We start from the raw sequence: 57671 nt of genomic DNA on the forward strand, positions 1-57671 counted from the left end.
CGATGGCGCCGCCGGTGAAGGCGAGCCCGGCAGCGGTCAGGGCGGTCTTACGCAGCATGTCGGTACGCATGATTCGTCTGCACCTTTCGATCGGGGGCACGCGACACACACCAAGGGGGGCGGGTGCGCCACGGGAAAGGAAAGGTCGAGATATCAAGAGGGCCGGTGCGGCGGTCACCCGCTCGGTGGCCCGAGGATGTAACCACCGTGGGCGGCCGGTCATACCGGCGGCCCGGCTCCCGGCCATCCCGGCGCGGTACTCGGTGGTCCGGGGGATGTAACCACGCCGGCCCGGCCCGGATTCCGCCGACCACCGGCCGGCGAGCGGCCGGGCCACGCGGCCACGATGGTTACAACGACCCGGCACCCCGGCCCATGCCCGCCCCACCCGTGGCGCCCACCACCACAAACCCGACATACAGGCACCATGCGCCCGATCGGGTGCGGCAGGGGCGAGTGCGTGCCGGTCGTGGTGAGGCGCGAAACGCCCAGACCGGGCCACCAGCTGACACCACGCCTGCATGGTCGACCGGGGTGTGCGGGGACGGGCGTCCCGGCGGGGCCCGCACGCCGGCAGTGCCGCTGCGCGGGTGGAGCCGCACATGCGGGAGGCGGGTCAGGTGGTGGGCGGCAGGCGGCGTTCGATGGTGACGGTGGTGCCCTCGGCGGTGGATACCAGGCGCACGTCGCCGTACGCGTTCATCAGCGTGGCGCCCCGCCCCCGGTCCATGGCCGGGCGACGGTCCCGCCAGGTGCCGAAGTCGCGCACCGAGATCCGCACCGTGCCATCGGCCACCCGCAGTCGCACCCGCACCTCGGGACGGGTGGGGCGTTGGGCGTGCTCGACGGCGTTGTTGACCGCCTCGGAGGCGGCCAGCAGGAGATCGGCCACGGTGTCCGGATCGACGTCCAGGTTCTCCAGCGAGGCCCGCACGTCCCGGCGCATCGCCGCCGCGGAGGTGGGCTGCGAGGGGTACGTCCAGCCCGTGTCCAGCGCGGCCGGGTGCGCGGGAGCCGGCCGCCGGGCCCCGTTGTGCGCGTACTCCCCGTTCCGGCCGACCGCCGGACCGACGCCCGGCGCGGCAGATGCGCCGCTCACCGGACCGCCACCCACCTCCGCCGGACCGCCACCCGAGGCCGGTGCGGCGGTCGGGGCACCCTGCGTGTCCGGGGTGCCACCGCCCACGGAATCGGCCGACGTCGCCGGCCGCGTGCCGGCCGCCGGCTCGGGCGCGCTCCCGCCGAGACCGCCCGCGTCGCGTGCGGTGTCGCCGAGGCCGTCCGGTTCGCGTGGCGTGCCGCCGAGACCGCCCGCCTCGCGTGCCGTGCCGCCGAGGCGGTCCGCGTCGGGCGCCGTCTCGTCCCGGTGGTGCCCCCGGGTGCGGGCGCCGTGCAGGGCGGACCGGATCCGGGCGATCAGCTCGGCTGCGGCGAAGGGCTTGACGACGTAGTCGTCGGCGCCCAGGTCGAGCCCCTCCACGCTGGCGTCCCCGCCGGCGCGGGCGGAGAGCACCACCACCGGCAGCGTCCGGGTGCCGGCCTGCCCGCGCAGCCGACGGACCAGCTCGAAGCCGTCGATCCCGGGCATCATCACGTCGGTGAGCACCAGGTCCGGCTGTTCCCGGCGGATCGCCTCCAGTGCCTGCCGGCCGTCACCGACTGTCTCCACCCGCCAGCCCTGCTCGCCCAGCAACCGGGCCAGGTACGCGCGCATGTCGGCGTTGTCGTCGGCGACGAGGATCCGCGCGTGCCGCAGCGCGTCCGCGTCACCGTACGCCGGCACCGGTGGCCCGGCCGGCGCGGACGCCCCCGCCTGCGCCGGGTCGGCCAGCCAGCCGACCGCCTCCTGGACGGCGGCCCGGGCCGCGTCCCCGACCCCGTCCGCGTCGGCGGCGGGCCCGGCGGTCCGCCCCGCGGCGGACCAGGGCAGCGCCACCGTGAACGTCGTCCCCGTCCCGACCCGGCTCTCCACCCGCACGTCGCCGCCTTCGAGGCGGGCCAGCTCGCGGACCAGGGCGAGCCCGATGCCGGTGCCCTCGTGGCTGCGCGACCGGGTGCCCTGCACCCGGTGGAAGCGTTCGAAGAGCCGGGACAGATCCTCCTCGGCGATGCCGATGCCCGTGTCGGCGACGGTCAGTCGTACCTCCTCGTCGTCGGCGGTCAGCCCGACCCGGATCCGGCCGACGAAGGTGTACTTCAGCGCGTTCGACAGCAGGTTGGTGACGATGCGTTCCCAGTTGACCGGGTCGACGGAGACCGCGCGGGGCAGCGGCGGGCAGTCGACCTCCAGGCGCAGCCCGGCGCGCTCGACGGCCGCCCGGAAGACGCTCGCCAGCTCGGTGGTGAGCCCGGCCAGGTCGACTTCGCGAGCGTGGCTGGGTGCCTGCCCGGCCTCCAGGCTGGAGAAGGTGAGCAGGCTGTTGACGAGGGTGAGCAGCCGGGTGGCGTTGCGCCAGGCGGTGTCGACCCGTTCCCGCTGCGTCGCCGGCAGGGGATGCTCGTTGTCGTTGAGGGCGTCGGCCAGCGGGCCGAGCATCAGCGTCAGCGGGGTCCGGAACTCGTGGCTGACGTTGGTGAAGAAGCCCGTCTTGACCCGGTCCAGCTCGGCGAGCGCCTCGGCCCGTCGGCGCTCCTCCTCGTACGCCTGCGCGTTGCGCACGGCGACGGCCACCTGCTGGGCCAGCAGCGCGTGGAACGCCCGGTACGCCTCGTCCAGCCCCCGGCTCGGGCTGACCCCGACCAGCAGCACCCCGAGGGGCTGACCCGCCTCGGCGGACGGCAGCGGCAGGGCGAGGGCGGTGCCGACCGGATCGTCCCACGGCCCCGCGGGCAGGGCGAGCCGCCGGTCGACGCCGGCCACCTCGGTCGTCGTGCCGAGGGCGGCCGCCGCCAGCCCCCACTCGTGCTCCTCGCCCGTCGGCAGCGTGCCGGGCAGGGCGGCGGCCACGGAATCCCCGCCGACGTGAGCGGCGCGGCGCAGCAGCGCGCCCTCGCGCAGGTAGATCGCGGCGAACGGGACGTCCAGCGGGTGCCCGCCGATGGCGTCGGCGAGCCGCGCGCAGGTGCTCTCGACGTCGACCGTCCGCCCGTCGCCGCCGACGGACAGGTCGCGCAGCAGGCGCAGCCGGCGCTCGCCGACGACCTGTTCGGTGACCTCGCTGCAGACGGTGAGCACCCCCACCGTGCGTCCCTCGTCGTCGCGGGCGGGGGCGTGCGAGACGCTGAAGTACGCCTCCTCGCGGTAGCCGGCGCGGTCGAGCAGCAGTTGCAGGGCCGGCACCCAGCTGGCGACCCCGGTCGCCATCGCCTCGTCGATCAAAGGGGCCAGCACGTCCCAGCCCTCGGCCAGGGTGATCCGCACGTCGCCGCCGAGCGCGTCGGGGTGCTTGTCGCCGATCAGGGCGGAGTACGCGTCGTTGTAGAGCTGGGTGAAGTGGTCACCCCAGAGCAGCAGCATCGGGTAGCGGGAGGAGAGGACCATCCGGACGGCGGCGCGCAGGCTCTGCGGCCAGCCGTCGACCGGGCCGAGTGGGGTGGCGGCCCAGTCCAGGCGCGCCATCAGCCGCCCGGTCTCACCACCGTCGGCGAACAGGTCCCCCGTGGGTCGCGTCACCCTCGGTCGCACCCCATCGCAGCCCTCACTTCCGGGCCCGACGACCCTTGCTGGCGTTACCCGCACATCCTGGCACCCGGCTTCAGCTGCACGCCCGCCGGCACCCCAGCGCGTCTCTGTACCCAGGCCTCCGCGTTTCCACACCTCGACCCACCAGGTCGGGTCGCAGGGGCGGACGGCGGTCAGCCCTCGGCGGCCGCCCGGCGGCGCAACAGCTCGACCGCCTCGTCGACCAGGCCGCCTTCGGTGAGCAGCGTCAGCAGCAGCGGCAGGTGCCGCCAGTCGCCGTCGTCGACCGCCTGCCGCAGCAGGTCGACCGCCTCGTCGCGCCGGCCCCGGGCGGCCAGCAGGGCGGCCAGCTCGTCCCGGGCGCGCGGATCACCCTGCTCCGCGGCGATCCGCCAGTACCGTTCGGTCTCGTCGGTGCGGCCCTCCTCGGCGAGCAGCGCGGCGAGCCGGGCGGCGGCGTGCCAGTCGCCGTGCTCGGCGCGGATCCGCAGCTCCGCCGTCCGCCCCCGGTCCGCCAGCAGGTCGACCAGGACGCTGCCCGCCCCGTTCGCACCGGCCCGGTCGAGATCGCGCAGGTAACCGGTCGGGTCGGGCACCGCCACCAGTCCGGCGGACTCCGGGCCGAAGAAGCGGCTGCCGCCGAACTCGCGCCGGAGCTGGTCGTCGAGGTCGTCGGCGAGCGCGATCATGGCCCGCAGGGCCAGCAGCAGATGGGTGGGGGCGAAGTCCTGCCCGAAGACGGGGATGGACGCCCAGACGGTGTCGCCGGTGCAGTAGACGCGCCCGACCACGAGCCCGTTGGTGAGATCGGAGAGCCGCCGGTACAGGGACTCGGTCGGGTCGACGCCGGTGAGCAGCGGCGAGAACACGTCGACCAGCGGCGGGTCGTCCTGTGCCCGTACGAAGATCATGGCCGAGCCGGCGCGGATGCCGACGTCGCCGTCGGCGTCGACGCGCAACTGGTCGGTGGTGACGCCGAGGAGGCCGGCGAGCACCGCCCTGACCCGGTGGGTCAGCTTCCCGCCGCCGTCGTCCTCGGTGTCGGGGTGGGGGAGCGGGCCGGTGCCGCGGGCGGTGACCGGCCGCGCGGCCAGTGCGGCGGCGAGCCTCGTCCGGGCCGGTACGGGAACGGTCGTGGCGGTGGTGGCCGGGCGGGCGGCCAGCGCGGAGACGAACCTGCCCAGCAGGTCCTCACGCGGCGTCATCGTGCTCGCCGCTCGTGCCGCTCGTGCCGTCCCGACCGCCGTCGGCCGGTCGTTCCGTCACCCGGACCTGGTCGAACATCTTGGCGATCACCAGCGGCGCCGCGACCCCGAACGTGAAGCTGGCGAAGGCCGTGGTGGCCAGGCCACCCGCCCCGGCCGCGGCGGCGAGGCCGGTGCCGGCCACGGTCCTGAGCAGCACCGCGAACACGACGATCGGGGCGTCCCGCCGGTCCCGCCACGGCCACTGCCACCGGCCCCCGGACTCGCTGGTCGGGCGCATCATCCCGGAGAGGTTCAGCGCCTCGGCCACCGCGCTGCCGACCAGTCCCCACATCGCGGCCATCCATAGAGACACATCCCTACCGTACTGACCGCCCGCCGCGGCGGTCGCACCAGCCCTCGGCTTCTCCCGGCGGCCACGTCGACGCCACCCCCGACGGTAGGGCGCGGGGGCAACGCGCCGCCAGTCGACGCTCCGCGGTCCCGTCGTCTCGCCGTCGGCGACGGCTCGTATCCTTTCCGCGAACCTTCGGTGGGCTTTCGAGGATGAAAGGACACGGTGTGAGTAACCGGGCCGAGACGTTGGAGTTCCAGGCCGAGGCGCGTCAGCTGCTCCAGCTGATGGTCCACTCGATCTATTCGAACAAGGACGTCTTCCTGCGTGAACTGATCTCGAACGCCTCGGACGCGCTGGACAAGCTGCGCCTGGCGTCGATGGTCGACAAGGAGCTGGAGGTCGACACCTCCGACCTGCACATCGAGATCGAGGTCGACAAGGCGGCGCGCACGCTGACCGTGCGGGACAACGGCATCGGCATGTCCCGCGACGAGGTGGTCCAGGTGATCGGCACGATCGCCAAGTCCGGGACCGCCGAGCTGCTGCGCAAGCTGCGCGAGTCCTCCGACGCCGGGGCGCGGCAGGAGCTGATCGGCCAGTTCGGCGTGGGCTTCTACGCGGCGTTCATGGTCGCCGACCGGGTGGAGCTGGTGACCCGCCGGGCGGGGGAGAGCGGCGGCACCCGGTGGGAGTCGGCCGGTGAGGGCACGTACTCCGTCGAGTCGGTCGAACAGGCGCCGCAGGGCACCTCGGTGACCCTGCACCTCAAGCCGGCCGACGACGAGGACAACCTGCACGACTACACCGCCGAGTGGACGATCCGGGAGATCGTCAAGCGGTACTCGGACTTCATCGCCTGGCCGATCCGGATGACCGTCGAGCGCCCCGGCGAGGGCGACCAGACCAGCACCGAGACCCAGACGCTCAACTCGATGAAGGCGCTCTGGGCCCGGTCCCGCGACGAGGTCGACGAGGCCGAGTACAAGGAGTTCTACAAGCACGTCAGCCACGACTGGGCCGACCCGCTGGACATCGTGCACATGAAGGGCGAGGGCACCTTCGAGTACGAGGCCCTGCTGTTCATCCCGTCGCACGCGCCGCTGGACCTGTTCGCCCCGCAGGGCCGCCGGGGCGTGCAGCTCTACGTCAAGCGCGTGTTCATCATGGACGACTGCGAAGCGCTCATGCCGAACTACCTGCGCTTCGTCAAGGGCGTCGTGGACGCGCACGACCTGTCGCTGAACATCTCCCGGGAGATCCTCCAGCAGGACCGGCAAATCCAGGTCGTCCGCCGCCGGCTGGTCAAGAAGATCCTGGCCACCGTCAAGGACATGAAGGCCAACCACGCCGAGCGCTACCGGACCTTCTGGACCGAGTTCGGGGCCGCCGTCAAGGAGGGCCTGATCGACGACACGGAGAACCGGGACACCCTCCTGGAGATCCTGTCGGTCGCCTCCACCCACGACCCGGCCGAGCCCACCGACCTCGCCGGCTACGTCGGCCGGATGAAGGACGGGCAGACCGACATCTACTACGCCACCGGCGACTCGCGCACCATGATCGAGAACTCGCCGCACATGGAGGCGTTCCGCGCCAAGGGCTACGAGGTGCTGCTGCTCACCGACCCGGTCGACGAGGTGTGGATCGAGCGCGTCGGCCAGTACGACGGCAGGACGCTTCGCTCCATCGCCAAGGGCCAGGTCGACCTGGACACCGAGGAGGAGAAGAAGGAGGCCGAGGCCGAGCGCGAGCAGCAGCGCAAGGACTTCGCCGACCTGCTCACCTGGATGGGCACCACCCTCGCCGACTCCGTCAAGGAGGTCCGCCTCTCCTCCCGGCTGACCACCTCGCCCGCCTGCGTCGTCGGCGACGCCCACGACATCACTCCGACGCTGGAGAAGATGTACCGGGCGATGGGGCACGAGGTGCCGGCGGTGAAGCGGATCCTGGAGCTCAACCCCGGGCACCCACTGGTCACCGGCCTGCGCAAGGCACACGAGCAGGGCGGCACCGAGGAGTCGCTGAAGGAGACCGCCGAGCTGCTCTACGGTCTGGCGCTGCTCGCCGAGGGCGGGGAACTGGCCGACCCGTCCCGGTTCACCCGCGTGCTCGCCGACCGCCTCGCCCGTACCCTCTAGCACCACGCACGGGCCGGCCGGCGGAGCGCCGCCGGCCGGCCCGCGACCGGTGGACTGCCACGCCCCGGCGGATCGCGGGCCGCCCCGTCGCCGCTCGCCGGAGCGGACCCACGCGTCGTCCTGATCCGGCGAGCACACCACCCTCCGCCTCGCGCAACGCACGCGGACCCGAGTCGTCCTCCGGAATCCGCCGTACCGGGGAAACTCATGCCGGTATTCGGGCGGCCGTTCGCGGCACGCGTCGTGAGCCTTGTTTCAGGTGCGCGTTCGAACGCCCGGCGGCCTTTCACGGCACACCATCAATCGCTGTCGTCGCATCGCCTTTCCGCCCGGCCGTCCGGGGACACGCGAGACCGCGGCGCGGCGGAGTGCCCGATGTCGGCCGCTGCGTCGTCTACCCTGTTCATCGTCGCGACCGGCGAGCAAGGAACATCCCGCAACTTGCAGGACGACGTGGTGCGCGCATGACCGAAGGCGTGGAAATTGCACATCGGCACATTGAAGAACGCTGATATTGACTTGCCCTCGGAATGGGCGCACCGTGAAGGCGTGCGGCGATAACCGGATCCTCGGGAAGTCGTTCGGCAATTCCGTTCGTGGCCATGGCACTCCAGGAGGCGGTCATGCGATTGGATCCGTTCGCGGGGGCGTATCTCGTCGATCCGGCGCGGGTGTGGCGGCGGCTGCTCGACGAGCCCGAGAGGGTGCACCACGACCCGGATCTGGGGCTGTGGCTGATCACCCGGCACGCCGACGTCCGCCGCGCGCTGAGTGACGCGGAGGCCTTCGGCAACGCCCTCACGCTGGCTCCGATCTACGACGTCTGCCCCGAGGCGATGGAGTTCATCGCCCGCATCGACGCGCCGCCCACCACCGCCGCCGCGGACCCCCCGGTGCACCCCCGGACCCGTCGGGCCCTGCGGGCGACCTTCGCCAACACCGCCGAACGCGTGGAGCGCCGCTACGGTGCGATCGTCCAGCGCCGGGTCGACGAGCTGGTGTCCCGGCTCGTCGACCGCTCCGACGGGCGGGCGGACCTCGTCGGCGAGTTCACCACCGAACTGCCCCTGCTGGTCCTGCTCGACATCCTCGGCGTGCCGGAGGAGGACGTCGGGCGGGTCAGGGCCTGGGGGGACGGTCAGATCGCGTTGCTCTGGGGGCAGCCGGAGCCGGCCGAACAGGTCCGGCTGGCGCGGGGTCTGTGGGAGTTCTGGCGCTACTGCGAGCAGTTGGTCGGCGCCCGGCTCGGCGGTGGCCGGTACGGCGACGACTACGTCAGCCGGTTGCTGGCGTACCGCGACGGTGACGACGAGGTGCTCACGGTGGCCGAGGTGTCGAGCATCGTGTTCAACCTCCTGGTCGCCGGGCACGAGACCACGGCCGGGCTCCTCGCCCACGCGCTGGACCAGGCGCTGTCGAGCCCGGGCAGGTGGCGGGAGCTCGGCGAGGACCCCCGGCGGATACCCGCGTTCCTGACCGAGACGCTGCGCTTCGCGCCCGCCATCGACGGTTGGCTGCGGGTGACCCGCCGGTCCGTGACCCTGGACGGCGTCACCATTCCGGCGGGTGCGCGCTGCCTGCTGCTGATCGGCGCGGCGAATCGGGATCCGGCGGTGTTCGCCCGTCCGGAACAGTTCGACCCGCACCGGTCCGACGCGGACGGGCACCTGTCGTTCGGGCACGGGCCGCACTTCTGTATCGGCGCGGCGCTGGCCCGGCTGGAGGCGGAGATGGCGCTGACCCGGCTCTGCCGGGCGGTTCCCGGACTGCGCCTGAGCCCCGGCCATCACCATTCGTACAAGGTCAACATCGCCTTCCGCGCGCACCGGAGCCTGCCGGTGGTCATCGACGCGACGGTGCCCTCCGGTGGCCCGGCGGCGCCCGTCGCCGGGTGACCGGTGGCCTCGCGACCGCGCCGGTCCTGATCCTCGGCGGGTGCGCGTCGGCCCGTGCGGTGCGGCGCTGCGCCGGCTGTATGCGGACCCGCCGTTAGGTCGCGGGGCCGGGCCGGTGGCCTCCGGTGGGGACTACCCTCCGAAGTTACGTCTTCACACCCGTCAGCTCATGGGTTAAGAATTGTCCCCTGCGAATACCCATTCATCGCCCAATGTCTATTGATGCCGATGCCGATGCCGGCCGGTCGGCGTCGTGAAGGTGAACACATGGATCGCACGCCCCCGTCGAGCGCCAACCGCTCCGGTGCCATCCACCGGTTCCGCGCCGAGCTGCGCACCTGGCGTACCCGTCAGGGGTTGACCCAGCGGGCGCTCGCGGAGCGGGTGCGGTTCAGCCGCGAGACGGTCGCCGCGGTCGAGTCCGGTCGCCGGTACGGCAGTCACGAGTTCGCCGTCCGCTGCGACGAGGTGCTCGGCACCGGCGGTTGCCTGGCGGCGTTGTGGCCGCAGGTCGCGGCGGAGCAGTTGGCGGCGGACGGCCGCCGCGGCCCCCGGTTCGGAAAGGTGGCAGGGCTCGACCCGGCCCCCGCGCCGGCGGTGGCGCGGCGGGACGCGCGCGACCCGGAGGCGGTCGTGGCCGCGATCGACGAACTGCGGGAGTTGATCGGCCAGGTGCTCGGCGGGCAGCCGGAGGCGGATCTCCCGCCGCGCCCGTCAGGCGGACGGTCCGGGCGCCCCTGACCTGCGCGGGCTCGGGACCGTGGGGCGGCCCGGCGCTGCTGACGCTGGGTACAGATGCCGGTACGGGCCGTTTGTACCACCGTCAGGTCTTCTCTGTGGGCGCGGGTTCCGGCGGAATGAGACGTGCAAATGGCAAGGTGCGCATTGGCCGTCTTGGATGAGTCGCGGGAGTCAATCTTGGCGTCGAGCACGAGGTCCCACGCGGCCCGACCCTACCCGACCGGCCGCCGCGGCTGGAAGATCGGCACCCGGATGCGCCTCATCGTGGCGGCCCCGCTCGTCGCCGTGATGGGATTCGCCGGTCTCGCACTGACCGAGAGCGTCCGCCAGACGACCCGCGCTAGCGACCTCGGGCTCCTGGCGCACCTCGGCGCCGACGCGGGCGACCTGGCCCACCGACTGCAACGCGAGCGCGTCGTCGCCGCCGACCTGCTCAGCCGGGGCGCGGCCGAGCAGCAGGAGGCCTTCGCCGACGCCACCGGGAGCACCGACGACGCCGTCGCCCGCTACCGCCGGCAGCGGGCGACGGCGCCCCCCGGGCCCGCCGCCGGCCAGACCCTGCTCCAGCGGATCGACCTGGCGCTGGAGGCTCTGCCGCCGCTGCGCGCGCAGGTGCGTACGGCGGCGCACGCCTCGGTGTCGGCGATGACCTTCAGCTACCGGATCGTGATCGCCGACCTGCTCGGCCTCCGCGAGAGCGTCACCCTCGGCGCGGTCAACGCCCGGATCACGGACGGCATGCGGGCCTCGGCGGCGCTGTCCAAGGCGGCCGAGGCGGCGGGCCAGCAGCAGGTCGCCGTCCTGCGCGCGGTCGCGGCCGACCAACTGACCCCCGCCATGCAGCAGGACATCACCGCCGCCCGGTCCGGCTTCACCGAGTCCAGCCTGTCCTTCCTGGCCCTCGCCCGGCCCGCCTGGCGGGGCTGGTGGGAGCAGGCCGGCAGCGGCGAGGACGCGCTGCTGCTCCAACGGCTGCAGGACGAGGTGTCGAGGACCCGGGCGGGGAGCCGGTTGCGGCTGGACCTCGGCGCCTGGGTCGAAGCGACCCAGCAGTGGTCCGTCCGCCTGGCCGAGCTGCGCCAACGGGTCGACGCGGCGGTGCTCGACGACATCCGCTCCGCCCACGCCGACCAACGGCGGCGCACGGCCGTGGAGGCGGCGGCCGTGGTGCTGGCCCTGCTGCTCACGGCCCTGGTCACCTGGGCGGTGGCGCGGCAGATCACGCGGCGCCTGCGCCGGCTGCGGGACGCGGCGAACGCCGTCGCCTTCGAACGGCTGCCGCAGGTGGTGGCCCGGCTCCAGCACCCGGACAGCTCGTCGGTGGACCCGGACGAGCTGGCCCGCCAGCAGTCCGCGGACGCCCTGGAGCCGTCGCGCGGGGACGAGATCGGCGAGGTGGGGGAGGCGTTCGCGGCCGTGCACCGGGCGGCCGTGCGTACCGCGGCCGAGCAGGCGGTCATGCGGGCCAACACGGCCGACATCTTCATCCACCTCAGCCGCCGCGAGCAGCGGCTGGTCGACGCGGTGCTGGCCCAGGTCGACAAGGTCGAGCGGGACGAGACCGACCCCGAACGGCTGGACCAGCTGTACACGCTGGACAACCTGGCCACCCGGATGGGACGGATCAACGCCAGCCTGCTGGTGCTGGGCGGGGTGGGGGTCGGGCGGGTACGCCAGCACGACGTACCGCTGCAACAGGTGTGCCAGGCCGCGCAGAGCCAGATCGAGCACTACGCCAGGATCCGCCTCGGCATGGTCGACGGCGACGTCGCCGTCGCGGCCGACTCGGTCGACGAGGTCGTGCACCTGCTGGCCGAGTTGATGGACAACGCCACCGGCTACTCCGCGCCGGGTACCGAGGCGTGGGTGACCGGCCGCAGCCTCGGCGACCGGGTGATCGTCCAGGTCAGCGACGAGGGCGTGGGGCTGTCCCCGCAGCGACGGCAACAGCTCAACGACCTGCTGGCCCGCCCGCCCGCCATCGACGTCGCGGCCGTGCGGGCGATGGGGCTGGTCGTCGTGGGACAGCTCGCCGCCCGGCTGGGTGTGGCCGTCCAGCTCCGTCCGGGCCCCCGCCGCGGCACCATCGCCGAGGCGGCGCTGCCGGGGGCGATCATCCGACCGTTGCCCCCGGAGGAGTACCTGCTCACGCCCACCAGGCCGTCGCGGCGCGCGGCGCGGACCACCCTCGCGTCGCCGGCGTACACCGCGGCCCCGGAACCGTGGGCGGGGAGCCCGGCACAACCGTGGGCGGGCGGGCCGCCGGCCGAGCGGGCACTGCCGGTGGCGCCGGTGTTCCGGCCCGCGCCGGCGCCGGCCGGGCGAGGCGACGAGCCGACCGAGGAACTCGTCATCTTCGAGGAGGTCAACCACTGGTTCCAGGCCGGCCACGACGACGCCACGAACGGCGGTCCGTGGGCCAGCCCCGCCGACGAGGCATGGCGGACCGCCGCCCGGGCCGACGCGCCCGAGGTGGTCGCCACCACCACGTCCGGTCTGCCGCGGCGTCAGCCCCAACAGCACCTCGTCCCGGGCGGCGTCACCGTGCCGCAGCAGCGCTCCGCGCCCCGCGACCCGACCCAGGTGGCCACCGCGATGGCCGCGTACGCGCGGGGCGTCGCGGGCCGTCGGCCCAACCTGATCAACAACTGACCCGACAGGGAGAGCACGTGACCGACCAACAGGATCTCGGCTGGCTGCTGGACGCCTTCGCCGCGCGCGCCACCGAGGTCAGCCATGCGATCGCGATCTCCAGCGACGGCCTGATGGTGGCCGCCAGCAGGGGCCTCCCGCCGGACCGGGCGGACCAGTTGGCGGCGACCGGCAGCGGGCTGGTGAGCCTGCTGCGCGGCGCGGCGGCCTTCTTCGACGCCGGCGCGGTGATCTCCAACGTGACCCAGCTCGAGGGCGGCTTCATGTTCTCGATGGCCTTCAACGACGGCGCGTCCCTGCTCGTGCTCGCCGACCCCCGGTGCGACGTCGGCAAGGTCTCCTACGAGATGACCGAGCTGGCCAACCGCATCGGCGACGCGCTGACCCCGGCGGCTCGGGCGGCACTCAGCCGCAGCCGCTGACACCCCGGCACCTCACGCCGGAACCCCCCATCCCTCCTGGAGAAGACATGTCGCTGACCATCCCCCGGCGCAGCCGTGCCCGCACCGCGGCCCTGCTCGCCCTCGTCCTGTTCGCCGCGACCGCCTGTGCCGACGGCGGGCGCGGCGCCGGCGCCGCCGGATCGATCAAGATCGGCCTGCTGGCGTCGCTGTCGGGCACGTACCAGGCGGTCGGCAAGGAGATCCGCGCCGGCTTCGAGCTCTACCTGGCCACCCACGACGGCAAGCTCGGCGGACGGCAGGTGGAACTCGTCGTCGCCGACGAGGGCAACGGCGCCGCGACCGCGGTGCCCGCCGCGACGAAACTGCTCAAGCAGGACCGCGTGGTCGCGCTCACCGGGATCGTCGGCGGTGGCTCCGTGGCCGCGGTCTATCCGCTGCTCAACGAGACCAAGGTGCCGTTCGTCGGCTCGAACGGGCGCCCGGAACTCAAGGACGTGTCCCGGATCTGGCACACCTCGTACCTCTCCGACGAGCCCGGCGAGGCGATCGCCCGCCACGTGCGCGACAACGTCGGGGGCAGCGTCTACGCCATCGGCCCCGACTACCAGGGCGGCTGGGACGAGCTGCGCGGCTTCACCGACGCGTTCGTCAAGGAGGGCGGCAGGCTCGCCAACGCCGACGGCAAGACCACCTTCACCCCGTTCCCGACGACCACCAACTTCACCCCGTACTTCGCCCGGATCAAGGCCTCCGGGGCGGACGCCGTCTACACGTTCTACGCGGGCAGCGCGGCCGTCGACTTCGTCAAGCAGTACGCGCAGTCGGAGATCAGCGACCTGCCGCTCTACGCCGCCGGGTTTCTGACCGAGGGCGGGGTGCTCGACGCCCAGGGCGAGGCCGCCCGCGACGTCTACTCGGTGCTGAACTACTCGCCCGACCTGGACAACGCGGAGAACCGCGCCTTCGTGGCCGCCTGGAAGGCGAAGAACGACGGCTCCCCGACCACGTACGCCATGGCCTCCTACGACGCGGCGGCCGTGCTGGACCGGGCCATCGCGGCGGCGGGGGAGGACCCGACACCGGAGAGCATCAACGCGGCCATCGGCAAGCTGGGCCAGATCGCCAGCCCGCGCGGCACCTGGCAGTTCTCGCCGAGCACGCACGCGCCGGTGCAGAAGTGGTACCTGCGCCAGGTGCGCCAGGACGGCCGGGCGTTGTCCAACACCGTCGTGGGTGACCTCGCCACCGTCGGCGGGTGAGCGCCGTGGCGGGCGGCATGCGGATCGACCCGTACCTGGTCCCGGCCCTGGACGGGGTGGCCTACGGGCTGCTGGTCTTCGTCGCCGCGGCGGGACTGGTGCTCTGCTTCGGCGTCGCCGGCATCCTGAACCTGGCGCACGGCACCCTGTACGCGATCGGCGGGTACACCGCCGCCGCGCTGCTGGACGGCGGTTGGCCGAGCCTGGTGCTGGCGCTGGCCGTCGGGACCGTCGCCGCCACCGCGGCCGGCGCGCTGGTCGCCGGTCTGCTCACCCGGGTCGCCGCGCGCAGTCATCTCACCCAGGCGCTGCTGACCTTCGGGGTGGCGCTGGCCGGGGGCAGCCTGCTCGCGGGGGCGTTCGGGCCGGACGACCCGCCGGTGCGCGTGCCGGCGGCGCTGGACGGGTCGGTGGTCGTGGCCGGGCACCGCTACGCGGCGTACCGGCTGGTCTTCATCGTCGTCGCCGCCGTGCTCGCCGGCCTGCTCCACGTCGCGGTGCGCCGCACCCGGGCCGGGATGCTGGTCCGCGCCTCCGTCGACGACGCCGAGATGGTCGCCGTGCTCGGCGTGAACCCGGCGTGGATCCGCGTCGGCGTGCTCGCCGTCGCCGGGGCGCTGGCCGGCGCCGCGGGCGTGCTCGGCGCGCCGATCATCGGTCCCGGCCCGGACACCGCCGACGCGGTGCTGCTGCTGTCGCTGGTGGTCGTCGTCCTCGGCGGGCTCGGGTCGATGACGGGCACGCTGCTCGCGGCCCTGGCGGTCGGGCAGATCCAGACCCTCGGGGTGGCGCTCGCCCCGTCGGCCGCCCCGTTCCTGCTCTTCGCCGCCATGGCCGCTGTCCTCGCGGTGCGGGCGCGGGGCCTGGCGACGGCCCGGAGGACGACGTGAGGGACGAGGCGGTACGCGCGCTGCGGCGCGGTGTCGCCGCCCTCGTCCTGGCCGGCCTGGTGCTGGCGCCGTGGGCGGTCGACGACTACACCGTGGCGCTGCTGGCCCGTACCCTCGCGCTGGGCCTGGTGGGGGTGAGCGTCGCCCTGCTCACCGGCGTCGCGGGGCTGCCCACCCTGGGGCAGACCGCGCCCTACGCGGCGGGCGCGTACGCCAGCGCGGTCGTCGGCAGCCGGCTCTCCGACGTGGCGGTGGTGCACCTGGTCGTCGCGGCGGCGGCCGGGGCGGCGCTGGCCGCGGCGACCGTCCCGCTCGTGGTGTACGCCCGCGGTGTGATCGTCCTGATGATCACCCTGGCGATCGGCGAGCTGGTGGTGACCGTCGTCGGGCGGTGGCGTTCGGTCACCGGCGGCACCGACGGGCTCGCCGGGGTTCCGCCGGTGCGTCCCCTGTGGGGGTTGCCGGTGCTGGCCACCGACCGGGCGCGCTACCTGTACGCCCTGGCTGTCGTCGCCGTGCTGGTCGGCGCGGTGTTGCTGATCCTGCGCACCCGGGTCGGCCTGCTGCTGCGGGCCGGCCGCGACGACGAGGCGCGGCTGCGGGCCAGCGGCCACCGGGTGCCGGCCCACGTGGCGGCCGTGCACGTGGCCGCGGGGGCGGTCGCGGGCGCCGCGGGCTCGCTGCTGGTGGTCGCCCAGCAGTTCATCTCGCCGGCCGACTTCGGGTTCGACACCTCCGCCCTCCTGCTGCTCGGGGTGGTGGTCGGCGGCGTCGCGTCCGTGGGCGGCGCCCTGGTCGGTGTCGCGATCGTGATCGCCGCCCGGGACTGGCTGTTCGGCGCGCTCCCCGGGTACGCACCCCTGGTGCTGGGGGTGGCGTTCGTCGTCACCGTCTACCTGCTGCCCGGCGACGGGCGCCGGCCTGCCGGCGTGCGGGGCCGGCTGCTGCCGGGACTGCCGGCGGGCTCTCCTGGTGCGGAGCGGCCGGCGCCGACGGGGGCGCGCGCATGACGCCGCTGCTGTCCGCCCGGGGCGTCACGGTCCGCTACGGGTCGCTGCTCGCGCTGGACGGGGTCGACCTGCGGATCGACCACGGGCAGCGGCACGCCCTGATCGGGCCCAACGGCGCCGGCAAGTCCACGTTGCTCGACGTGCTCGGCGGGGCGACCCCGGCGGGCGGCGGCCGGGTGCTGCTCGCCGGCCGGGACGTCACCCGGCTCGACCCGGCCGCCCGGGCCCGGCGGGGCATCGGTCGGATCCACCAGCGTCCCGCAGTCTGGTCCACCCTGACCGCCACCGAGAACGTGGTGGTGGCCGCGCTGCCCCACGCGGTGCGGCCCGGCCGGTGGCGGCCGGGCGCGCGGCGGTGCGCCGCGGAGCGTACGGCGGGCGCGTGGTTGGAGCGGATGGGCCTGCGCGACGTCGGCGCGACTCCCGCCGGTCAGCTCGCCCACGGGCAGCGCCGGCAACTCGAGATCGCCATGGCGCTGGCCGGTCGCCCGCGGCTGCTGCTGCTCGACGAGCCGGCCGCCGGCCTGTCCGTCGTCGAGGTCGGCCGGCTGGTGGAGTTCCTGCGGACCCTGCCGCGCGCCGTCGCGGTGCTGCTGGTCGAGCACCGGCTGGACCTGGTGTACGCGCTCTGCGACCGGGTGACCGTGCTGCGGGACGGCCGGACGGTGGCCACGGGGACGCCGGCCGAGATCCGCGCCTCCGGTCCGGTCCGGCAGGCCTACGCGGAGGGGGTGTCGTGATGCTGCGGACGGAGCGGCTCTGCGCCGGCTACGCCGGCGGGATCGTGCTGCACGAGGTGAGCCTCGACGTTGCGGCCGGCACCGTGCAGGCGGTGGTGGGCCGCAACGGGGCCGGCAAGAGCACCCTCGTGCACGCCGTCGCCGGTCTGGTGCGGCCCTCCGGGGGGCGGATCGAGGTCGACGGCGTGCCGGTCGCCGGCCGGCAGCCGCACCGGATCGCCCGGTGCGGGGTCGGCCTCGTCCCGCAGGGCCGGCGGGTCTTCTCCCGGTTGACCGTGGCCGAGCACCTCGCCCTGGCGGCGGTGCCGTGGCGCGCGGCGACACCCGGGGGCGAGGGGTGGACCGTCGCGCGGATCCTGGAACTGCTGCCCCGGCTGGCGGCCCGGCTGCGCCACCGCGGCGACCAGCTCTCCGGCGGCGAGCAGCAGATGCTGGCGATCGCCCGGGCCCTGCTCGGCCAGCCGAGGGTGCTGCTGCTCGACGAGCCGTGCGAGGGGCTCGCTCCCGGCCTGGCCGCCCGGGTACGCGACCTCGTCGGCACCCTGGCCGGCACCGGGCTGGCCGTGCTCCTCGTCGAGCAGCAGCTCCAGCACGCCGTCGAGATCGCGGACCGGATCGCGGTGCTCGAGTACGGCCGGGTGGTCTACGACCGCCCGGCGGACGAGGCCCGGGCCGAACCGGGCCGGCTGGCGGCGATGCTCAGCGTCGCCGCCGTCGCGGAGCTGCCGGCTCCCCGACCGGTGCCCGGGCACCGGGCCGATCCCGTGCACCTGACCCGACCACCTTCCACAGGGATGAGCGACGATGCCGACAGACATCCGTGACACCGAGTACACCTTCGACAACGCCTCCCCGGAGGCGGTGCCCCAGCTGCGGGCGCTGGAGTCCTTCCTGGATCCGATCACGGCGGCCCGGATCGGCGCCCCGGTGCTCGCCCCGGGCGGGGTGTGCTGGGAGATCGGCGCCGGCGGGGGCTCGGTCGCCCGGAGCATGGCCGAGGCGGTCGGCCCGGCGGGGCGCGTGCTGGCGACCGACATCGACGTCGCCCGCCTCGTCCCCGCGGCCAACCTCGACGTCCGTCGGCACGACGTGCGCAACGAGCCGCCGCCCGGCGACGCCTTCGACCTCATCCACGCCCGGCTGGTGCTGCTCCACCTGCCGGAGCGGCGGCGCGTGCTGGCCTCGCTGACCGGCGCGCTGGCCCCGGGCGGATGGCTGGTGGTCGAGGAGTTCGACTGCACCGTCCCGCTGCGCGTGCTGACCGCGCCGAGCGACGACGCGGCGAAGCTCTTCGCCCACGTGACGGACGCGATGCTCGGCGTCCTGCAGAGCAACGGCGCGGACCTGGCCTGGGCGCAGGACGTGCACGGGCACCTCGCGTCGGCGGGACTGGTCGAGGTCGACACGGTCACCCACTCGCGGAGCTGGCCCGGCGGCTCGCTCGGCGCCTCGCTGTACGAGACGAACTCCCGGCAGCTGGAGCCGGAGCTGATTGAGGCGGGGGTGTCCCCGGGGCAGCTGGAGGCGTTCCGCCGGCTCCTGCGCGACCCCGGGTTCGTCGTGATGTCGTACCAGTTCGTGTCGACCCGGGGACGGCGTCCGGCCCGACGGTGAGGCCGGCCGCCTCGCCCGCGCCACCGTCGGCCGCACCGACCGGCCGGCGGGGCGTTCGGCTCGCCGTGCCGCGCACGTACGAACTGGACGGCGGCGCGCGTGGAGGGGCCACCAAGCCCAAGGTGCGGGCGGTGCCGGGTCGCTGCCGGTCTGCTGCCCGAACCCGTCTCCTGATCGCGGTGCGGATCGTCAGAAGCGGGCGCTGTCCGAGCTGCCAGCGCGCACGTCGGACGGCATGACGGTGCGCTACCCCGTGAAGTAGGCGGCGCTCTGCGGGTCTGCCGGGTAGTAGGACTCGATCGCGATTTCGTCGATCGTGATGTCCATCGGGGTGCCGAAGGTGGTGATGGTCGAGAACAGCCGCAGCTCTCGTCCGCCGATCCGGAGGATCATCGGGATCACCACGTCACCGTCGACCCGTTGGCCCGTCGGCTCTCCGGGCAGAGGGTTCAGCAGTTCGTCGTAGAGTGCGGTGAGTTCCGCGTCGGGAGCGGTGGCGAGCTGGCGCGAGATCCGGTTGCGGAACACCGCACGCACGTCTGCCAGGTTGACGACCAGGGGAGCGAGCCCGCGCGGGTCCAGGCCCAGGCGAACGAGGTTCACCGGTGGCCGCAACAGGTCGGGAGCGACTTGAGCGAAGAACGGGTCGACCGCGCGGTTCGTCATCACGATGTTCCACCGGCGGTCGAAGACCAGCGCCGGATACGGCTCGTGCGCCCGGAGCACCCTGCGGACGGCTTCGAGGGCAGCCGACAGAGCGGTGCCGTCGAGCGGACGCTCCGCGTACCGGGGGGCGAAGCCGGCGGCGAGCAACAGCCGATTGCGATCACGCAGCGGCACATGGAGCTGATTGGCGAGCCGGAGGATCATGTCCGCGCTCGGCCTGGACTTGCCAGTCTCGATCAGACTGACGTGACGAGCCGAGACATCCGCGGCGATCGCCAGGTGGAGCTGGCTGAGCCCTCGGCGCTGCCGCCACTGCCGCAGGAGTTCCCCGACCGTAGACACGATCATGAGCGTACTCATCGTTGCGCCGGGCGCCATGAAGTGCGAGTTCATCGACAACCGAACGGGCCGGGGGAACACTTGCGGCCATGACCAGGGAGAACAAGAGCATCGTCCGACATGCGCTGGCGGGGCTGATCGAGACGGGCGACGTCGATACGCTCGCCTCATCCCTCAGCGGCGAGTTCATCCACCACCGGCCGGATTCGACGACCTCGACCAGGACGGAATGGCTCGCCGCCGTCCGCGCCGCGCTGGGCCCGACCGCCGGAATGCAGGTCGAAATCCTTCACCTGCTGGCCGACGGCGACCACGTCGTGGTGCACTCGCGACGCAGGCTGCCCGACGCGGGACCGGAGATCGTGGTCGTCGACGTCCTGCGTATCGCCGACGGCCTCATCGCAGAGGCATGGGAAATCATCGAACCGGTGGCCCACACCGCCGCCAATGGGCGGTGGTGGGAGTCTGCCCATCGTTGACCGGGGGTGTTTGGCCACGACAACTCCTGATCAGGTCAGCTGGTGCGACGACCGTGGAACCTGAGCCCGCTCCGGCGGAGTCAGGGGAGTCGGGCCCCCGCCGGGGTGGCCGGCACCAGGCGACGGGTGATCCACAGCGGCGAGGTGACCGCGTTGCCCATCACCACCGAGTGGGCGCCCGCCGCGAACGCCTGCGCGATCTGTTCGGCGCTGCGGTAGCGGCCCTCGGCGATCACCGGCACGGCCAGCGCGCCGACGAGCCGGGCCAGCAGCGTCAGGTCCGGTCCGTCGGTCGGCGGGCTGGCCGGGGTGTAGCCGGCGAGGGTGGTCGCGACGGCGTCCGCACCGGCCCGCACGGCGGCCACGCCCTCCTCGACGGTGGAGACGTCGGCGAGGACCAGCGCGTCGGTCCGTTCCCGGACCGCCCGGACGGTGTCGGAGAAGCTGCGCCCGTCCGGACGGGGACGGTCGGTGGCGTCGACGGCGACGATGTGCGCGCCGGCCGCGGCGACGTCGAGCGCGTGCGCCGCGGTGGGAGTGATGAACACCCCGTCGACGCCCTGCTTGTGCAACCCGATGACTGGCACGTCGACGGCGGCGCGGATCGCCCGGACGTCGGCGGTGCCGTTGGCCCGGACGGCCACCGCGCCGCCCCGTACCACCGCCGCGGCCACCCGGGCCTGGACGTACGGGTCGCGCATCGGGTCGTCGGGATCGTCGAGCACCGGCTGGCAGGAGACCACGAGGCCGCCGGCCAGCTCGTCGAACACACTCACGCTCTCGTCCTCTCGTCGGTGACCACGGCGGGGCTGTCGCCCGTCTGCCGGCCGTGGCCCGGGTGGTGGCCCGCCAGCCGTGCGGCGCCCACGACGACCGCGTCGGCGCCGAGCGCCGCGGGGAGCAGGGTCACGTCCGCCCAGGCCACGGGCAGTTCGGCGGTGAAGGCGGCGCGGACGCCGGGGAGCAGGGCGTCGGCCGCCCCGCCCGCGAGCACCACCGCCTGCGGGTCGAGCAGGGCGACCAGCCCCGCGAGCGCCCGGCCGAGGGCCGTGGCGGCACGGTCCACCACCTCCCGTGCGGTCGGTTCGCCGGCCGCCGCCCGCTCGGCCACGGCCCGTCCGGTGATCCGCAGGCCGGTCCCGAGGGCGTACGCGGCGGACAGCCCCGTGCCCGAGGCGACGCCCTCCAGGTGCCCGTACCGGCCGCAGCCGCAGCGCAACCGTTCGGCGCCGGGAGCCGGGAGGTGCCCGACCTCGCCGGCCCCGCCCCGGGCGCCCGTGACGATCCGGCCGTGTTGGAGCATCGCGCCGCCCAGGCCCGTGCCGACCGCGACCAGCAGCAGGTCCCGCCGGTCCCGGCCCGCGCCGACCCAGCTCTCGCCGAGCGCGGCGGCGTTCACGTCGTTGGTGACCCGGACCGGTCGGGCCAGCCGCTCGGCCAACTCGTCGGCGACCGGCGTGCCGGACCAGCCGGGCAGGCTGTCGGTGGCGTACCGGATGGTGCCGGTGGCCGGATCGACCGTGCCGGCGGTGCCCACGCCGACCGGGCCGGCGCCGCCCGGATCGAGCAGTTCCCGGGCGAGCCGCGCGGCGGTGTCCAGCACGGCGGCCGGCCCCGACCCGGCAGGGGTGGGCGCCAGGCGACGCCCGAGCACCGCCCCGTCGGGTCCGACCAGCGCCGCCGCCGTCTTGGTGCCGCCGATGTCGAGGCCCACCAGGGGCGCCGGCACCGTCATCCCTTGAGCCCGGTGTGCGCCAGGCCCTCGACGAACTGCTTCTGCGCGATGACGAAGACCACCAGGACCGGCAGCGCGGTCATCGACGCCGCGGCGAGCTGGACGTTCCACATCGGGCCGCCGTAGGCGTCGACGAACTGGGTGAGCGCCTGCGGCAGGGTGAACTTCTCCGGCGAGGAGAGGAACACGATCGGTTCCAGGTAGAGGTTCCAGCTGTGCAGGAAGGTGAAGATGGCGACCGCGCCCAGCGCGGGCCGGGACAGCGGCAGGGCGATCTTCCAGAAGGTGGCGAACCGACCCAGCCCGTCCACCCGGGCCGCCTCCTCCAGTTCGCCGGGGAGGCTGATGAAGAACTGCCGCATGATGAAGGTCGCCAGCACGCTCGGCGCGCCGAGGATCGGCACGAGGATCAGCGGCCAGTGGGTGTCGACCAGGCCCAGCTTGAAGAACATCTGGAACAGCGGCACGATCGTCACCTCGCTCGGGATGAGCAGGCCGGCGAGGATCACCAGGAAGAGCACGTTCTGGCCCCGGAAGCGGATCCGGGCGAAGGCGTACCCGGCCAGCGCCGCCACCGCCAGGGTGCCGACGGTGACCACCAGCGCGATGTAGAGGCTGTTCAGGTACTGCTGGCCGAACGGCTGCAACTCGAACACCCGCCGGTACGCGTCCAGCTCGGCGTCGACCGGCAGCAGTTTCGGCGGGAAGGCGAAGATGTCCGCCACCGGCTTCAGCGACGAGGTGACCATCCACCAGGTCGGGAAGACGAACGGGACCGCCAGGACCATCAGCACCCCGTAGAGCACCAGCTTGGTCCGGCGCGACAGCTCACGACTCATGGTGGACCCACCTCTTACGCATCTGCCACTGGAGCACGGTGAGCGCGAGCACGATGACGAACAGGACGATCGACAGGGTGGCGCCGTAACCGAAGTGGTGGAACTGGAACGCCTGCTGGTACAGGTAGTAGACGAGCACCGTGGTGGAGGTGCCGGGGCCGCCCTGGGTGAGCACCGCGATCTGCGCGAAGACCTGCAACGAACCGACCACCGTGATGATCGACGTGAGCAGGATGGTCGGGCTGATCATCGGTACGGTGATCCGCCAGAACTGGCGCAGCCGGCTCGCCCCGTCCACCTCGGCGGCCTCGTACAGCTCGGCCGGCACGCCCTGGAGAGCGGCCAGGAAGAGCACCATGTTGAGGCCGACGTTCTTGAACACCTGCACCACGACGACCGAGAACATGGCGGTGCCCTCACCGCGCAGCCAGTTCGGCCCGTCCACGCCGACCGTGTCGAGCAGACCGTTCACGCCGCCGTTGTCCTGTAGCAGGAACCCCCACACGATGGTCCAGGCGACCAGCGAGACGACCACGGGGGAGAAGAACAGGGTGCGGAACACGATCGTCCCGCGCAGCTTCTGGTTGAGCAGTACGGCGAGCAGCAGGGCCAGGCCGAGGTTGAACACCACCAGCCCGACCGAGAAGAGGCCGGTGGCCCGCAGCACCGAGCCGAGGTTGGTGTCGTCGGCGAGGTTCGCGTAGTTCTCGGTGCCGACGAACTCGAACGTGCCGGCCAGCACGTTCCACTCGTGCAGGCTGTACCAGACCACCAGGATCAGCGGCAGGATCACGAAGACGGCGCTGCCGAGCAGTTGGGGGGCGATGAACAGGTAACCGGTGAGCTGGTCGCGGCGGCGGCTGGTCCAGTACGGCCGCGACCGGTCCCGGGTGGGCGGGGCCTCGACCCCGCCCACCGTCGTGTCCGTCTGGGACATGGTCAGGCTGCCCTACTTCGCCAGCAGCGGCTGGATCTTGGTGCAGACACCGTCGAGGACGGCCTTGACGTCCGCGTCGGCCTTCCAGAGCGGGTCGAGCCCGGCGCGCACCTGCTGGCTGAGCTCGGCCTGCCCGGCGTGACTGGGCTTGACCACGCCGTTGGTGATGCCGTCGATGACGACCTTCTGCAACTGCTCGGGCTTGAGCGTCGGGTTCGACTTGGCCAGCGTCTCCGCGGTGAGCTGCGACTGGCGCGGCGGCGGGAAGAACTGGGCCAGCTTGGCCGAGTTGGTGGGGTTCGTCAGGAAGGCGAGGAAGCCCGCCGCCGCGTCCGCGTTCTTGCTCTTCTTCATCACGCCGACGCCGGCCTGACCGACCACGGAGTAGCTCCCCTTCGGCCCGGCCGGCAGTGGCACCAGGTCCCAGCCGAAGCCGTCCGGCTTCAGCAGCGAGGCGCGGGAGATCTGGGTGACGGTCATGGCGGCGTCACCGGCGAAGAAGTCGGCGGTCGTACCCGGGCCGGGCAGCGCCTTGCCGGTGAAGATCGCCTTGTGCAGGGTGGTCATCGCCTCGACCATCTCCGGGGCGGCGAAGCCGCAGGACTTGCCGTCCTCGCTCCACGCCTGGGCGCCCCAACCCGTCCACACGGTCGACAGGTTGTCCCAGCCCTTGTAGTCGAAGTCGCGGATCACCAGGCCGGCCTTGCCGGTCACGCCGGCGGTGGCGCCGGCGACGGTCAGCGCGGTGTCCCAGTTCCACTGCCCGGCCGCGATCAGCTCGGCCGGGGTCTTCTGCCCGGCCTTCTTGAGCAGGTCGGTGTTGACGAAGACCCCGAACGGCGAGGTGGAGAACGGGTACGCGTACAGCTTGCCCCCGTTCTGCCAGAGCTTGAGCGTGGCGGGGGAGATGTCCTCGTACTGGTAGCCCTCGGTCTTCTTGAGCTTGTCGTCCAGCGGCAGCAGTGCGCCGGAGGCGACGAAGTCGGGGGCCGAGTTCTCGAACACCCAGGCCAGGTCGGGCGCGTTGCCGCCGGCGATCTGCGTGGTCAGCGTCGTGGTGTAGTTCTCGAACGGCAGCGGGTCGAACGTGATCGCCGCGACGTCCGGGTTGGTCTTGCGGTACTCGTCGGCGATCTCGTTGAAGAGCTTGAGGTGCGCCTCGTTGGCGGACCAGACGGTCATCCGCAGACTGGCCGGACCCTTGTTCTCGGCCTCGTCACCGCCACCGCAGGCGGTCAGCGCGAGGACACCGGCCAGTGTCGCCGCGACACCGCGCACAGCCTTTCCCAATCTCATGATCTTCTCCTAAACGGGGGTGTTCAGTAGCCCGCGATCTGAGGCCAGCGCGATTCCACGCCGGCCGCCGAGAGGCGGTCCTGGAAGTCGGCCAGCAGGCGGGGGGTGCCGCGGACCGCGCGCGGGGACTCGCCCCGCGCCAGACAGAAGTCGGCGAGCAGGCCGGCGACCTCGCCGACGTTCCACTCGACCGGGTGCAGCCGGTAGCTGCCGTTGGTGATGTGGGTGGTGCCGATGTTCTTGCCGGCCGGGAGCAGGTTCTCGACCCGCTGCGGGATCAGCGCGCCCAGCGGGATCTCGAACGGGCACGACCCGACGTCGATGTAGTTGTCGCCACCGGTGGAGGGGTGCAGGTCGATGCGGTACATGCCGACGCCGATCGAGTCCGGGTAGGCGACCGCGCCGTGCTCGCCGCGCACGGCCAGCGACAGGTCCTGCTCGACCACCGTGTACTCGGCCCGGATCCGGCGCGACTCCCGGATGTAGGGCGCCTGCGCCAGGCCGTCACGGCTGCCGGTCACGTCGCCGCGCAGGCGCAGGCCCGGGAAGCCGGTCCCGCCGTCCGGCCGGGGCGCCTCGGTCTGCATCCAGTAGAGCACCGAGTACGACAGCTCGCGGGCCTTGCTCAGGTGCCACGACGCGTTCGGCACGTCGATGACCGGACCCTCGAAGTAGTCGATCATCGGCCAGTTCACCAGCGTGATGTCGCTGTCGTACGCGCCGTCGGTGAAGTTGCGCCGGGCGGCGATGCGCCGGAACGTCCAGAGGTTGCCGTCGCCGGGGTTGAGCCGCTGGTCGGCGTTGACGGCCAGCGGGTCGTCGTCCGGGTTGGGGGTGAAGCTGCGCTCGACGATCTCCAGGGTGCGCGGGTGCGGCGAGCGCCAGGACAGCAGCCGGTCGCCCCAGAAGTCGGGCTTGTAGTCGCGCCAGAAGTCGTAGTTGGCCGGCCGCTCGATGGTGTGGTCGCCGTCGACCTGGTCGAGGGCGAAGCAGACGGAGACGGCCTGCATGTTCATCGGCTGCGCCTCGGCCGGCGCGCTGGGCTCGCCGGTGTCGGCCTGGGACTCGAAGCCGGTGACGTACTCGGTGCCGGTCAACGGCAGCAGCTCGCCGGTCTCCGTCGCGTCGAGGATGTACGGCGCGACGAGGTCGATCCGCTCGTCGCGGTCGCGGTGCGCGACGGTCACGCCGACCACCCGGTCCCCGTCGGTCTCCGCGGCGACCGGCCGGTACGGCTGGAGCACCCTCAGCCGGCCGGAGCCGAGGAACGGCGCCAGCATCTGCTCGATGACGGCGACGGCCACCCGGGGCTCGTGGCAGACCCGGCTCACCCAGCCGGCTCCCGGGTTGAGGTCGGTCCAGGCCCGCGACCGCTCGGTGAGCGGGTAGTGCCGGCGGTAGTAGTCGCGGATCCCGGTGCGCAGGGCCCGGTAGCTCGCGGTGGCTCCGAACTGTTCGATCCAGGAGTGCTCGTCCGGCGGGACGGCCTGGCTGGTGAGCTGTCCGCCGAGCCAGTCGAACTCCTCGGTCAGGATGACCGACCGGCCGGCCCGGGCCGCGGCGAGCGCCGCCGCCACCCCGCCCAGCCCGCCCCCGACGACGAGGACGTCCGCACGCATCTGTACCACTTGCTTCCTTCCGGGTTGCACGGTCACCGCTCAGCTGCGGTGGACCGCCGATCAGGGGTGCCGAGGGTGTCGCCCTCGACGAGTTCGCAGGGCAGGAGCCGCTGCTGGACGCCGACGGCGCTGCCGTCGATGACGCTGGCGAGCACCTCGACCGACTGCCGGCCCATCTCCTCGCGGGGGATGCGGAATCCGGTGAACGCCAGGTCGGTGGGGACCGGGACCGTCGGGTCGCCGAGCGTCAGGATCGACAGGTCGCCGGGCACGCTCAGGCCGCGCCGCCGGCTGGCCAGTTCCAGCGCCACGGCGGTGGCGAAGTCCTCGACGAAGGCCACCGTGGTGCGGTCGGCCAGCAGGTCGTCGAGGATGGCCTCGGCGTCCTGGGCGACGGTCGTGAGGTGGCGGGCGCTCTCCGCGGCCGTCGCGGCGGCGACGAACCCGCGCCGCCGGTCCGCCGAGGACTCCGCGCTCAGGTCCGTGTTCAGGTAGGCCAGGCGCCGGTGGCCGTGGGCGAGGGCCAGGACGACCAGTTCGCCCACCGCCGCCGCGTAGTCGGCGCCGACGTACGGCACCGGGCCGCCGGCGTCGTCGCGGCGCCCGACGGCGACGTACGGGAAGCCGTCGCGGTTGAGCCGGTGCAGCTCCGCGGCGTCGATCTCCCGCCCGAGCAGGATGCAGCCGTCGGCGAGGCGGAGCCGGTTGTCCTGGTGGAAGATGCGTCGCCGCCCGTCCACCACCGGGGCGCTGGTGAACAGCAGCAGGTCGCAGCCGGCCCGCTCCGCGTACTCCTCGATGCCCAGCAGGAAGGGGTGGAAGAAGTCGCGGCTGCCGCTGGGGAAGGCGGGCTCGTAGGTGAAGACGCCGATGATCCGGTTGAACCGTGCGGCGAGCCGGCGGGCCACGGGATCGGCGGCGTACCCGGTCTCGGCGATGGTCCGCAGCACGCGGTCGCGGGTCTCGGGCGCGATGCGCACATCGGCGTCGGCCCGGTTGTTGAGCACCAGCGACACGGTCGCCTGACTGACGCCGGCCAGCCGCGCGATGTCACGCTGAGTGACGCGTCGGGGTGTAGAGGGCACAACAGGTCCTTCCGGTGCGGCTAATGCGTATTAGCGCTCGGCGTTGGGGAGGAGCCTGGCGGGCCGACCGGGTTTGTGTCAAGGGGTGGGCGCAGAGATTTCTTCGGGATGAAGTCCCTGGAGTAATGCGGATTAGCTCCGGTCGATCGGCGCGGCCCACAGGGGTGGGTGGCTCCCGTCGGGGCCGGCCGGCCGTCCCGCCGGGGCCGGCAGCCGACCTCTTGACAAGACTCGTCCGGGTCGAGCAACATGCGAGAAGGATAGATGGTAATACGTATTAGCAATCGACCTGGGCGGCCCGCCCACCCTCGTGGTGGCCAGCCGTCTCACGCAGCGTGACTTCGCGCCGCCCTGCGGCGGCGCGCTGCGCGACGTCCACAGTCGTCACCGGTGGGGACCCGTCCCCGCCCCTGAGCTTTCCGCCGACGGCCCCGTGCGCCGGCAGCCCGTACGGGGCGGCCGGGGATCCCCACCACCCACCGACAGGGCAGGAACAGCGATGACGAGAGCACCCGTCCGAGTGTCCGGTCGCGCCGCCGTGGCGGCAGCCGGCGCGGGCATGCTGGCGACCGCGCTGGCCGGTGCGGCTCCGGCCGCCGCCGACCCGGCCCCCGACTTCCCGCGCTTCACCTACGCGGGCACCGCGTTCGACAAGAGCGCCCTGACCTACAACCCGACCAACGAGTTCATCTTCCCGAGCGTCATCCGGGCCGCCGACTACTTCCCCAACCCGCTGGGCACCTACTACCTGTACTACGCGCCCCACGAGCGGCCCGGCGGGATCGCCCTGGCGTACGCGGACTCGATCAACGGTCCGTGGACCGAGTACCGGGCCAACCCGCTGGTCGGCAACACCTGGCTGCCCCACTACTCCACGGTCAGCCACATCTCCTCCCCGCACGCGGTCTGGGTCGAGGGGGAGCGCAAGTTGTTCCTCTACTTCCACGGCGAGAACTCGATCACCCGGTACGCCACGTCCGAGGACGGCATCCACTTCGACTACGGCGGGACGGCGGTCAGCCGCGACGACAGCACCGGCGGGGAGACCTCCTACGCCCGGGTGTTCGAGCACGCCGTGCCGCGGCTGGGCAGCCGGTACCTGATGCTCTTCATGGACAACCCGACCGCCGCGCCGCCCGGGCCGACCGGGCCGGTGTCCCGGCGGATTCGCTGGGCGGTCTCCCCGGACGCGCGGACCTGGACGATCCAGCCCGACCCGATCGTCACCCCGCAGGGCGTCCAGGGCCCGAACGCCTCGGGCCCGTTCTTCCTGCGCTGGAACGGCCACAACCTGGTGATCTTCCACGCGGCCGACGGCAACATGCACGCCGTGGACGTCGGCGACGACTTCGACCGGGAGGTCCACCTCGGCGTCGTGCACGACTCGATGGTCGCCGCGCCGGACCTGGGGCGCTCGGCCGCGCCGACGTTCTACTTCGACGGGCGCACCGCGCACATGTACTACGAGGCCGGCGGGCGGCTGACCGCGACGATCGGCCACGCCGTCGCCACCCTGGACCAGCCGGTGCCCACCCGGGAGGTGGACTGCGTGGTGGACCGGCCGGTGCTGTGGCCGCCGAACCACCAGATGGTCGACGTCACCGTGACGGCGGACCTGCGCGACGGGGTCCTCGGCCCGTACGCGCTCAACCTGACGGCGGTGACCGGCGGCGACGCCGCGGACGTCAGCGGCTTCACCGTCGGCACCCCGGACACCAGCGGCCGGCTGCGGGCGGAACGCGACGGCGCCGGTGGGGACAGGGTCTACACCCTGACGTACGCGGGTCACGACGAGATCGGGCGCCCGGTCGGCTGCACCGTGACGGTCACCGTGCCGCACGACCGGGGCCGCGACTGACCGGACCGGGACACCCGGGCGCCGGCCGTACCGCGCGGGTACGGCCGGCGCCCGCGCCTGGGCTCGCCCCCGTCGGCGCGGCCGGATACCGTACCCGCGGCGCGGGTCAACCCGGGCGCGCCGCCGAGCGGTGGGAGGATCCGATGCGCCTGCACGTGGGGTGCGCCATGTGGACGCACAGGTCCTGGCAGGGGCGCTACCTGGCGCACCCGCTGCCGGCCCACGAGCGGCTGCGCGCGTACGCCGGCTGGTGCACGGCGGTCGAGGGCAACACCACCTTCTACGCCACCCCCAGCCGGGAGACGGTCGCGTCCTGGGCGGGGCAGACCGACCCGGACTTCCGGTTCGTGCCCAAGCTGCCGAAGGTCGTCACGCACGAGCGCCGGCTCGCCGGCGCCGACGAGGAACTCCGGGCCTTCCTGGACGCCGTCGAACCCCTCGGTCCACGGGCCCACGCCCTCTGGATCCAGCTGCCGGGCTCGTTCGGCCCCGCCGACGTACCCACGCTGGCCCGCTTCCTGCGCGGGCTGCCCGCCGCCCACCGGCACGCCGTGGAGGTACGTCACCCCGCGTTCTTCGCCGACCCCCGGGCGGCGCGGACGCTGGAGGAGGCGCTCGCCACCGTCGGCGCGGAGTGGATCCCCTTCGACACGACCGCGTTCTTCCGCACCCCGCCGACCAGCGACGCGGAACGCGAGGCGTGGACCAGGAAGCCGCGCACGCCGCTACGCACCCGCGCGCTGACCGACCGGCCGATCGTCCGGTACCTCGGCCGGGACGACCCCGCCCGCACGGTCGAGGGCTGGCAGCCGTGGCTCGACGTGGTGACCGGCTGGCTGCGCGAGGGACGGTCGCCGACGGTGTTCGTGCACACCCCGGACAACGCCGACGCGCCCGAGCTCGCCCGCCGGTTCCACGACGAGGTGCGGGCGCGCCTGCCCGAGGTCGAGCCGCTGCCGGAGCCGGAGCCGGAGCCGGTCGGGCCGTCGACGCTGTTCTGAACGGACCCGCCCGCCCGCCACGCAGACTTCCGCGACGAGATCGAGCGGCGCGCCCCGGGCCTTACCGCACTGACCGGCGTCCCGGATCCGGCCGGGTCCCCGCCCGCCGACCGTGGGACTTCACCTCACGTCGCCGAAACATACCTTCATTGCCGGCGGGTCAACATGTAGACAATCTTCCTCGTTCTGTCTATCGTCAGCACCATTTAGCGATGTCCTTCGATTTGAAAGAGGTCGTCAATGGTGCACATCAGACGATGGGCAGGCATCGCCACAGCCCTGCTGGCGGCGGAACTCCTGGTCGCGGGCACCGCCGCGCACGCCGCGCCCACCTCGGACCCGCTCCGCGTGAGCGTCGAGGACGCCGTCACCGCCAAGCTTCGCGCGCAGGTCCGCACCACGGAGGCGGAGCACGCCGACAGCCACGCGGCGGAGCACGCTGACAGCCCCGCGGCGGAACACGCCGAGAGCTCCGAGACCCGCGTGACCGTCACCCGCAAGAACGGCCAGTGGGCCTTCGGCACCGCCGTCGCCGTCACCTCCCACGAGAAGGACGTCCACCCGACCGGCGCGATCTTCATCGCCCGTGCGGAGGCCGGCACGTGGCGGGTGAACTTCGACGGCGAGGCAGGGTTCAGCGAGCTGGCCGCCGAGTCGCCCCTGGTGAACAAGCAGGAGAAGGCGGTCTTCACGCGTACGCCGAGCACCATGCAGGCGGGCGGCGACTACCGGACCGGGATGGCCCTGCCCTTCGCGGTGGGCCAGACCTGGACGCTGACCGGCGGCCCGCACGGCTGGGGCGGCTCCGAGACGCCGTACAGCTCGATCGACCTGGCCGGCGGCGACCAGGTGGTCCGCGCGGCGCGGGCCGGCACGGCGTACACGATGTGCACGGGATGGATCCGGGTGATCCACGACCGGGGCTACTCCACCGACTACTACCACCTGTGGAGCAGCATCTCGGTCAACGGCGCCGCCGTCGGCCAGGGCGCGTACCTGGGCTACACGGGCACCGACGTCACCTGCGGCGGGGCGGCCTCCGGCCGGCACGTCCACTTCGGGCTGCGGCAGAACAGCGCCTACGTCTCCATGGGCGGGCACGGCCTCGGCAAGTGGGAGTTCGTCAACGGCGCCGGCCCCTACCAGGGCGGCGCGCGGCACGGCTCGGCCTGGATCGGCGCCGGCGGCGCCATCTACAACTACGGGGCACTGGGCTTCAACCAGGCGGTGGTCGACGCCAACGGTGGGGGCTCGGTGAACAAGCGGTCCGGGCCCGGCACCGGCTACGCCGTGCGGGGATCGGTCGGCGACGGCGCCACCGTCACCGTCTCCTGCTCCGCCAACGGCACCTCCCACACCGGGCGGTACGGCACCACCGCGCTGTGGAACCGGCTGAGCGACGGCACCTGGATCTCCGACGCCTACCTGGCGAGCGGGGTGAACGGCCCGATCAACGGCTGGTGCTGACCGGCACCCGACCGTAGCGTCGACGCAGGGGCCCCGCCATGTCGGCGGGGCCCCTGCGCTTCGTGGGCGGCCGGGCGTCGGGCGGGTCAGCCGGGCAGGCCGAACTGGAGCGAGACGTGGACCCGCTCGGTGACCGCCTCCCGCCCGCCGAGGGCGTCGCGGACCTCGGCGGTGAACGCGGCCCGCTCCGGTGGCGAGGGCAGCAGGTGGGTTGACATCGCGGAGAAGACGCCGCCGACCATGTCGTGCACGGTGAGCGGCGCGGCGTACTCCACCGACGACTCCACCACGCGGTAGCCGGCGGCGGCGAGGGCGTCCCGGTTGCGCCGGCGGCCGGCGGCGTCGGTCTGGCACGTCGCGGTGACGGGGTGCCCGAGCAGCCCCTCCAGGCATCCGCGCAGGGCCTGGGACCACTCGGCGTCCTGCGACCAGAGCGGGTCGCCGTTGGTGATCACGACGATCCCGCCGCCGGGGCGCAGCAGCGGCCGGGCGGCCCGGAACAGCGCCTCGCGGTCCATGAAGTGGATCGCGACGGCGACGGACAGGGCGCCGACCGCCCCGTCACCCAGCAGCCGGCCCAGGACGGGCAGGTCGGTGTCCGCGCCGAGCAGCCATGCGGCGTTGGTCGCTCCCGCGTCGAGGGCGGCCCGGCGGGCCAACGCCAGCATGTCCGGCTCCGGATCCACGCCGACGACCGCGCCCACGCGGGCGGCGAGCGGCAGGCTCAGCTGACCGGTGCCGCAGCCGAGGTCGACGACCGTGTCGCCGTCGTCGAGACCGAAGGCCCCGACGACGGCGTCGATCACCTCCGGGGGGTACCCGCGCCGGTGTCTCGCGTAGTACGTGGCCACCTCGCCGCTGAAGCCCGTTCCCATGCCCCCAGCCTCCGGCCCTACGGACCGGAAGGCGAGCGATTCTGCTCAGGGCAGCGCGACCCGGGCCGCCGACGGACCGTCGGGCCGTCGCACCGTCGGGCCGTCCGGCTCGGCCGGGGCCCCGACGAGGAGGGACCCATGGCGACTCCACAGCCACCGCAGGTACTGCTGGAGTTCCCCGAGGGTGCTCACCTGGCCCTCGTCCATGTAGGTGAGGATCCGTTTCACCTCCCCCGGCAGGAGGTCGTAGGCGGTGGCCCCGGTCTCCGGGACGGGCGTGTCGGGGGAGACGGCCACGGGGACGGGGATGACGGGCAGGCGGAGGTTCTTCCTGTCCAGTGCCTTGAGGACCGTGAGGTAGGCGCGAGGCAGGTGGTAGGGGGAGACGGCGAGCGCGAGGCTCGCGATGCCGAGGCCCTGCGCCTGCTCGGCGATCCAGGCGGCCTGCCGGCCGGTGTGGGGGGCGGGTCCGGCCTGGAGGCGGACCCCCTCGCAGTGACGGAGGCCGAGGCCGCGCAGGTGGTCGAGCGTGAGTTCGAGGTAGGTCTCCTCGGCCGGGTTCCCGTTAGTCACCAGGAGGTGACGCAGGCCGGGGTTCGCCTCCCAGCTGCGGATCGCGTGGCGGAGCCGCCACTGTTCGCCCTGGCCGGTGGCCACGACGAGGGCGTCGACGTGCTGGGCGGCCGACGGGGGCAGCGTCAGGATCGCCGTGAGGGCCTTCACCACGTCCAGGAACTGGCCGGCGGTGAGGCCGGCGAGCTCCTCCGCCCCGACGATCCGAGGGATTCCTCCGTGGGGGTTCACCGCGTGCTCCGCCCTCGTACGCATCGGACGACGATACTGCGCGGCAGAGCGCACGGCGGAAGGTGCGCGCCCCCGCGTACGCCGTCAAGGATGTGAGTCTCGCGCGTGCCGTGACCCTGGAGGGCGCTGGGATGAAGCCGTTCCGCATCGAGATACCGCAGGCCGACATCGACGACCTGCGCCGACGACTGGCCGACACCCGGTGGCCGCACGAGCCGGGCGCGGACGGCTGGGAACGCGGCGTGCCGCAGTCCTACCTGCGGGAGCTGGCCGACTACTGGGGCAGCGGGTACGACTGGCGGGCGGCCGAGGCGCGGCTGAACGAGTTCCCCCAGTTCGTCACGGAGATCGACGGCGCCACGGTGCACTTCCTGCACGTGCGGTCCCCGGAGCCGGACGCGACGCCGCTCGTCCTCACCCACGGCTGGCCGGGAAGCTTCCTGGAGTACGTCGACCTCGTCGGGCCGCTGACCGATCCGCGCGCCCACGGGGGTGACCCCGCGGACGCCCTCCACGTGGTGGTCCCGTCCCTTCCCGGGTACGGCTTCTCCGGTCCGCTCACCGGGACCGGCTGGGGCGTGCCGCGCATCGCCGGGGCGTGGGCCGAGCTGATGAACCGGCTCGGTTACGACCGCTACGTGGCGCAGGGCACCGACTTCGGCTCCTGGGTGACGGTCGCGCTCGCGGCGATGGACGTACCGCACGCGATCGGGGCGCACGTCAACTTCCTGATCACGCCGCCCCCCGGCGACCCGCGCGAGCTGGGCGCGCTCGACGAGGACACCGGCCGGCGGCTCGCCCGGCTGGCCCGCTTCGTCGACGACGAGTCCGGCTACATGAAGATCCAGGCCACCCGCCCGGTGACGCTCTCGTACGCCCTGACCGACTCCCCGGTCGGGCAGCTCGCGTGGATCGTGGAGAAGTTCAAGGAGTGGACCGACTCCGGCAAGAGCCCGGAGGACGCCGTGGACCGGGACCGCCTGCTCACCAACGTGTCGCTCTACTGGTTCACCCGTACCGCGGGCTCCTCCGCCCAGCTCTACCACGAGACGGCGGACATGCTCCCGGTCAGCGCCGCGCCGCGACAGCAGCCCCCGGTGCCGGTGCCGCTCGGGGTGGCGGTCTTCCCGCACGACCCCTCGCAACCCGTCCGGGCCTGGGCCGACCAGGCCTTCCCGAACATCGTGCAGTGGACCGAGCACGACCGCGGGGGGCACTTCCCGGGGCTGGAGCAGCCGGGGCTCCTCGTCGACGACATCCGCCGGTTCGCCCGGACCCTCGGCGGGGCCTGAGCCCGCCCGAGGGCGGTCCTCGGCGGGGTCGGTGCGCCCGGTGCCCGGGTTGGTGCCGCCGCCTGCCGGCGGCATCCACCTCCCGCGTCGGCAGCCGTCGAAGGTGGAGAAGTCGTCGACCCCTCGGCGGGCCGGCGAGCTGGCAGGATGGGGTGATGCGGGACGACGACACGTGGCGTCGCGCGCCGGTCGTGTGCTGTCTGCTCCTGTCGCTCGCGGCGTGCACGTCCACACCGGAGCCGACCGAGGACTCCCGGCCCGCGACGCGGGCCGCCGGGAGCGGCAGCGGGGTGCCGGCCGCGACACCCGGCGGTCCGGGCGAGGTGGCGTGCGCGTACGCGATCGACACCCTGCCGGAGCCGCCGGCCGGCTACCGGATCGTCCTGGGGGACGTCGCGGTGCCCGAATCGCCTGTCCTACCGGTGGCGGAGTCGGGGCACGCCGACCCTGCCCTGAGGCTGTTCGCCAAGTGAGGGCTCCTGGTGCGCTCCGGCGCGGTGGTCGACATCCAGGTGGCGCCGGGACCGGAGGGCGAGGCCCGCATCGGTTGGGGCGGTGCGGTCGCGCCCACGGCGGGCGTACGGGTGGACGCCTGCGGTCCCGGCACGGGTCGGCCGCAGTGGCTGGCCTTCGCCGGCGGGACCTGGGTCGCGCGGCCGGCCTGCGTGCCGATGGTGCTTCGCTCGGCCGGGCGGCAGGCGCAGGTGCGGCTGGGCGTGGGGGCGCCGTGCGGCGGCGTGGACGGTCAGTAGCCCGGAACGAGGGCCGAACCGCCCCTACCGGTAACAATGGGAAGTATCGACCGGCACCAGTTTCCTCAGCGCCCGGCCGGTGGTTGTACGAGACGTGACGGCAGCCTCGTACTCCATCATGGCGGTCCCGGCGTCGACGCAGCCCGCGTGGCGGATCAGGTGGGCGCAGCGCGAGAACCACCGGCGGCGGCGCGCGTACGGCGCGCGGTCCGCGGCCTGGCAGCGGCACCACGACCACCTGGTCCGGCTGCGGATCGAGGCGGCCGGGTTCCTCGGCTGTACGCAGCCGCGTGCCGGCCTGCCGGTGGCCCTCGACGACGACGAGGTCGTCTACCGGGTGCTGCCGGTCGCGGACCTGATCGAGGTGGACGCGCGGCACGGCACCGGGCTGCCCGCGCCGGGCCTGACCGTCGCCACCGACGACGTCGCCGGCCGCGCGCTGCCGAGGGGCGCGCGGGTCCTCGACACGGGACTGGCCGTCGTGACCAGCCACCGCGTCGCCTTCTCCTCGGAGCGCGGGCGGCGGCACGAGTGGAGGTACGCGGACCTGCTGGGGCCCGCGCACCACCCCGCGCTCCCGCTCACCCTGCTGCACGCCACCGACGGGCGGCGGCTCGCCGGGCTGCGGGTGCCCGCCGCCGGGACCGTGAACTTCCGCTTCTACCTCACGCTCGCCTTCGCCGCCGCCACCGGTGAACGGGCCGCCGTCACCGCGCAGCTCGAGGCGCTCCTGGCCGCGCACCGGCGCGCGCGGCCGGTGCCACCGCCGCCGGTCCGCCCGGACCAGGCCCCGTCGAGCGGGCTGCGTGCCGGACCCCGCGCGGCCCTCGCCGCCGCCGTCGTCGCGGTGGCGTTCGTGACGCTGGCCGCAGCCGGCACGGCCGCACCGGAGCGGGGCGGCCGGCCGTACCGCGCGGAGACCCCTCGGGGCGTCACCCCCGCCGTGACGTCGGACCTTCTCGGTGCGAACGTCCCCGCCGCCGCGACGCCGGATCTTCGCGGGGCGACCGTGCCGGCCGTCCCCGGCGGGCCGGTAACGCGGATGACGGGCGCGGCGCCGTCGGGGGCCGTGGCGTTGCTGCCACCGGTGCGGCGGCTGGCCTGCCCGTGCGGCGGGCCCGGCGGCGGGGCCGCGCCCGCGACCGGATGACCTCGTCGCGCCGGCCGTGCGACGCGTACGAGAATCGGACCGGGGCTAGCCCAGCGACGGTGCGGCCACGGTCGGCAGCGGTTGGGGCGCGCTGGCGCCGACGTAGCGCGAGTCCGGCCGGATGATCTTCGAGTCCTCGGCCTGTTCCAGCACGTTGGCGCACCATCCGATCACCCGGCTGGTGGCGAACGTCGGCGTGAACATCTCCCTGGGCAGCCCGCACAGGTGCATGACCACGCCGGCGTAGTACTCCACGTTGGTGTGCAGTTCCCGGCCCGGCTTCAGTTCCGCCAGCAGCGACAGGACCCGCTCCTCGACGGCCACGGCGAAGTCCACCAGATCGCCGCCGAGGGACCGGGCGATCCCCTTGAGCAGGCGTGAGCGGGGGTCCTCGGTGCGGTAGACGGGGTGCCCGAAGCCCATGATCCGCTCGCCCTTGAGGATCCGCTCGCGCAGCCAGGCGTCGGCCCGGTCGAGGGAGCCGATGGCGTCGAGGGTGTCGAGGGCCCGGCTGGGCGCGCCGCCGTGCAGCGGCCCGGAGAGCGCGCCGAGGGCGCCGCCGACGCAGGCGTAGATGTCGGCCCCGGTGGAGGCGACGACGCGGGCGGTGAAGGTGGAGGCGTTGAATCCGTGGTCGACGGTCGCGATCAGGTAGCGCTCGATCGCGCGGGCGTGCGCGGCGGACGGCTCCTCGCCGGTGATCATGTACAGGTAGTTCGCCGCGTGCGACAGGTCGTCGCGCGACTCGACCGGCTCCAGCCCCGCCCGCAGCCGGAACAGCGCGCCCAGCAGGCTGGGCGTGAGCGCGCAGAGCGCCATGGCCTGCGCCCGGCGCTGCGCCGGCGAGGTGTCGTACAGCGGGCGGGCCCCGGCGGCGAGGCCGGCGACGGCCAGCGCGGCGCGTAACCCGCCCATCGGGTCCGGCGACGTCGACGCCGCGGCGATGTCGGGCAGCGCGGCGGCGACGGCGGGCGGGATGTGGCGCAGCGGCGCGATCTCGCGGCGCAGTGCCGTGGGATCGGCGGGCAGGCGACCGTCGAGGAGCAGCGCCCAGACGTCCTCCAGGGTGCGCTGCTCGGCCAGGTCGATCGCGGAGTACTGCCGGTAGTGGTAGAAGCCCTCGGCGCCGCGGACGCGGCCGATCGTGGTGTCGGTGACCACGACGCCGGCGAGCCCGCGCGGAACGGTGATGGTGTCAGGCATGCGGGCAGCGTCACGCCGTCGAGCGGGCACAGTCAACGTTGATACAGTCAATGTAAGACCATGCCCACATGCCCGGGGAACAGCTGCTGACGACCGCTGAGGCGGCGCTTCGCCTGCGCGTCAAGCCGGAGACGATCTACGCGTACGTCAGTCGCGGGTTGATCCCCCGGGTCAAGGTTCCCGGCGAGCGGATCAGCCGGTTCCGGCTGGCCGACGTCGAGCGGCTGGCCGCCCGGACGCAGGCCACCCGGCCGGACCGCGACGCGGCCCCCGCGATGCGGACCGCCACCACGTTGATCGCCTACGGGCGGCTGCACTACCGGGGGCTGGACGCCGGCACGCTCGCGCCGACGACCTCGTTCGAGGAGGTCGCGCACTGGCTGTGGACGGGGGAACGGCACCGGGGCGCCTTCGCGGCGTCCGCCGAGACCCTCGACAGGGCCAGGGCGGCGAGCGCCCACCTGCCCGCCCGGGCACGGTTGTTCGACCGCCTGCCGGTGGTCGTCGCCGTCGCCGCCGCGATGGACCCGCTGCGCTTCGACCTGGCGCCCGCGACCGTGACGGCCCTCGCGCCGGCGCTGCTGTCCACCATGGTCGACGCCCTGCCCCTGACCGGGCGGGCGCCCGCCGACGAGCGCCTCGCGGCCCGGCTGTGGTCGCGGCTGACCGGCACGCCGCCGTCCGCGGCCGGTCTCCGGGCGCTCAACGCCGCGCTCGTCCTGCTCGCCGACCACGACCTGGCCGCGTCGACCATCGCGGTACGCGTCGCGGCCTCGACCCGGGCGAACCCCTACGCGGCGGTGCTGGCGGGCCTCGGGGCGCTGGACGGGCCGATGCACGGAGCCATCGGCAGCGGCGTCCACCGGATGATCGAGGCCGCCCGGCGGGACGGGGCGACGGCCGCCATCGCCGAGTGGCTGCGGGCCGGCAACCTGCCCGGGTTCGGGCATCCGCTGTATCCGGCGGGCGACCCGCGTGCGGCGACCCTGCTCGATCTCGTCGCGGACCTGCCGATCGAGGGGGACCTGCGCCGGGCCGTGGACGACCTGACGGCCACGGCGCAGCGGCGGGGCGCCCTGCCCAACGTCGACTTCGCGGTCGCCGTGTTGTCGCACGCGGCCGGCATGGGGCCGGGTGCCGCCGAGGTGATCTTCTCGGTCGCCCGGACGGCGGGTTGGCTCGCGCACGTCAACGAGGAGTACGCCCAGCCACCCAATCGGTTCCGCTGGAACAGCGGCTACACCGGGCCGCCTCCCGCGTCGCCGTGAGTGCGGATCGCCGCCGGCAGAGTCAGGCGGTCCCGGTGGCGACGAACGCGGCGCGATCGATCAGAGCCGGTGCCTGACCCAGACGTTGGGCTCGACGTAGACGGCGTGGTCGTGCGCCACGTCGCAGTGCACCGGCACGAGGGCCCCCGGCACGCGGACCGGCCCGCTGGTGTCGAACGGCAGGCCCGTCCAGCGACGCCAGTCGGCGAGGGTCCCGGCGATCGTCATCGACCGGGTGGCGACGCGCTCGATGCGTCCGCCCGCGCGGACGTGCACCCGCAGCCAGGGGTCGACCGGCAGGCCGTCCTCGCGGACCTGCGCCGCGTACTCCGTCATCGGCAGGTCGGGCCGGGTGTGCTTGCCGCTCGGTCGGACGGGCGCGACCAGCGTGTCGTAGCCCCGTTTCGCGACGGCCTCCCGCATCGCGGCGAGCATCACGGCGGACAGCCCGGTGCCGCGCCGATCGGGCCGGATGCAGATCTCCAACGCCGAGACGATGTTCGTTTCGGCGCCGGTCAGGCGGTTGAGGGTGGACCGCTGGATCACCCGGTCCCAACCACCGTCGGGAAGCTCGGGTTCCGTCCAGCGCAGCGGCACCGCGTACGCCCGGGCGACCGCGCGGGTGGGCTCGGCGGGGTCGACGGCGGCGAACACGAAGTCGGGATACAGGTCGTGGGCGACGCCGTAGTACACCGCGCCCATCGGGTCCCACAGCATGAACGGCGGCCACGCCCCGTCGAAGTCCTCGTCCAGGGAACGGCCGAGGTCGGGGCGGTCCGCCAGGCTCACGATGTCGAGGGTCACGGCGGAAACGTAGAGCGCCGGGTCGTCCGCGCGCACGCCAGTTTCGGGGGCTGTGCGACGGGTCACGGCCGCCCGGACCGACCCGGCAACCCTACGACGGCCCCCGGGCGCCGGGCGCCGGGCGCTGGCCGGTACGCCGGCGTTCGGTCTATGGTGACGCCGTGATCGCCCCCGGCCCCTCCCGGCAGCCCCGCACCGCGGCGTACCAGGAGTTTTCCGCCCCGGCGCCGACGACCGGGCCGCGGACCCACCTCGCCGCGGGTGCGATCACCCGTCGCCTCGTCGTGCCGTCGGTCGCCCGCGTCCGCCGGGGCGCCGTCGCGCCGATCGTCGCGCCGCCGACCCGGCGGGCGCCTCGTCAGCGCCGCCCGCCGCCCGCGCGTTGACCGCCGCCACGCGGCGGGCCCTGGGTGACATCGCCCGCGCTGCACTACCTGGAACAGGGCCGGTACGGCACCTGCGGAGGGTGCGACCGCGACATCCCGATCGAGGAGCTGGCGCACCGCCCGTCGACCCGGCTCTGCGCCGCCTGCGAGCCCGGGCCGCACCGGCGGGCCGCCCACGGCCGCGTCGGTTGCGACTGTCGCCGATAGGCGCGCCACCCGTCTTCGGTGGCGCGCTCCTTCGAGGGGGACGGGCGTCACGGTCAGTCCCCGGCACCGCGGCGGACACGACGGCGCCGGCCCGCCGCGAGAGTGGGCCGGCGCCGTCGTACGCACAGGTCAGCGGATGCGTCGGCGACCATAGGCGCCGGCGGCTACGGCGACACCGATCGCGGCGAAGACGACCTGGAGGGCCAGCTCGATCCAGTCGATCCCCCGGGTGTCGTCGACGCCCAGGGCCCCGGCGACGAGGGTGCCGAGGATCGCCGCCACCACACCGATGAGCAGCGTGAGCCAGATCGGGATGTTCTGCTTGCCCGGGACGACCAGGCGTCCCAGCACCCCGATGATCAGGCCGATGATGATGGCGGTGAAGAAACCGGTGACTTCCACGTGGAGCCGTCCTTCCGGAGAGTTGTCGTCGAGCTGCGTGTTGCCCCCGCCGGAAGGGCGGCGAAAACACTCCCGGTTACTTCCACAGCTTCCTCATACAACTGTCATGGAGCTGGGTACGAAACGTCATCGGCGTCATCGGACGGCTGGCAGTCGAGCGGCCGGCCGCTCCTGAACTCCGGGCGGGTGCCCGTCAGCGCAGTGGGTCGAACGGGCGCAGCTCGACGGGCTGCCCGCCGCCGGTGATCTGCTCGGCGAGCAGTTCGCCCGTGAGCGGGCCGAGGGTGATGCCCCACATGCCGTGGCCACCGGCGGCGTAGACGCGCGGCGACCTGGTCCGGCCGATCAGGGGAAGGCCGTCGGGGGTGCAGGGCCGCGAGCCGACCCACTCGTCGGTGCGGGCATCCAGGTCGGCGCCCCGCAGCAGTGGTCGGGCGGCCTCGGCGATGGCCGAGATGCGGCGCCGGTCCAGCGGCGCCTCGGCGCTGCGGAACTCCATCATCCCGGCGACGCGCAGCCGGTCGCCCAGCGGCGTGCAGGCCACGCGCTGCGCGGGGAAGTAGACCGGACCGGCCGGCAGGTGCTCGATCGCGACGCTGAAGCTGTAGCCGCGGCCAGCCTGCACGAGGGTGCGGACGCCGAAGCGCCGGGCCAACTGGCCGAGCCAGGTGCCGGTCGCCAGCACCACCGCGTCGTAGTGCTCGTCGGTGCCGGCGGACGTCACCACCCGGACCCCGGTCGCCTCGTCGCGGACGTCGACGACGTCCGCCCCGGCCACGATCGCCCCGCCCCGCGCGCGCACGGAGTCGGCCAGCGCGTGCACGTACTGCCCCGGGTTGACGTAGCGCTGGTCGTGCAGGCGGATGGCGGCACCGACCGTGTCCGACAGGGAGGGCTCCACCTCCCGTGCCTCGGCCCCGGTCAGGACGTCGAACTCGATCCCCTGGCCGGCGGAGTGGATGTGCGCCAGCTCGTCGAGCAGGACCGACCGTTCGGCCTCGGTCCGGTACGCGGCGAGGAACGACTTCGCCTCGTGCGTCGGCGCGGCGACCCCGCCGGCCGTCAGCGCGTCGAACGCCGCCAGCGCCCGGCGGTTCATCGGGATGAGGGCCCGCATCGCGCTCTGCCACCTCGACGCCGTGCTGTGCCGCGCGAAGCCGGCCAGGAACCGCAGCAGCCGGGCGTCCGCGCGCGGCGGCACGTAGACCGGCGAGGACGGGCTCAGCACGGCGCGCACCCCGTACCGCAGCACCGCGGGCTCCGGCAGGGGAGTGGTGATGCCGGGGGTGAGCCAGCCCGCGTTGCCCCACGACGCGCCCGCCGCGACCCCCGTACGGTCGAGCACGGTGACCCGGACCCCCCGCTCCTGCAGGAACCAGGCGGTGGCCAGCCCGACCATCCCGGCGCCGACGACGGCGACGTGCTGGGGGGCGGGCACTGACTCGACGGGGGACATGGCGTCTTCTCCTTCGGGCGCGACAGGGATCGTGGCCAATCCTGTCCCCGCCGGGCCGGGAGATCATTGTCCGTTCCGGCCAATGATCGCCCAGGTCATTGGCCCTGGCGCACAAGATCGGGGCACAATCGCGGCATGCTCACCGTGGCTGGCGTGGTGGACGCGGCCGGTGCCGCGTTGCTCAAGGTCGTCGTCGCCGCCGACGAGGCGGAGGTACGCGACGTGACCCTCGCCGAACCCGACGACGCGACGACCGGCCAGAGCGGCGACCTCGTCCTCGGCGCGGGCATCGCGACCCCGGAACAGGCCCTCACCGTCGTCGCCCGCTGCCAGGAGGCCGGGGCGGCCGGCCTGGTGCTCAAGCCCCCGCTGGCCGCGCACCCCGACGTGACGTCGGCCGCCGCCCGATGGCGCCTGACCCTGGTCGAGCTTCAGCGCCACGGCTCCTGGGCCCAGCTCGTCTGGCTGCTCCGCGGGATGATCGACCGGGCCGTCGCGCCCGGCTCGCCGGAGACCGGGGAGCCCGGCGTGTACGACGAGCTGTTCGCCCTCGCCGACGCGACCGCCGCCGTGGTCGACGCGCCGGTGACGATCGAGGACGCCCAGTCCCGGGTGCTGGCCTACTCCTCGCGCCAGGACCGCACCGACCCGGCGCGGGTGTCGACGATCGTCGGTCGTCGAGCCCCCGGCAACGTGATCGCCCACTTCCGTTCCCGGGGCGTCTTCCGCAAGCTCGCGACGGGCAGCGAGTTGATCTTCGTGCCGCAGGGTCCGGACGGGACGTTGCCCCGCCTCGTCATCCCGATCCGCGCCGGAGGCGAGCTGCTCGGCTCGATCTGGGCCGTCGTCGAGGGCCCGGTGCCGCCGGGGCGGCTGCGCGATCTCCAGGGCACCGCGTCCGTGCTGGCCCTGCACCTGCTCCGCCTGCGCGTGCAGGCCGACGTCGCGCGCCGGGTGTCGGCCGACCGCCTGCGGGCAGTCCTGCGGGCCCCCGGGAGGATGGGCCGGGAGGAGCTGGCCCTCCCCGAGGGGCCGTGGCGGGTCGTCGCCCTCGGCGCGCACGGCGGGACGGGGGAGATGGTCGACAACCTCGCCCTGTGGGAGTCGATCACCCGTCGGCACGGCTGGCGCCAGCCGCTGCTCGCGGACGTCGGTGAGGTCCTGTTCGCCGTCCTGGTCGACGAGGGGGCCTCGCCCGGGTCCCGGCGGTGGATGGAGAAGCTGGTCCACGACGTCGCCGCGCAGGACCCCGGGCTGTACGCCGCATCCGGCGGTGTCGCCCGGAACCTGACGGACCTGCCGCGCTCCCGCGCCGAGGCGGCGGAGCTGCTCGCGTTGCGCGGCCCGACCGGGCGGCGGGGCCCGGTGCTGCGGTTCGAGGACCACTGGGCGGAGGTGGTCGTGCACCGGGTGGTCGGCGCCGTGCCGAGCGCCGACCTGCTGGTGGGTGGCCCCCTGCCCGATCTCGTGGCCCACGACCGCGAGCACGGCACCGACTACGTCGCCACGGTCGCCGCCTGGCTCGACCAGCAGGGCGACCCGCAGCGGGCCGCCCGGCAGCTGCACGTGCATCCCAACACGCTCCGGTACCGGTTGCGTCGCCTCACCGAGGTCGTCCCCGTGGATCTCGACTCGCCGCGCGCGCGGCTGGCGTTGCAGATCCAGCTCGCGGCGCTGCGCCCCGCGCCGACCCCGCCCCGTCCGGTGGCATAGGGACAGACGGCCCCGAAGCCGGGCGGTGCGGAAGCGGCGAGGCGTTCAGGCGAGGCGGTGGTCGAGGGCGGTGTGGCGGCGTCCGGCGCCGACGGTACGGACGGCGGCGGCGAGGGCGCGGCGGGAACCGACCAGGACGACGAGCTTCTTGGCGCGGGTGACGGCGGTGTAGAGCAGGTTGCGTTGCAGCATCATCCAGGCGCTGGTGGTCAGCGGGATGACGACGGCCGGGTACTCGGAGCCCTGCGAGCGGTGGATGGTCATGGCGTACGCGTGGGCGAGTTCGTCGAGTTCGTCGAAGTCGTAGTCGATGCTCTCGTCCTCGTCGGTGCGTACCGTCAGGGTCTGCTCGTCGGTGCTCAGCGCGGTGACGATGCCGACGGTGCCGTTGAAGACGCCGGCCTGGCCCTTGTCGTAGTTGTTGCGGATCTGGGTGACCTTGTCGCCGACGCGGAACACCCGCCCACCCAGGCGGCGCTCGGGTTGCCCCTCGCGCGCCGGGGTGAGCCGCTGCTGAAGCAGCGTGTTCAGGGCCGCCGCGCCGGCGGGCCCGCGGTGCATGGGGGTGAGGACCTGGACGTCGCGGCGCGGGTCGAGGCCGAAGCGGGCGGGGATCCGGGTGCAGGCGACGTCGACGGTCAGGGCGGCCGTGGCGTCGGTGTCGTCGCTGGCGAACAGGAAGAAGTCGCTGAGGCCCTGGAGCAGGGGCGGCTTGCCGGCGTTGATGCGGTGGGCGTTGGTGACGACCCCGGACTCCGCGGCCTGGCGGAACACCTGCGTCAGCCGGACCCGGGGGATGGCCGGGGCGGCGAGCAGGTCCCGCAGGACCTCGCCGGCGCCGACGGAGGGGAGCTGGTCGACGTCGCCGACGAGCAGCAGGTGCGCGCCGGGCGGGACGGCCTTGACGAGCTTGTTGGCCAGGATGAGGTCGAGCATGGACGCCTCGTCGACGACGAGGAGGTCGACGTCGAGGGGATTGTCCCGGTCGTGGCTGGCCTCCCCGCCGGGTCGTAGCTGCAACAGCCGGTGCACGGTGGCCGCCGGATGCCCGGTCAGCTCCGACAGCCGCTTCGCGGCGCGGCCCGTCGGCGCGACGAGGGTGACCTTGGCCTTCTTCGCGGCGGCGAGTTCGACGATCGAGCGTACGGTGAAGCTCTTGCCGCAGCCGGGCCCGCCGGTCAGCACGGCGACCCGGGAGGTGAGGGCGAGGCGGACCGCCTGTTCCTGCTCGGGGGCCAGCTCGGTGCCGGTGCGGGCCTTCAGCCAGGCCAGCGCCCTGCCCCAGTCGACGCCGGTGAAGTGGGGCAGCCGGTCGGCGCGGTCGCGCAGCAGCCGCAGCAGGGATCCGGCGAGGGACTGCTCGGCGCGGTGGAACGGCACCAGGTACACCGCCGCCGTCGGCTGGCCGTCCGGCCCGGGCAGCGTCTCGCGGACCACCCCCTCCTCGCCGACGAGCCCGCCCAGGCAGGTGGCGACGAGGTCGGCGGGCACGTTGAGAATCTTGGTGGCGTCGGCGACCAGCTGCCCGTCGGGCAGATAGCAGTGCCCGTTGTCGGTGGCCTCGGACAGGGTGTACTGGAGGCCGGCCTTGACCCGCTGGGGGCTGTCGTGCGGGATCCCGACGGCCTGGGCGATGGTGTCGGCGGTCTTGAAGCCGATGCCCCACACGTCGGCCGCCAGCCGGTACGGCTCGTTGCGGACCACGGTGATGGAGGCGTCGCCGTACTGCTTGAAGATCCGCACGGCCAGCGAGGTGGAGACGCCGACGCCCTGGAGGAAGACCATCACCTCCTTGATGGCCTTCTGCTCCTCCCACGCCGCGGTGATCTTCGCGGTGCGCTTCGGTCCCAGGCCGGGCACCTCGACCAGGCGGGCGGGCTCCTCCTCGATCACGCGGAGGGTGTCGAGGCCGAAGTGGGCGACGATCCGCTCGGCGAACACCGGACCGATGCCCTTGACCAGCCCGGAACCGAGGTAACGGCGGATGCCCTGGATCGTGGCCGGCAGGACGGTCGTGTACGAGTGCACCTCGAACTGCCGGCCGTACTGCGGGTGCGACGACCACCGACCGGACAGGCGAAGGCTTTCCCCCGGCTGGGCTCCCAGCAGCGCACCGACCACCGTGAGCAGGTCGCTGCCGTGGTCGGTGGCCACCCGGGCGACGGTGTAGCCGGTCTCCTCGTTGACGTAGGTCAACCGCTCGAGCACCGCGTCCAACACGGCCGACGGCGGGCGGGTGGGGGCAGTCACCCGCCCATCCTGCCTCCTGCCGACGCGGGTACGCCGTCGGCCCGGCCGGCGCCACGGCGGGCGGCCGGATCCGTCCCGCGCGGGCGGATCCTCGATCCCGCCGTGGACGCAACCGCGGGCGGTGAGCGGCGCGTTGACTCATCGGGCGGCCGGGCCGCGAAGCGCTCCGGGCCGGTTCAGGCAGCCTCCGCCGACGTCGCGTCGCCGCCGGGGTACCCGGCGGCGAGGGCCGGCGCGCCGGACGCGACCCCGCCCGAACTCGTGACCCGACAACGGAGGGAAACACCGTGGCTTCGACGCAGCCGACCGTCACCCGTCGCGCTCTGCTGGGGGCGGTGGCGGCGCTGCCGCTGGCCGGCTGCGCGGACGGCAGGACGCCTTCCGCCGCCACCTCCTCGGCTGCCCCCGCTTCCCCCTCCGCCGCCGCGACGCGTGGCCACCACGATCGCCTGGCGGAGCTGGAGCGCAGGTTCGACGCGCGCCTGGGCGTGTACGCCCTGGCCACCGGCACCGGCGACACCATCGTCCACCGCGCGGACGAGCGCTTCGCGTTCTGTTCCACGTTCAAGGGGCTGGCGGCCGCGGCGGTCCTGCACCGCCACCCGCTGTCCCACCTGGACACCGTCGTCAGGTACACCGCCGACGACCTCATGAAGAGCTCCGTCGTCACGAGGCGGCACGTGGCCTCGGGGATGACGATCCGCCAACTGTGCGACGCCGCGGTGCGCCACAGCGACGGTACGGCCGGCAACCTCCTGCTCCGCGACCTGGGCGGACCGGCCCGACTGACGGCGTACGCCCGTAGCCTCGGCGACGAGGTCACCCGGATGGACCGGACGGAGCCGACGATCACGACCGCCGTCCCGGGCGACCCGCGCGACACGTCCTCTCCGCGAGCACTCGGCACCACCTACCAGCGGATCGTGCTGGGCGACGCCCTGCCACCGGACAAGCACGCCGTCCTCCGCGACCTGCTCGAACGCAACGCCACCCGCGCCGGCACCCAACGCGTCCGCGCCGGCGTGCCCCGGGGCTGGACCGTGGCCGACAAGACCGGGACCGGCGACTACGGCACCGTCAACGACATCGCCGTCGTGTGGCCCCCGACGTCCGCGCCCCTCGTCATCGCGATCATGTCGAGCAAGGCCACCAGGGACGCGGAATACCAGCAGGCCCTCATCGCCGAAGCCGCCGCGTACGTGGCAGCCACACTCACCCGGCGGCGGGCGTCATGAGGGGAACCCGACCGGGGACGTCCACGTGGCGTAGCGCGCCGCCCTCGAACTCCGTGGCGGGCGGCAGATCCTGGTGCCGGAAACCTTACTGTCACGTCTCCGGGCTGGCGCCGTAGCGGCACGATGGCATCGTGACCGAGCCCCAGAACGTCGCCGCCGATCTGGTCGTGGGCGCTGCCCGCGCGGCGGTGCGTCGAATCGCCCCCGAGGAACTCCCGGTCTTCGACGAGGTGGCCGCCGGCTGGCGGCGGCAGCTGTCGAAGGGATCGGTGAGCTGGTCCGTCCCGCAGGGCGGGGTCGGCTTCGGCATCGACGTCACCCTGGTCACCGAGCTCGCGCTCCAGGTGGTGGCCGCCGCCGTGGGCGAGGTGCTGGTCCTCGGTGCCGCCACCGTCCGGGCCGGCCTGCTGCGTCGCCGCCGCCGGGAGCTGCCCGCCCCGCCCGACGCCCGACCGGGGCTGGACCCCGAACAGGCACGCCGACTGCGGGAGGCGTGCCACCGGCACGCGGTGGCGCTGGGCCTGGACGCCGGTCGGGCGGAACTGCTCGCCGACGCCGCGGTCGGCGCGATGGTCCATCCGCCGGACGCATGACCGGGCCCGGTGCCGGCGGGGCCCACCACGACGGCGGTACGGCTGCGGACGGCACGACCGCCGGCGCTGGCGTCGGCTCCGCCGGCCCCGTCGGCCCGCCCCTGCCGCCGGACCGGCTCGGCTGGCTCTACGCACTCGTGCTGGCGTCCCTGATCAGCGTCGGGATCAGCGCGGGTGGCCTCTACTTCCTCGCCGACCGATCGCTCTCCCGGCCCTGGGCGACCGCCGTCGACGTCTGCACCCGGGCCCATCCGGTGGCGGCGGCGGAGCAGTCGGCCGCCCGCGACCGCTGCCTGGCCGGGCAGTTCGGCCGGCGCGGAGTGGTCATGCTCGCCGGGGCGGGGATCGCGCTGGGCGCGGCGGCGGCACTCGTCCTGGTCCTGCCGCTGGCCGACCGGCGTCGGCTTCGTCGCCGGCTCACCGTGCCGGGCGCGCAGGAACGCTTCGTCGATCTCTGCGACCGCAACGGGTTGGCCGGGCGACGCCGACCGAGGTTGGTCGTGGCCGCCCCGCCCGTACGGCAGGCGTACACCACCGGTGGTGTGGTCGGCCGGCCGACGGTGGTGCTCCCGGCGGCCGTCGCGGTGGCCCACGCCGACCCGGCGCGGTTCGACCCCGTGGTGGCGCACGAACTCGCGCACGTACTCGCCCGGGACGTGGCCTGGGCGTCGGCCGTCCGTGCCCTGATCTGGCTGCCGGTGCCGGCGGTGCTGGCCGCCGGCCTGCTCGAGGTGGCCTTCTTCGGGCCGAACGCCACCTACCTGACGGCGCTCGGCCGGGCGGCGGTCGTCGCGGTGCTGACCGCGCTGCTGGCGGCCGGGCTGCTGCGGCGGCGCGAGGGGGAAGCCGACCGGTACGCCGCCGGTGCCGGCCACGCCGAGCGCCTGGCCGCGCTGCTGCGCGCCGGGACCGCGGGTCCCACGCGACGGCGTCGGCTGCTCGCCCGGCATCCGGATCCGGCGACCCGGGCGGCGGCGCTCGGCCGGCCGGCGGACCCGCCGGGCGGCCTGACCCACGGGCTGGCGGTCGGCGCGGTCGCGATGCTGGCGACGGGCGCCGCCGACGCCCTCGTGCGCGACCTCCTCCTGACCGCGCAGGCGACCGTGGGCCCGCCCGTCGCGGTCGGTGTCGGTGCCCTCCTGCTGAGCCTCGGACTGCTGCCCGCGCTGGCCCGCCGGGCCGCCGCCGGGGCGGGCGGCTGGTGGCGGCCCGTTCTCGGCACGGCCATCGGCTTCGCGGTGACGGCGTTCATCGCCACCGCACTGCCGGTTCCGGGAAGCTCGGGCGTCTCCGCCCGGTCGGACGTCTCCGTCGCGCTGCTCGTCGCCGCGCTCGCGGGGCCGCTCGCCGCGTCGGTGGCCGGTCTCTGCGTGCTGCTGGCGCGACTGGTGGTGGCCCGCCGGCCCGGGTCGGTCGGCTGGCGGTCGGCCACGTACCTGGTGGCGTCGGCCGCCGGTGCCGCGGTCCTCTGGCCGTTGCCGGCGGTGGCGTCCGTGCCGACCGACGGCCACGTGGCCCGCGACTGGCTGGTCTTCGCGCTGCCCCGCAGCGGTTGGCCGCTGCTCGCGCTGCTGGTACCGGTGCTGGTCGGCCTGCTGCTGCGCGGGGCCGGGCAGGGGCGCCGACGCCCGCCGCGCCGGTGGGACCGGGGGGTCGTGGCGGCGGTCCTGACCGCGGTGCTGATCGGTGCGGGGGCCGCCGTGTGGCGGACCGAGTTGTTCCCGCCGGGCACCCTGGCCGAGGCGGGCCGGCAGGCCCAACAGCGCTGGCTGCTCTGCGCGCTCACCGGCTGGGCGGTCCTGGTGGTGCTCGCGGTCGGCCGTCGTGCCGGTGTCGGCCGGGCGCTGACCGCCGGCTGGGCGGCCGGCACGGCGGCGGCGCTGCTGCAGTACGCGCACGCCCTGGCGACCGGACGGGCGGACGGGTGGGACACCGCCGAGGCGCACCTGCTGGCCCCGCTGGCCTGGCTGGGCTACCTCGTCGCGTTCACCCTGCCGTTCCTGGTGTCCCGGCCGGCCGTGCCCGGACCGACCCCGTCAGCTCCGGGCAGCGCCCGGGGGCCCGTCGCGGCGGTCGCGGTGCTGGCGGCCCTGCTCGCGGTGGCGGTACTCGGTCCGGGGATCCCCGGGGCGTACGCCCCGCTTCCGGTGGCGGAGCCGGCCGGGCTCGCGGCGCCGTCGACCGCTCCGGTCGTCCCGCCGCTGCCCGACGCCGCCCGGGGGTCCACGCGGTCCGCTCCGGGACGACCCGATCCCGGTCGGCCGCTCACCCGCGCGGAGGCCCGCCGGGCGGCCGGCGCGGTCAGGGCGGTGCTGCCCCGGGGCTGGCGGGTGCCATCCGACCGGGCTGAGGGTGGCGGCTCCCGGATAGACCCGTCGGCCTGCCGGCCCCTGGCCGAGGACTTCTACCTGGACCCGCTCGGCGGAGTCGAACGGGTCCGGGAGCGGGCCCGCTACGCCACGGTGCCCGGCCTCACCGCCACCGCGTCGGCCGAACTGGTGGTCGAGATCAGGTCCCATGCGGAACCGGTGCCCGCCTCGGTGCTCGCCGAGGCGGAGTCGGCGCGCCGGGCCTGCCCCCGCTTCACCGCCCGGGGCGCGGGCGGTTCGGCGGTGCGGTTCGCGGTCGACGCGCAGCCGCCACCCGCGCTCGGCGAGCAGTCCTGGCGGGTGGACTACCGGCTGAGCGCGGGCAGCGGACGGGCCCGGATCACCGGGCGGTCGGCCTTCGTGATCGTCCGGGTGGGACACAACCTGGTGACCGTCTCCGCCAGCGCCGTCTCGGAGCCCCTCGACGAGCGGTTGCTCGATGCGGCGGTCGGGGCCGCGGTGGCGGGACTGGGCGACTGACCGACCTGGGCGGTGGTGCGGCCGGCGCGCGTCCGGTCCTCACGGCGCCCAGGGCGCGGCGACGTTCCAGGTGCTGTCCGCGCTCCAGAGGGTGGGCGTGTCGTACGCCGCGCCGCCGGCGCCGTTGCTGAGCCACACCTCCGAGTTGAAGTGGCGCAGGAACGAGCCCCGGAAGTTGTACGACTCCAGCGAGACCCCGCTGCCGGTCAGTCCGGTGCGGGCGCACCAGGTGGCGTCGGCGCGCATCAGCGCCGAGCCGTCGTTCGGCGAGTTGCGGACCCGGGACCCGGCGTGCCGGAGGTACTCCCCCGGGAAGTTGACCGACTCGAAGGAGTAGCAGTTCGCGTCGGCCAGCCCCGCCCGGATCGTGTAGGTGGCGTCGTTCTTGAGCAGCGCCGTGCTGCCCGCGTCGACGATCTCGGTGTAGGCGAGGCTGTCCCGGTGCCGCAGGTACCTCCCCGTGTGTCCGGGCGTGGTCACCTGCAACGACCGTCGCGTGTTCAGCGGCAGTGCCACCGGCCGGTTGTCGCCGAGCGACCTGGACGCGTCGATGAGCGCCCGGTTTGCCGCCCGGACCCGGGACTCCACCATCTTGACGATCCGGCGGTCGTAGGTGAGGAAGCCGTTCAACTCGCCTTCGAGGTCGGTGATCTCGGTGTACACCGAGGCGCTGAGGCCCTTGCCGAGCATCAGGTTCCGGGTGCCCTGCACCAGCCCGACGTACCGGTCGGTGAGGGCGGTGGAATCCGGCTGCCACTCGTAGGCGAAGAAGCTGCCGCTGGGGCTGTACTCGTGCCCCGGCGTCCGCAGGCCCAGGCCGCCGAACTCACCGAGCACGGCGATCCGGGAGGCCGACGGGCTCGGCGAGGCGGGGCCGAGGTAGACGTGCCAGTCGTCGATGTCACCGTTGCCCGGGTCGCCCAGCGACTGGCAGCAGTTGTGGCCGCTGTGCACGTTCACCAGGCGGGTGGGGTCCTGGTTCTTCACGTTCTGCCCCACCCGCCGGGTGTCGGCGAGCGCGCGTTCGCCCCAACCCTCGTTGTAGACGGTGTACGCGACCACCGCCGGGCTGCTGCGGTGCTCGTCCACGACCTCCCGCGTCTCGGCCTCGAACTGCGCCTGCTGGGCGTCGTCGGCGTCGACGTCCTGCGCGGTCAGGGACGGGACGTCCTGCCACACCAGCAGGCCGAGGCGGTCGGCGTGGTAGAACCACCGCTGCGGTTCGACCTTGATGTGCTTCCGGACCATGTTGAACCCGAGGTCCTTGTGTTTCTGCAGGTCGAAGGCGAGTGCCGCGTCGGTGGGGGCGGTGTAGAGCCCGTCCGGCCAGTACCCCTGGTCGAGGGTGCCCGCCTGGAACACGAACTGGCCGTTGAGCTTCGGGCGCAGCACCCCGCCGACCATCCCGGTGGTGATCTCCCGCATCCCGAAGTAGTGCGTCGTCCGGTCCGTCCGGGCGCCGGCCGGGTCGCGCAGCGTCACCCGTAGGCCGTAGAGGAACGGATCGTCCGGGGACCACCGGCGGGCGTTCGGCACCGGCACGCTGAAGTCGGTGAAGCCGCCGGTGGCAGAGCCGACCACCGTGCTGCCGTTCAGCGCCTCGGCCAGGACACTGTGCCCGGCGACGTTCCCCCGGGTGAACACCCGCACCCGTAGCGTGTTGCCGGACAGATTCGGGTACACGTCGACGCTGCTGATCGACGCGGTCGGCACCGGCTCCAACCAGACGGTCTGCCAGATGCCGGAGTTGGGGGTGTAGAAGATCCCGCCCGGGCTCTTGGTCTGCTTGCCGATCGGCGGCAGGCTGCCGTCCTGGCGGCTGTCCGTCGGATCCCACACCTTCACCACGATCTCGTTCGTGCCACCGTGGAGATGCGGCGTGACGTCGAACGTGAAGGCGTCGTAGCCCCCGGTGTGCCCGCCGACCTGAGCGCCGTTGACCCACACGGTGGCCTGCCAGTCGACCGCCCCGAAGTGCAGCAGTGTCCGGCGGCCGGACCAGTCGGCCGGCACGGTGAAGGTGCGCCGGTAGAACAGGTAGTGGCGGTTGTCGTTCGCGGCGCGCCGCACGCCGGACAGGGCGCTCTCCACCGGGAACGGCACGTTGACCCGCTCGGGGAGGTTCGTGCCGAACTGCGGGGCGTCGTTGGTGGCGGACTGGCGGAGTTGCCACTCGCCGTTGAGGTTGAGCCAGTCGGGCCGGGTCATCTGCGGTCGCGGGTACTCCGGCAGGGGCGTGCCGATGAGGGCCTCACTGGTCCACGGCGTGGTCAGTGGGGGCGTCTTCGCGGGGGCCGCCCGGGCCGGGGACACCGGCGCGAGCAGGGCGGCCAGCAGGGTGAGGGCGGCCGTGAGCGGCAGGGTGCGGATGCGGGCGCGACGTGTCATGCCGTCTCCGATGCGGACGGGTCGGCGCGGGCGCGGGGACGCGCCCGTGCGACGGGACGGGGGTGCTCCGGGAGGGGGCGTACGGCGTCGGTGACGGCCGGGGCAGGACGACCCGCGCGGGCCGTCCTGCCCCGGGGTGGCGCGGTCAGCTCAGCGGTTCGACCCAGATGTTGCGGTAGTGGACGTTGAGGCCGGGGTCGCCGTGGTCCTGCAACCGGATCGGCCCCACCGAGGGTCCCTCCGGGGCGCCGTTGCCCGTGGGCCCGTTGATCACCGCGTTGTCGTGGACGGTGACGCCGTTCCACACGACCGTGACGCGGGCGTTCTCCGTCTTGACCCCGGCGCTGTCGAAGCGGGCCGCCCGGAAGGTGACGTCGTAGGTCTGCCACGTCTCAGGCGCGCCGGCCGCGTTGACCGATGGCGCGATCTTTCCGTAGATGGCGCCGCCCTCGTCGTTGGCCGGGGTGGTGTCGCCGAGGGAGTCCAGGACCTGGAGCTCGTAGCGGTCCTGTAGGTAGATCCCGCTGTTGGCGCGGGCCTGGCCGGTGACGTCCGGCGGCAGGTTGGGCAGCCAGAACTCGACGTGCAGCCGGAAGTCACCGAAAGCGCGCCTGCTGCGGATGTCGCCGCCGAGGACCTCCACCCCGCCCCTGGCCAGCGGCCACGTCGCCGGGGTGCCGTTGGTGTACTCGAAGTTGTCGAGGTGGGATCCGTCGAGGAGCGTGACGCGGCCGGTGTCGCCGCCGGGGCCGTGGGCCTCGAACTCGTAGATGCGTGCCGCGTTGTCGGAGGTGTTGGTGGCCTTGGTGACGTTCAGTCGGACGTATCTGGCCTGGGTGGGGGAGATGTCGTGGGTGGTGGTGTTCGCCGTGTTGGCGGTGACGGTCGCCGCCGTGGTCCAGGACGTGCCGGTGGTGCTGGTCTGGATGGTGAAGTCGCGGGTGTTCCAGGCGGTGTTCTCGCCGCCGGCGCCCGCGTGCCGTACGACGAGGCGGCTCACGCTCCGGGTGGTGCCCAGGTCGACCTGGAGCCACTTGTTGGTGCCCGTCGAACACCACTTGTCGCTGTTCCCGCCGGACACGCTGCCGTTCACGGCCCTGGCCGGGCCCTCGGTGGCCGAACAGGAACTGTCGGCCGTCGCCGCCCTGCCCAGCGCGAGGTTCTCGGTGGCGGCCTGCCCGCCGTAGGCCTCGAACTCGTAGATGCGTGCCGCGTTGTCCGTGGTGTTGGTGGCCTTGGTGACGTTCAGTCGGACGTATCTGGCCTGGGTGGGGGAGATGTCGTGGGTGGTGGTGTTCGCCGTGTTGGCGGTGACGGTCGCCGCCGTGGTCCAGGACGTGCCGGTGGTGCTGGTCTGGATGGTGAAGTCGCGGGTGTTCCAGGCGGTGTTCTCGCCGCCGGCGCCCGCGTGCCGTACGACGAGGCGGCTCACGCTCCGGGTGGTGCCCAGGTCGACCTGGAGCCACTTGTTGGTGCCCGTCGAACACCACTTGTCGAGGTTGCCGCTGGTGACCGTTCCGTTGACGGCCCTGGCCGGGCCCTCGACGGCGGAGCAGGAACTGTCGGCGGTCGCCGCCCTGCCCAGCGCGAGGTTCACGGGCGGCTGCTGACCGGGGATGGCGTTGAGCGTGTACCAGACCTCGGTGCTCCAGAGCGACTGACCGTTGCTGGCCGCGAACGGCCGGGGCGATCGGACGTGTACCACCCGACCGGCCTTGAGGCCGTTGATCACCAGCGTGACCGTCTTCCCGTCCTGCGACAGCGTGGCCGACGAGACCGACAGGGTCTCCTCGTCGACCTTCGGCCCGCCGTACGCGGCCGTCGCCACGTAACGCCACTGCTTGACCCGGTACTTGCTGGCCAGGGCCGCGGCGGTCGTCGCCGACAGCGGCTGGGTGTATTCGATCTCGAAGCCGTTGGGCAGCGCCCGCATGGCCCGCATGTCGAAGTTGTTGCTGCCGTTCGGGGCGATCTTCTGCAGGCCGTAGCTGAGCTTGCCGTCCTGCCCCCAGTTGCCGCCGCCGTGCAGGCCGCCGGTGTAGATGGCGCCGTCGGGCCCGACGCTGACCTCGGACACCCCCGCCTCCAGGCCCTGGGTCAGTCTGAACAGCGCCCCCTGGTACTCGCCGTTGACCTTCTCCAGGAAGGCGCGCTGGAGCCCGCCGTAGGTCACGTCGCCGATGAGCATCTGCCCGGCGAAGGTGCCCTGGGTCAACATGACCGGGGTGCTCGGCGAGTTGCCGATCTCGTTCTGCGGCATCCAGAGGACCGGCTGGACCACCGCGTTGTTGTCGAACGGCCCGGGCGGGTTCATGTAGTGGTTGAAGAAGCGGCCCTGCTTGACGTGCACGAGCTTCGACGACGGCAGCCAGGCACCCTGGTTGTCGGTGACGAAGATGTCGCCCTCCGGGCCCCAGCCGATGCCGTGCGGGGTGCGTAGGCCGCCGGCCACGTAGTCGACCACGCCGGTGCTGCGGTTCACCTTGATGGTCGTGCCCCGGTTCGGGGCCGGTTGCGGGTCGGTCGTGGCCCCGCCGTAGTTGATGGACACCGAGAGGTTCAGGTAGAAGTACCCGTCCCGGTACAGCAGGCCGAACCCGAACTCGTGGAAGTTGCTGCCGAACGGCCAGGTGGCCACGGTGCGGTACTGGTCGGTCACCCCGTCGCCGTTGGTGTCGTTGAGTTCGGTGAGCTTCGCCTTCTCGGCGACGTAGATCTTCCCGTCGACGATCTTGAGCCCCATCGGCTCCTGAAGCCCCGTCGCCACCCGCTGCCGGGTCACTTGGCCGGCGCTGGTGCTGCCGGTGACGTTGCCCAGGATCCACACCTCGCCCACGCTGGTCAGGGAGCCGCCCCAGGTGGACACGGCCAGCCGGCCGTCGGGGAACCAGTCGAACCCGGTGACCTGCGGCTGGAAACCACTTGGGCGCAGGTCGGTCAGGGTGTAGTTCGGGTGCACCGACGTGAGCGGCAGCCCGTCGCCGGGGGAGTCGCCACTGGCCTCGCACTCCTTGCGGCCGGGTGCGGTCACCCGCACGACGCCGGCGTCGGTGCTCAACGCCGAGTTCGGGACGTTCACGAACGTGCTCGAGCCCGGGGGCTGCCACTGCAACGTGAGCTGCTGGCCGCCCGTACGCTCGAAGTGCTCGATGCGCAGCGAGTGGTATCCGGCGGTCAGGTCGACCGCGCCGTCCTTGGCCTCCGGGCCGTGCACACCGTCGTGGTCGACGATCAGGGTGTCGTCGATCAGCAGACGCGACCCGTCGTCGCTGATGAGTCGGAAGGTGTAGCGTCCGGCCTGGGTGATGTTGACGTTGCCGAGGACGTGGACCAGGAAGTGGTCCTCGATGCCGAAGTCCGCCGCGCTCGTCCAGTTGACCGTCGGCATGAGCCTGTCGACGTTCGGGGTCTGGCCGGCCTTCAGGGTGCAGAGGTTGTTCAGCGGCACCTGCAGGTCGAAGACGCGCAGGGTGACGCCGGGTTCCTGCGGGGGCGGAGCGGCAGCCGCGCTCGGCGGGGACAGCCACAGGCCGGCGACCGCCATGACGGCGGTGACGGCGCTCGCGATGGGCACGCGTGCTCGTCGGGACGATCCGAGCATTCTTCTCCTCCAGGGGAGCGGGACAACGACGTACGTCGTCGCGCGGCGCTCGGGCTCAGCGGCGGGCCCGGACATCGAACGGACATCGTTGTCATGTCCTGATGGTTGGCCTGGCACGCCGCTGCCTGGTGAGGCAACACTAGGATTCTTAAATCTAAATGTCTAGATGTTTATGCGAGATCGTCTGAACTTTCGTCCGGACGGGCAAAAGTCGTCGACGCCGTGCGGTGGTCTAGCGTGCCGCCATGCTGCTCACCCTCCGGCCGCTCGCGCTCGACGACACCGCAGCCGTCCACGACTGGGCACGCCTGCCGGAGTCGTGCCGCTACCAGGCGTGGGGGCCCAACACCTACGAGCAGACGCAGGCGTACGTGCGGGCCGCCGTTGCCGCACCCCGGACCGGCTGGTCTTCGCGGTGCTCCTCGACGGCGAGGTCGTGGGCAGCGCCGAGCTGAAGCTGCACGGCCCGAGCACCGCCGAGATCGCGTACGCGATCCATCCACGGCGGTGGGGCCAGGGCATCGCCACGGCCGCGGCGCGGGAACTGCTGCGACGGGGCTTCGGCGAACACGGGCGCCATCGCATCTTCGGTACGTGCGACCCTCGCAACCTCGC

General features: G+C 73.6%; 46 protein-coding genes (1 of these 46 running past the window's edge). 26 read left to right on the plus strand and 20 right to left on the minus strand.

What is annotated here, in order from left to right; all coding sequences use genetic code 11:
* Positions 1–616: 616 nt before the first annotated feature.
* From ACFHW0_RS20915 to ACFHW0_RS20925, 3 genes are all read right to left on the minus strand, one after another.
* The gene (locus ACFHW0_RS20915; RefSeq protein WP_416610054.1) at positions 617–3613 is read right to left on the minus strand and encodes an ATP-binding protein; all 2997 of its coding nucleotides are present in this window, start codon (positions 3611–3613) and stop codon (positions 617–619) included.
* Positions 3614–3795: 182 nt separating this feature from the next.
* Positions 3796–4827: a T3SS (YopN, CesT) and YbjN peptide-binding chaperone 1 gene (locus ACFHW0_RS20920; protein WP_416610056.1), complete on the minus strand. Its 1032-nt coding sequence runs from the start codon at positions 4825–4827 to the stop codon at positions 3796–3798.
* The gene (locus ACFHW0_RS20925; protein ID WP_416610058.1) at positions 4814–5182 is read right to left on the minus strand and encodes a hypothetical protein; all 369 of its coding nucleotides are present in this window, start codon (positions 5180–5182) and stop codon (positions 4814–4816) included. The genes ACFHW0_RS20920 and ACFHW0_RS20925 overlap by 14 nt, the downstream gene beginning before the upstream one ends.
* Before the next feature lie 191 nt (positions 5183–5373).
* Between ACFHW0_RS20925 and htpG the strand changes: the two genes are divergently transcribed.
* The 11 genes from htpG (at position 5374) to ACFHW0_RS20980 (ending at position 18507) form a co-directional block, all read left to right on the plus strand.
* Positions 5374–7302, plus strand: a complete 1929-nt coding sequence (htpG, locus tag ACFHW0_RS20930; RefSeq protein WP_416610059.1) for a molecular chaperone HtpG — start codon at positions 5374–5376, stop codon at positions 7300–7302.
* Positions 7303–7925: 623 nt separating this feature from the next.
* On the plus strand, positions 7926–9197 hold the full coding sequence (locus tag ACFHW0_RS20935; RefSeq protein ID WP_416610061.1) for a cytochrome P450: 1272 nt from the start codon (positions 7926–7928) through the stop codon (positions 9195–9197).
* 267 nt (positions 9198–9464) lie between these two features.
* Positions 9465–9938, plus strand: coding sequence for a helix-turn-helix transcriptional regulator (locus tag ACFHW0_RS20940; RefSeq protein ID WP_416610063.1), 474 nt, complete (start codon positions 9465–9467; stop codon positions 9936–9938).
* Positions 9939–10115: 177 nt separating this feature from the next.
* Complete coding sequence (locus tag ACFHW0_RS20945; RefSeq protein ID WP_416610065.1) at positions 10116–12590, plus strand: nitrate- and nitrite sensing domain-containing protein; 2475 nt, start codon at positions 10116–10118, stop codon at positions 12588–12590.
* Positions 12591–12607: 17 nt separating this feature from the next.
* On the plus strand, positions 12608–13012 hold the full coding sequence (locus ACFHW0_RS20950) for a roadblock/LC7 domain-containing protein (protein WP_416610067.1): 405 nt from the start codon (positions 12608–12610) through the stop codon (positions 13010–13012).
* A gap of 47 nt (positions 13013–13059) precedes the next feature.
* Positions 13060–14253, plus strand: coding sequence for an ABC transporter substrate-binding protein (locus ACFHW0_RS20955; RefSeq protein WP_416610069.1), 1194 nt, complete (start codon positions 13060–13062; stop codon positions 14251–14253).
* A complete protein-coding gene (locus ACFHW0_RS20960) occupies positions 14250–15143 on the plus strand; it encodes a branched-chain amino acid ABC transporter permease (protein WP_416610070.1) in 894 nt (297 codons plus the stop codon). The genes ACFHW0_RS20955 and ACFHW0_RS20960 overlap by 4 nt, the downstream gene beginning before the upstream one ends.
* The gene (locus tag ACFHW0_RS20965) at positions 15140–16153 is read left to right on the plus strand and encodes a branched-chain amino acid ABC transporter permease (protein WP_416610072.1); all 1014 of its coding nucleotides are present in this window, start codon (positions 15140–15142) and stop codon (positions 16151–16153) included. The genes ACFHW0_RS20960 and ACFHW0_RS20965 overlap by 4 nt, the downstream gene beginning before the upstream one ends.
* Positions 16150–16893, plus strand: a complete 744-nt coding sequence (locus ACFHW0_RS20970) for an ABC transporter ATP-binding protein (RefSeq protein WP_416610075.1) — start codon at positions 16150–16152, stop codon at positions 16891–16893. Before ACFHW0_RS20965 ends, ACFHW0_RS20970 begins: the two co-directional genes overlap by 4 nt.
* Positions 16893–17717, plus strand: coding sequence for an ABC transporter ATP-binding protein (locus ACFHW0_RS20975; RefSeq protein ID WP_416610077.1), 825 nt, complete (start codon positions 16893–16895; stop codon positions 17715–17717). Before ACFHW0_RS20970 ends, ACFHW0_RS20975 begins: the two co-directional genes overlap by 1 nt.
* Complete coding sequence (locus ACFHW0_RS20980; RefSeq protein WP_416610078.1) at positions 17698–18507, plus strand: class I SAM-dependent methyltransferase; 810 nt, start codon at positions 17698–17700, stop codon at positions 18505–18507. Before ACFHW0_RS20975 ends, ACFHW0_RS20980 begins: the two co-directional genes overlap by 20 nt.
* A gap of 246 nt (positions 18508–18753) precedes the next feature.
* Here ACFHW0_RS20980 and ACFHW0_RS20985 read toward each other — a convergent pair whose 3' ends face one another.
* Positions 18754–19521, minus strand: a complete 768-nt coding sequence (locus ACFHW0_RS20985) for a helix-turn-helix domain-containing protein (RefSeq protein ID WP_416610229.1) — start codon at positions 19519–19521, stop codon at positions 18754–18756.
* An 80-nt stretch (positions 19522–19601) separates the two neighbouring features.
* Here ACFHW0_RS20985 and ACFHW0_RS20990 point away from each other — a divergent pair, with 80 nt between their 5' ends.
* Positions 19602–19991, plus strand: a complete 390-nt coding sequence (locus tag ACFHW0_RS20990) for a nuclear transport factor 2 family protein (protein WP_416610080.1) — start codon at positions 19602–19604, stop codon at positions 19989–19991.
* Positions 19992–20071: 80 nt separating this feature from the next.
* Here the strand turns inward: ACFHW0_RS20990 and ACFHW0_RS20995 are convergent, their stop codons facing one another.
* From ACFHW0_RS20995 to ACFHW0_RS21025, 7 genes are read right to left on the minus strand one after another with little or no spacing between them, the layout of a single operon-like run.
* Positions 20072–20767, minus strand: a complete 696-nt coding sequence (locus tag ACFHW0_RS20995; protein ID WP_416610082.1) for an N-acetylmannosamine-6-phosphate 2-epimerase — start codon at positions 20765–20767, stop codon at positions 20072–20074.
* Positions 20764–21720, minus strand: a complete 957-nt coding sequence (locus ACFHW0_RS21000) for an ROK family protein (RefSeq protein ID WP_416610084.1) — start codon at positions 21718–21720, stop codon at positions 20764–20766. Before ACFHW0_RS21000 ends, ACFHW0_RS20995 begins: the two co-directional genes overlap by 4 nt.
* Positions 21721–21722: 2 nt before the next feature.
* On the minus strand, positions 21723–22565 hold the full coding sequence (locus ACFHW0_RS21005; RefSeq protein ID WP_132239790.1) for a carbohydrate ABC transporter permease: 843 nt from the start codon (positions 22563–22565) through the stop codon (positions 21723–21725).
* Positions 22555–23502 (minus strand): carbohydrate ABC transporter permease, encoded by a 948-nt coding sequence (locus tag ACFHW0_RS21010; protein ID WP_366644037.1) that lies wholly within the window; start codon positions 23500–23502, stop codon positions 22555–22557. The genes ACFHW0_RS21005 and ACFHW0_RS21010 overlap by 11 nt, the downstream gene beginning before the upstream one ends.
* Before the next feature lie 12 nt (positions 23503–23514).
* Entirely contained in the window at positions 23515–24798 is a 1284-nt protein-coding gene (locus ACFHW0_RS21015) for an ABC transporter substrate-binding protein (RefSeq protein WP_416610087.1), read from the minus strand.
* Positions 24799–24821: 23 nt separating this feature from the next.
* Positions 24822–26417 carry an FAD-dependent oxidoreductase gene (locus ACFHW0_RS21020; protein WP_416610089.1) on the minus strand — a complete coding sequence of 532 codons (1596 nt, stop codon included), beginning with the start codon at positions 26415–26417 and terminating at the stop codon, positions 24822–24824.
* Between the two features lie 32 nt (positions 26418–26449).
* Positions 26450–27502 (minus strand): LacI family DNA-binding transcriptional regulator, encoded by a 1053-nt coding sequence (locus ACFHW0_RS21025; RefSeq protein WP_416610091.1) that lies wholly within the window; start codon positions 27500–27502, stop codon positions 26450–26452.
* A gap of 499 nt (positions 27503–28001) precedes the next feature.
* On the opposite strand from ACFHW0_RS21025, the gene ACFHW0_RS21030 reads away from it, so the two are divergent.
* From ACFHW0_RS21030 to ACFHW0_RS21040, 3 genes are all read left to right on the plus strand, one after another.
* Complete coding sequence (locus tag ACFHW0_RS21030; RefSeq protein WP_416610093.1) at positions 28002–29360, plus strand: hypothetical protein; 1359 nt, start codon at positions 28002–28004, stop codon at positions 29358–29360.
* 167 nt (positions 29361–29527) lie between these two features.
* Positions 29528–30361, plus strand: a complete 834-nt coding sequence (locus ACFHW0_RS21035) for a DUF72 domain-containing protein (protein WP_416610231.1) — start codon at positions 29528–29530, stop codon at positions 30359–30361.
* Positions 30362–30601: 240 nt separating this feature from the next.
* Complete coding sequence (locus tag ACFHW0_RS21040) at positions 30602–31828, plus strand: peptidoglycan DD-metalloendopeptidase family protein (RefSeq protein WP_416610095.1); 1227 nt, start codon at positions 30602–30604, stop codon at positions 31826–31828.
* Between the two features lie 86 nt (positions 31829–31914).
* On the opposite strand, the gene ACFHW0_RS21045 is transcribed toward ACFHW0_RS21040, so the two are convergent.
* Positions 31915–32703: a class I SAM-dependent methyltransferase gene (locus tag ACFHW0_RS21045; protein ID WP_416610097.1), complete on the minus strand. Its 789-nt coding sequence runs from the start codon at positions 32701–32703 to the stop codon at positions 31915–31917.
* Between the two features lie 45 nt (positions 32704–32748).
* Positions 32749–33507 (minus strand): ElyC/SanA/YdcF family protein, encoded by a 759-nt coding sequence (locus ACFHW0_RS21050; RefSeq protein WP_416610233.1) that lies wholly within the window; start codon positions 33505–33507, stop codon positions 32749–32751.
* A 131-nt stretch (positions 33508–33638) separates the two neighbouring features.
* On the opposite strand from ACFHW0_RS21050, the gene ACFHW0_RS21055 reads away from it, so the two are divergent.
* From ACFHW0_RS21055 to ACFHW0_RS21070, 4 genes are all read left to right on the plus strand, one after another.
* Positions 33639–34799, plus strand: coding sequence for an epoxide hydrolase family protein (locus tag ACFHW0_RS21055; RefSeq protein ID WP_416610099.1), 1161 nt, complete (start codon positions 33639–33641; stop codon positions 34797–34799).
* A 155-nt stretch (positions 34800–34954) separates the two neighbouring features.
* Positions 34955–35272 carry a hypothetical protein gene (locus tag ACFHW0_RS21060; protein ID WP_416610101.1) on the plus strand — a complete coding sequence of 106 codons (318 nt, stop codon included), beginning with the start codon at positions 34955–34957 and terminating at the stop codon, positions 35270–35272.
* A 9-nt stretch (positions 35273–35281) separates the two neighbouring features.
* Positions 35282–35551 carry a hypothetical protein gene (locus ACFHW0_RS21065; protein ID WP_416610103.1) on the plus strand — a complete coding sequence of 90 codons (270 nt, stop codon included), beginning with the start codon at positions 35282–35284 and terminating at the stop codon, positions 35549–35551.
* A 94-nt stretch (positions 35552–35645) separates the two neighbouring features.
* Positions 35646–36701, plus strand: a complete 1056-nt coding sequence (locus ACFHW0_RS21070) for a hypothetical protein (RefSeq protein WP_416610104.1) — start codon at positions 35646–35648, stop codon at positions 36699–36701.
* Between the two features lie 45 nt (positions 36702–36746).
* On the opposite strand, the gene ACFHW0_RS21075 is transcribed toward ACFHW0_RS21070, so the two are convergent.
* The gene (locus tag ACFHW0_RS21075; RefSeq protein WP_416610106.1) at positions 36747–37904 is read right to left on the minus strand and encodes a citrate/2-methylcitrate synthase; all 1158 of its coding nucleotides are present in this window, start codon (positions 37902–37904) and stop codon (positions 36747–36749) included.
* A gap of 68 nt (positions 37905–37972) precedes the next feature.
* Here ACFHW0_RS21075 and ACFHW0_RS21080 point away from each other — a divergent pair, with 68 nt between their 5' ends.
* Positions 37973–39172, plus strand: coding sequence for a citrate/2-methylcitrate synthase (locus ACFHW0_RS21080; RefSeq protein WP_416610108.1), 1200 nt, complete (start codon positions 37973–37975; stop codon positions 39170–39172).
* A gap of 60 nt (positions 39173–39232) precedes the next feature.
* Here ACFHW0_RS21080 and ACFHW0_RS21085 read toward each other — a convergent pair whose 3' ends face one another.
* The 3 genes from ACFHW0_RS21085 to ACFHW0_RS21095 form a co-directional block, all read right to left on the minus strand.
* Positions 39233–39976 carry an N-acetyltransferase gene (locus tag ACFHW0_RS21085; protein WP_416610110.1) on the minus strand — a complete coding sequence of 248 codons (744 nt, stop codon included), beginning with the start codon at positions 39974–39976 and terminating at the stop codon, positions 39233–39235.
* Positions 39977–40698: 722 nt separating this feature from the next.
* Entirely contained in the window at positions 40699–40971 is a 273-nt protein-coding gene (locus ACFHW0_RS21090; protein ID WP_416610112.1) for a GlsB/YeaQ/YmgE family stress response membrane protein, read from the minus strand.
* Positions 40972–41164: 193 nt separating this feature from the next.
* Positions 41165–42427, minus strand: a complete 1263-nt coding sequence (locus ACFHW0_RS21095; RefSeq protein WP_416610114.1) for an NAD(P)/FAD-dependent oxidoreductase — start codon at positions 42425–42427, stop codon at positions 41165–41167.
* A gap of 135 nt (positions 42428–42562) precedes the next feature.
* Here ACFHW0_RS21095 and ACFHW0_RS21100 point away from each other — a divergent pair, with 135 nt between their 5' ends.
* On the plus strand, positions 42563–44140 hold the full coding sequence (locus ACFHW0_RS21100) for a helix-turn-helix domain-containing protein (protein ID WP_416610116.1): 1578 nt from the start codon (positions 42563–42565) through the stop codon (positions 44138–44140).
* A gap of 45 nt (positions 44141–44185) precedes the next feature.
* Here the strand turns inward: ACFHW0_RS21100 and ACFHW0_RS21105 are convergent, their stop codons facing one another.
* The gene (locus ACFHW0_RS21105; RefSeq protein ID WP_416610118.1) at positions 44186–46390 is read right to left on the minus strand and encodes an ATP-dependent RecD-like DNA helicase; all 2205 of its coding nucleotides are present in this window, start codon (positions 46388–46390) and stop codon (positions 44186–44188) included.
* Positions 46391–46677: 287 nt separating this feature from the next.
* On the opposite strand from ACFHW0_RS21105, the gene bla reads away from it, so the two are divergent.
* The 3 genes from bla to ACFHW0_RS21120 all read left to right on the plus strand — a co-directional run bounded on the left by bla (position 46678) and on the right by ACFHW0_RS21120 (position 51067).
* Complete coding sequence (gene bla / locus ACFHW0_RS21110; protein WP_416610120.1) at positions 46678–47625, plus strand: class A beta-lactamase; 948 nt, start codon at positions 46678–46680, stop codon at positions 47623–47625.
* 131 nt (positions 47626–47756) lie between these two features.
* On the plus strand, positions 47757–48218 hold the full coding sequence (locus ACFHW0_RS21115) for a hypothetical protein (RefSeq protein ID WP_416610122.1): 462 nt from the start codon (positions 47757–47759) through the stop codon (positions 48216–48218).
* A complete protein-coding gene (locus tag ACFHW0_RS21120) occupies positions 48215–51067 on the plus strand; it encodes a M48 family metalloprotease (protein WP_416610124.1) in 2853 nt (950 codons plus the stop codon). The genes ACFHW0_RS21115 and ACFHW0_RS21120 overlap by 4 nt, the downstream gene beginning before the upstream one ends.
* 39 nt (positions 51068–51106) lie before the next feature.
* Here the strand turns inward: ACFHW0_RS21120 and ACFHW0_RS21125 are convergent, their stop codons facing one another.
* Together ACFHW0_RS21125 and ACFHW0_RS21130 are read right to left on the minus strand one after the other, a co-directional pair.
* On the minus strand, positions 51107–53455 hold the full coding sequence (locus ACFHW0_RS21125; RefSeq protein WP_416610126.1) for an AbfB domain-containing protein: 2349 nt from the start codon (positions 53453–53455) through the stop codon (positions 51107–51109).
* Positions 53456–53600: 145 nt separating this feature from the next.
* Entirely contained in the window at positions 53601–56999 is a 3399-nt protein-coding gene (locus tag ACFHW0_RS21130) for a discoidin domain-containing protein (protein WP_416610235.1), read from the minus strand.
* Between the two features lie 302 nt (positions 57000–57301).
* On the opposite strand from ACFHW0_RS21130, the gene ACFHW0_RS21135 reads away from it, so the two are divergent.
* Together ACFHW0_RS21135 and ACFHW0_RS21140 are read left to right on the plus strand one after the other, a co-directional pair.
* The gene (locus tag ACFHW0_RS21135) at positions 57302–57511 is read left to right on the plus strand and encodes a GNAT family N-acetyltransferase (protein ID WP_416610128.1); all 210 of its coding nucleotides are present in this window, start codon (positions 57302–57304) and stop codon (positions 57509–57511) included.
* Positions 57493–57671 carry the 5' portion of a GNAT family N-acetyltransferase gene (locus ACFHW0_RS21140; RefSeq protein ID WP_416610237.1) on the plus strand. 55 nt of this gene lie beyond the right edge of the window, so 179 of the gene's 234 nt are visible here — the first part of the coding sequence; it begins with the start codon at positions 57493–57495; its stop codon lies off the right edge, out of view. The genes ACFHW0_RS21135 and ACFHW0_RS21140 overlap by 19 nt, the downstream gene beginning before the upstream one ends.

The organism is Micromonospora sp. LOL_025 (assembly GCF_048060285.1).
Lineage (GTDB): Bacteria > Actinomycetota > Actinomycetes > Mycobacteriales > Micromonosporaceae > Micromonospora.

What these genes read in the sequence shown, in the direction of transcription:
- ACFHW0_RS20970 (WP_416610075.1), top strand. Translation starts at nt 16,150, where the DNA reads ATGACGCCGCTGCTGTCCGCCCGGGGCGTCACGGTCCGCTACGGGTCG.
- ACFHW0_RS21010 (WP_366644037.1), bottom strand. Translation starts at nt 23,502, where the DNA reads ATGTCCCAGACGGACACGACGGTGGGCGGGGTCGAGGCCCCGCCCACC.
- ACFHW0_RS21095 (WP_416610114.1), bottom strand. Translation starts at nt 42,427, where the DNA reads ATGTCCCCCGTCGAGTCAGTGCCCGCCCCCCAGCACGTCGCCGTCGTC.
- htpG (WP_416610059.1), top strand. Translation starts at nt 5,374, where the DNA reads ATGAAAGGACACGGTGTGAGTAACCGGGCCGAGACGTTGGAGTTCCAG.
- ACFHW0_RS20985 (WP_416610229.1), bottom strand. Translation starts at nt 19,521, where the DNA reads ATGATCGTGTCTACGGTCGGGGAACTCCTGCGGCAGTGGCGGCAGCGC.
- ACFHW0_RS21030 (WP_416610093.1), top strand. Translation starts at nt 28,002, where the DNA reads ATGACGAGAGCACCCGTCCGAGTGTCCGGTCGCGCCGCCGTGGCGGCA.
- ACFHW0_RS21100 (WP_416610116.1), top strand. Translation starts at nt 42,563, where the DNA reads ATGCTCACCGTGGCTGGCGTGGTGGACGCGGCCGGTGCCGCGTTGCTC.
- ACFHW0_RS21045 (WP_416610097.1), bottom strand. Translation starts at nt 32,703, where the DNA reads ATGGGAACGGGCTTCAGCGGCGAGGTGGCCACGTACTACGCGAGACAC.
- ACFHW0_RS21135 (WP_416610128.1), top strand. Translation starts at nt 57,302, where the DNA reads ATGCTGCTCACCCTCCGGCCGCTCGCGCTCGACGACACCGCAGCCGTC.
- ACFHW0_RS21120 (WP_416610124.1), top strand. Translation starts at nt 48,215, where the DNA reads ATGACCGGGCCCGGTGCCGGCGGGGCCCACCACGACGGCGGTACGGCT.
- ACFHW0_RS21055 (WP_416610099.1), top strand. Translation starts at nt 33,639, where the DNA reads ATGAAGCCGTTCCGCATCGAGATACCGCAGGCCGACATCGACGACCTG.
- ACFHW0_RS21040 (WP_416610095.1), top strand. Translation starts at nt 30,602, where the DNA reads ATGGTGCACATCAGACGATGGGCAGGCATCGCCACAGCCCTGCTGGCG.
- ACFHW0_RS20990 (WP_416610080.1), top strand. Translation starts at nt 19,602, where the DNA reads ATGACCAGGGAGAACAAGAGCATCGTCCGACATGCGCTGGCGGGGCTG.
- ACFHW0_RS20935 (WP_416610061.1), top strand. Translation starts at nt 7,926, where the DNA reads ATGCGATTGGATCCGTTCGCGGGGGCGTATCTCGTCGATCCGGCGCGG.
- ACFHW0_RS21015 (WP_416610087.1), bottom strand. Translation starts at nt 24,798, where the DNA reads ATGAGATTGGGAAAGGCTGTGCGCGGTGTCGCGGCGACACTGGCCGGT.
- ACFHW0_RS21075 (WP_416610106.1), bottom strand. Translation starts at nt 37,904, where the DNA reads ATGCCTGACACCATCACCGTTCCGCGCGGGCTCGCCGGCGTCGTGGTC.
- ACFHW0_RS21020 (WP_416610089.1), bottom strand. Translation starts at nt 26,417, where the DNA reads ATGCGTGCGGACGTCCTCGTCGTCGGGGGCGGGCTGGGCGGGGTGGCG.
- ACFHW0_RS21060 (WP_416610101.1), top strand. Translation starts at nt 34,955, where the DNA reads ATGCGGGACGACGACACGTGGCGTCGCGCGCCGGTCGTGTGCTGTCTG.
- ACFHW0_RS20940 (WP_416610063.1), top strand. Translation starts at nt 9,465, where the DNA reads ATGGATCGCACGCCCCCGTCGAGCGCCAACCGCTCCGGTGCCATCCAC.
- ACFHW0_RS20920 (WP_416610056.1), bottom strand. Translation starts at nt 4,827, where the DNA reads ATGACGCCGCGTGAGGACCTGCTGGGCAGGTTCGTCTCCGCGCTGGCC.
- ACFHW0_RS20975 (WP_416610077.1), top strand. Translation starts at nt 16,893, where the DNA reads ATGCTGCGGACGGAGCGGCTCTGCGCCGGCTACGCCGGCGGGATCGTG.
- ACFHW0_RS21005 (WP_132239790.1), bottom strand. Translation starts at nt 22,565, where the DNA reads ATGAGTCGTGAGCTGTCGCGCCGGACCAAGCTGGTGCTCTACGGGGTG.
- ACFHW0_RS21130 (WP_416610235.1), bottom strand. Translation starts at nt 56,999, where the DNA reads ATGGCGGTCGCCGGCCTGTGGCTGTCCCCGCCGAGCGCGGCTGCCGCT.
- ACFHW0_RS21080 (WP_416610108.1), top strand. Translation starts at nt 37,973, where the DNA reads ATGCCCGGGGAACAGCTGCTGACGACCGCTGAGGCGGCGCTTCGCCTG.
- ACFHW0_RS21125 (WP_416610126.1), bottom strand. Translation starts at nt 53,455, where the DNA reads ATGACACGTCGCGCCCGCATCCGCACCCTGCCGCTCACGGCCGCCCTC.
- ACFHW0_RS20955 (WP_416610069.1), top strand. Translation starts at nt 13,060, where the DNA reads ATGTCGCTGACCATCCCCCGGCGCAGCCGTGCCCGCACCGCGGCCCTG.
- ACFHW0_RS20980 (WP_416610078.1), top strand. Translation starts at nt 17,698, where the DNA reads ATGCCGACAGACATCCGTGACACCGAGTACACCTTCGACAACGCCTCC.
- ACFHW0_RS21035 (WP_416610231.1), top strand. Translation starts at nt 29,528, where the DNA reads ATGTGGACGCACAGGTCCTGGCAGGGGCGCTACCTGGCGCACCCGCTG.